Here is a 57,226-nt window from a genome sequence, read left to right on the forward strand (position 1 = left end):
CCGCGGTCGGGTTCAAGGGCACGCTCGCCGCCTTCTTCGACCATCTGCGCACCGATCCACGCTTCCAGCCCAAGTCGGCGGCGGCGGTGCGCGAGGGCTATGAGGCGATCGGCAAGCGGGTCAACGCGCGGATCGCGACGCAATTCTCGCTGGTGCCCAAAAGCCCGCTCGAGATCCGCGCGGTGCCCGATTTCCGCGCGAAGACCGATGCGGCGGGGTCGTATCAGCAGGGGACCCCCGACGGCACGCGGCCGGGGATCTTCTACTACAACACCTATGACCTGCCGACGCGGTATCTGTGGGGGATGGAGACACTGTACCTGCACGAGGCGGTGCCGGGGCATCATTACCAGATCAGCCTGGCGCAGGAGAATGTCGCGCTGCCCGCGTTCATCCGGTTCGGCGGCAACACCGCCTATGTCGAGGGCTGGGCGCTCTATGCCGAGACCTTGTGGAAGGAACTGGGCGTCGAGAGCGATCCCTATCAGCGGATGGGCGGCCTGAACGACGAGATGCTGCGCGCGATGCGGCTGGTCGTCGATACCGGCATCCACGCCAAGGGGTGGAGCCGCGACCAGGCGATCGCCTATATGCTCGCCAATTCGCCGATGGGGCGGACCGACGCGACCGCCGAGGTCGAGCGGTACATCTCGATTCCCGGGCAGGCGCTGGCCTACAAGATCGGCCAGCTGACGATCCTCAGGATGAAGGCCAAGGCGCAGGCGGCGCAGGGTGCCGCGTTCGATCCGCGCGCCTTCCATGCGCAGGTGCTCGACACGGGGGCACTGCCGATGCCGGTGCTTGAGAAGAAGATCGACGACTGGTTGGGCGGGGCGAAGTAACCCCCATGATCCTCCCCCTGACGGGGGAGGATTTGAGTGCAGCTTTGGGGGCCGCTACCCGCCTCAGCCGTCGCGCAGGCCGATGCCGATGCTGGCGCGCGCGCTTTCGGATTCGCTGCTGACGACCGGATAGGCGCAATAGTCGGCGGCGTAATAGGCGCTGGGGCGGTGGTTGCCCGACCAGCCGACGCCGCCGAACGGCGCGCCCGACGAGGCGCCGTTGGTGGGCTTGTTCCAGTTGACGATGCCGGCGCGGATATTGGCCCAGAACCGGTCGTAGAGCGCGGGCGTCTGGCTGATCAGCGCGGCGGACAGGCCGTAGCGGGTGTTGTTCGCCTCGGCGATCGCGGCGTCGAAATCATCGGTGCGGAAGACCTGCAGGATCGGCCCGAACAGCTCGAGATCGGGGCGCTCCGCCATGTCGGTGACGTCGATCATCGCCGGGCGGAGGAAGGGCAGCGTGTCGACCGGGCGTTCGAGATGCCGGATCGGCCGGCCTCCGCGCATCAGCAGCTCGAGAAAGCTCTCAGTCAGCTGGTCGGCCGCCTGGTTGTCGATCACCGGGCCCATGAACGGCGCCGGGTTCGCATGCGGCTCGTCGACGATGATCCGCGCGATCATCCGCTCGATCGTGTCGAGCAGCGGCTGGGCGAGCCGTTCCTGGACGATCAGCCGGCGCGCGGCGGTGCAGCGCTGGCCGGCGGTGGTGAAGGCGGACTGGACGACGAGCACCGCCGCGGTGTGCAGGTCCGGCGTGTCCCAGACCATGATCGGGTTGTTGCCGCCCATTTCGAGCGCCAGGATCTTCTCGGGCTTCTCGGCAAAGGCGCGGTTGAGCGCGAGGCCGGTCTGGGCCGAACCGGTGAAGAGCAGGCCGTCGATATCGGGATGCGCGGCGAGCGCCTTGCCCTCCGCCGGGCCGCCGACGAGCAGCCGGATGCAATCCTCGGGTACACCCGCGGCGCGGTAGCATTCGACGAGGAACGCGCCCGATGCGGGGGTCTTCTCGGACGGTTTGAAGACGACCGCATTGCCCGCGATCAGCGCGGGGACGATGTGGCCATTGGGGAGGTGTGCCGGGAAGTTATAGGGGCCGAGCACCGCGAGCACGCCGTGCGGCTTGTGGCGCAGCGCGACGCGGCTGTTCATCGGCGCCTCCATCCGGCGCTGTGCGGTGCGTTCGGCATAGGCACTGACCGAGATGTCGACCTTGGCGATCACCGTCTCGACCTCGCCGCGCGCCTCCCAGATCGGCTTGCCCGTCTCGCGCGCGATCAGGTCGGTGAATGCGTCGTTGCGCTGGCGGACGACATTGGCGAACCGGCGCATCGTCTCAATCCGGAACGCGAGCGGCTTGGACGCCCAGCCGGCCCATCCCGACCGCGCGGTCGCCACTTCGGTATCGACATCCCCGATTGGGTGACGCCACAACAGCGTACCGGTTGCGGGTTCGTAGGAGAGGATCTCATCGGCCATATCGGGCTCTTGCCCCAATTTTAGAAGACTTTCCACCATCCGCCGCACCGTCGGCCGCGGCACCCGCGATCAGGCGAGCGCCTCGCCCATCGCCCGGATCGCCGCGACCTTCGCGGTAAGACGGCTCCAGTCGTCGGCGTCGGCGATCGGCGCCCAGATCGATTCCACCTCGTCGATCAGCAGGCTGCACGGCGTGCCCGACCAATAGGGATGGGTGCGATCCTTGCGCGCGGCATAGCCGCCGAGCGCGGCGCGGACCTCGTCCCATTCGGGACCGTAGCCCGCGGGAAGATCGCCGCCGAACGCGTCGAAGAAGAACCGGTCGATACTCGCCCCGCTGGTCCGCAGCGCGCGCTCGGTTGCCTGGACGAGCGCACGGTCGCTGTTGGGATCGCGCGGGCGGACGCCCAGCCGCCACAGGATCGCCGCGCCCACTTCGGTCTGATAGGCGGGGCCGAAACCGTCGAGCGCGGCGATCAGTGGATCGCTCTCGGCGATCGTGCGCAGCGATACCGCGAGCTGCATCACGTCCCAGTGGATCGCCTCGGGCTGGCGACCAAAGGCGTACAGCCCCTGATGATCGAAATAGGCGGCGGTGAAGCCCGGGTCCCAGGTCGGCGCGAACCGCCACGGGCCATAGTCGAAGCTTTCGCCGGTGACGTTGATGTTGTCCGAATTGAGCACGCCGTGGACGAAGCCCGCGGCCATGTAGCGCGCCGCGAGCCGCGCGGTCCGCGCGACCACGAGCGCGAGGAGGCGGACCGGATCGTCGCCTTCCCCGTTCCCGTCCTCGTCGAACAGGTTGCGCAATGTATAGCCGACTAGCCGGCGCAGGGCGTCGTCGTCGCGATGATAGGCGAGGCGCTGGAAGGTGCCGATCCGGACATGGCTGTGGCTGAGCCGGACCATGACCGCAGAGCGGGTCGGGCTCGGCTCGTCGCCGCGCTGCAGATCTTCGCCCGTCTCGATAAGCGATAGCGTGCGCGAGGTCGGTACGTTCAGCGCCTCGAGCATCTCGGTCGCGAGGATCTCGCGAACGCCACCTTTCAGCGTGAGCCGGCCATCGCCCGCGCGGCTCCACGGCGTCTGCCCCGACCCCTTGGTGCTGAGATCCATCAGGCGGCCGCGATCGTCGCGCATCTGGGCAAAGGTGAAACCGCGACCGTCGCCCAGATCGGGATTGTAATTGCGGAACTGATGACCGTGATAGCGCAACGCTAGCGGGCCGGGCAGCGTGTCCGGCAACGGCGCGAACCGGCCGAAATGGCGGGTCCATTCGTCGTCGTCGAGCGCCGCCAGACCGACCTGTGCGGCGGCGCGATCGTTGCGGAAGCGGAGCTGGGTGCGGGGGAAATCGGCCGCCGCGACCGGATCGAAGAACGGGTCGCCCAGGTCGAGCAACGTGGTTTCGGGGCGATAGGCGGGGAAGGCTTGCGGGTCGATGGGCATGCGGCGATATGGTGGCCGCTACCCGAAGGACGCAACCATGGCCGCTTACGAAAACCTCTATTGGTGGTCCAGGGACGGGCTGCGGCTGCACGCACGCGACTATCCGGGCGGCGGCGATGGTCGCCCGCCGATCCTGTGCCTGCCCGGGCTGACACGCAACGCGCGCGATTTCGATGCGCTCGCGGCGCGGCTGGCGGGACGCTGGCGGCTGATCGCGATCGATCTCCGCGGGCGCGGCGAGAGCGCCTATGCCAAGGATCCGATGTCCTATGTCCCGCTGACCTATGTGCAGGATGTCGAGGCGTTGCTGGCCGAGCATGGCATCGACCGTTTCGTCGCGTTCGGGACGTCGCTCGGCGGGATCGTCACGATGCTGATGGCGGGGCCGGCGCGCGGGCGAATCGCAGCCGCGCTGCTCAACGATGTCGGACCCGAGATCGACGCGCAGGGCCTGTCGCGGATCCGCGGCTATGTCGGCAAGGCGAGCGTCTTTCCGACCTGGATGCACGCCGCGCGCTGCGTGTCGGAGAGCAATGCCGACGTCTATCCTGACTGGACGATCGAGGACTGGCTGGCGATGGCCAAGCGCATCTACCGGCTGAATAGCTCAGGCCGGATCGTGCTCGATTACGACCTGAAGATCGCCGAACCGTTCCGCGTGCCGGGCAGCGAGGCCGGGCCGGACATGTGGCAGGCGCTGGCAGGCCTGCGTGAGATCCCGACGCTGATCGTGCGGGGTGGTCGGTCCGACCTGTTGTCGGCCCCGATCGCGGATCGGATGGTCGCATCGCTCGACCGCGCGACGCTCGTCACCGTGCCCGGGGTCGGTCATGCCCCGACGCTGAGCGAGCCGATCGTCCAGGCGCCGATCGACGACCTGCTGGCGCAGGTGCTTGAGGGGGATGCTGTCCGCGCCTAGGGGACGGGGACGAGCCGTCGCAGCGACGCCTCGCCCCGCCTGCTCGATGACCGGAACAGTTTATGACCGCACCCGCCGACCTTCATCCGAACCATCGCTCCCTTGAGGGTCGACGCGCGATCATCACGGGAGGGACGACAGGCATCGGCCGGGCGATTGCGGTGCTGCTCGCGGCGGGGGGCGCCAGGGTTTATATCTGCGGTCACGATGCGGGTCATCTCGAGGACGCGCTCGTCTGCATCCGCGCGGTCGGCGAAGGTGACGGGATGGTCACCGAGCTTGCCGATCCGGACAAGGTCCGTGCCTTTTTCGATGCGGGCGAGGCGTATCTGGGCGGGTTCGACATCACCGTCATCAACGCCTCGATCGCCGCGGGCGGGCTGACGCAGATGGACGAGGAGGCGCTGCGCTACGCGATCGCGGTCAATTTCACCGCCTATCTGCTCAGCGCGCATCACGCCGCGCACCGGATGACGCCGATCGGCGACCTAATCCTGATCGGTTCGCTCAGCGCGCATATCCTCGGGCCGAGCTCGACCGTCTATGCGGGCATCAAATCGGGTATCGCCGGTTTCGCCGAGGCGCTGCGTCGCGAGCTGGGGCCCAAGGGGATCCGGGTGTCGCTGATCGAGCCGGGCAAGGTCGGCTCCAACATGCAATATCCCGACGTGCCCGACGAGAAGCAGCGGCAGATGATCGCGGCGGAGCAGATGCTGCGCGGCGAGGACATCGCCGCGGGCGTCGAGTTCCTGCTCACGCAGCCGACACGCAGTGTGATCCAGCAGCTCGTGATCGTGCCCCGCGCGTTGGAGGGGGAATAGCGACACCGCTCACCCGTCCCGTTCGTGCTGAACGAAGTCGAAGCACCTCCGCCCGGGGCATGCCCTTCGACTTCGCTCAGGGCGAACGGGCATGGTGCGGGGCGGCCGAACAACCAGAATTTTAGGAGAATAGCATGTTCGATCAGCTCGTCTTCACTCCTGCCGACATCGACCTGTCGCGCTCACCGCTGGCGGGCAAGGTCGGGGCCGAGACCTATGTGCTCGGCGCCTTCAATCCGGGGATGACGCGGCTGGCGAACGGCAATCTGCTGCTGATGGTGCGCGTGGCGGAGGCGTTGCGCGAGCCGGTCAAGGGCGGCAACGTCCATGCGATCCGCTGGCAGGACGGCGCCTATCTGCGCGATGCGTGGCCGTTGCAGATGGTCGACACCAAGGATCCGCGCAAATTCTTGATCCCCGGCGGCGGATGGAAGGTGATGGCGCTGACCTCGCTGTCCTGGCTGCTACCGGTCGAGCTCGACGCCGAGGGCCGTTCGGTCGTCGCGGTCCATTACGACAAGGCGATCGCGCCGCGCACACCCTACCAATGCTATGGCGTCGAGGATGCCCGCATCTCGAAGGTCGGCGACCGCTATCTGATGACGACCTGTTCGGTCAGCCCGGAACGGCATTCGACGACTCTCTATTCGTCAGCCGACGCGCTCGACTGGCAGCTCGAGGGGATCGTGCTCGATCACCAGAACAAGGACATGCTGATCTTCGAAGGGCTGATCAGCGGGCAATATTGGGCGCAGACGCGGCCACTCGGCGACCTGTATTTCGCCTATCCGCCGGGCAGCGAATGGCGCGCCGGGCCGTCGATCAACCTGTCGCGCTCGCCCGATGCGCTCCACTGGAAGCCGCATGACAAGCCCGGCATCCGCCCGCACGCTGCCACGGTCTCGACCGCGCGGATGGGCGGGGGGACGCCGCCGATCCTGACCGATCGCGGCTGGCTGAGCCTGTGGCACGGCGTCGAGCCGTCGGGCGTGGTCGGCATCTACCGCACCTATTGGTCGATCCTCGACAAGGACGACCCGTCAATCACGATCGCAACCCAGCACGCGCCGCTGCTCGAGGCGAACCCCGCGCTGACCGAACCATTGAAGGACCAGATGTACGTCGACAATGTCGTCTTCACGACGGGCATTGCGGACGCGGGCGACTTCTACGTGGTCGCGAGCGGCGAGGCGGATCTGGCGTGCCGGATCACGCATATCGCGAAGACTGCGTTCGACCCGCCGGCCTGATGCGGTTCGTGGCGTATTTTGGTGGGGAGCGGACCTTACCTCTCCAAGGCTGACACAAGACTGGTGAAAGCATCTACGTTCGCTTTCTGATGCGAAAGCACTCCGGCAGTAATATCCTGCGTAGTGCCATCCGGCATGACAAGCTGTGCCTTCACTCCGCCGTTACTGAAGAGATCGACCTGTTGCAGAGATTCTTCGCGCTGCTCGTTCGCCCATTCGATCAAGTCATCCAGTGTTTTCACCGTCCGCCCCCCCTCCATTGTCGGCATCATAGCACGGCATGAAATTATGCTTCTAGTGTCCGCAAGTGGGCGGAAGCGGACAGCGATCCAGCGCGCCTGCTCCCTTGAAACCCCGGCGAGAAATCGGCATCGCGTCGGGCATGGCCGCACCCGTCAACATCCTCCATCTCCATTCCTCGTTCGACCTTGGCGGGAAGGAGGCGCGGGCGGTGCGGTTGATGAATGCGTTCGGCGATCGCGCCAAGCACACCATCGTGTCGGGCGTGCCCGATGCGCTGGGCGCGCAGGGGGCGATCGCCAAGGGGATCCGCTACGAGATCGCGCAGAACCCGCCGCCGCTGACGGGCAAGCCGTCGGTCGCGCGCTACGAGGCGATCGCGCAGTATATGCGGCGGTTCGACCTGGTGCTGAGCTATAACTGGGGGGCGATCGACGGGGCGATGGCGCGCCGCGCGTTCGGCAAGGGCGCGCCGCCGCTGGTCCATCACGAGGACGGTTTCAACGCCGACGAGGCGGGCGGGCTGAAGATCGAGCGCAACATCTATCGCCGCCTCGCGCTGGGCGCGGCGCATGCGCTGGCGGTACCGTCCGAGGTACTCGAGGCGATCGCGCTGAAGACCTGGAAACAGCCGCGCGATCGGGTGCACCGGATCGTGAACGGCATCGGCACCGCTTATTACGCGCAAAAGCCCGAGCCCAAGGCGATCCCGGGGTTCGTCCCGAAGGCGAAGGAGGTCGTCATCGGCGCGCTGGCGGGCCTGCGCGAGGTGAAGGACCTGACCGCACTGGTGCGTGCGGTCGGCGGCGTGTCCGGGCGGGTGCGGCTGGTGATCGTCGGCGAAGGGCCCGAGCGCGCGCGGATCGCCCAGGCGGCGGCGGCAATGGGGATGGCCGACACGCTCGTCCTGCCGGGATTTCTCGACCGGCCCTATCGGTATATCGGGCATTTCGACATCCTCGCTCTGTCGTCGCGCAGCGAGCAGTTTCCGATCTCGGTGGTCGAGGCGATGGCCGCCGGCCTGCCGATCGCGAGCTATCCGGTCGGCGACGTCGGGCGGATGGTTGCGCCTGAAAACCTGCCGTTCATCACCGAAGCGCCGAGCGAGGTGCGGCTGCGCGATGCACTGCAGGCGCTGGTCGCGGATCCCGCGCTGCGTGCGTCGATCGGCGCGGCGAATCAGCGGCGCGCGCGCGCCGAATTCGACGAATCGGTGATGATCGCGCGCTACCGTGCGCTGTACGAAGAGGCGCTCGGCAGACCCGGCGCGCTAACCTAGGTCTTAATTTGCTCGCACGCTGCGTCCTTGCGATATAGGGGGCCGTATTTTCCGGGAGAGGTGACGTCGTGTTCAAGGGCCTGAAGCCTATCGTCTATAACGGTCGCGAAGTGTGGCCGCTGGTGGAAGGCGGCAAGGGAGTCGCGGCGACCAACCATGCGTCGGCCGGAGCTTGGGCCGCTGCGGGTGGCATCGGCACGGTTTCTGCCGTGAATGCCGATAGTTACGATCCAGAGGGCAAGATCATCCCGCAGGTCTATGCCGCGCTGACGCGGCGTGACCGGCATGAGGAGCTCGTCCAGTATGCGATCGACGGTGCGGTCCAGCAGGTCGAGCGCGCCTATGAGATCGCCGACGGCAAGGGCGCGATCAACATCAACGTGCTGTGGGAAATGGGCGGCGCGCAGCGGATCCTGCACGGCGTGCTCGAGCGGACGCGCGGCAAGGTGGCGGGCGTCACCTGTGGCGCAGGCATGCCCTACAAGCTCAGCGAGATCACCGCGTCCTACGGCGTCAGCTATCTGCCGATCGTCAGTTCGGGGCGGGCGTTCCGTGCGCTGTGGAAGCGCGCCTATTCGAAGGCGGCACAGTGGCTGGCGGCAGTCGTGTACGAGGATCCGTGGCTCGCGGGCGGGCATAACGGCCTGTCGAATGCCGAGGATCCGCTGAAGCCGCAGGATCCCTATCCGCGCGTGAAGGAACTGCGCGACGTGATGCGCGAGGGCGGTATCTCGGACGACGTGCCGATCGTGATGGCGGGCGGCGTCTGGTATCTGCGCGACTGGAACGACTGGATCGACAATCCCGAGCTCGGCACGATCGCGTTCCAGTTCGGCACCCGCCCGCTGCTGACGCGCGAAAGCCCGATCCCGCAGGGGTGGAAGGACGCACTGACGCGGATCGAGGAAGGCGACGTTCTGCTGCATAAATTCTCGCCGACCGGTTTCTATTCCTCGGCGGTGCGCAACCCGTTCCTGCGCAGCCTCGAGGCACGGTCCGAGCGCCAGATCGCGTTCTCGACGCAGGAGGCGGGCGACCACATCTTCCAGCTCGACGTCGGCGTTAAGGGCAAGAATTTCTGGGTGACGCGCAACGACCTGCTGCGCGCACGCCAGTGGTTCGGCGAAGGCTTCACCGACGCGCTCAAGACCCCGGACAACACGCTGGTCTTCGTCGGTCCGGAAGAGAAGGGCATGATCCGCAAGGACCAGGCAGACTGCATGGGCTGCCTGTCGCAATGCTCGTTCTCGAGCTGGGCGGATACCGAGACGAACTCGACGGGGCGGCTCGCCGACCCGCGCAGCTTCTGCATCCAGAAGACGCTGCAGGATATCGCGCATGGCGGCGACATCGACCAGAACCTGATGTTCGCCGGCCATGCGGCGTATAACTTCAAGAAGGACCCGTTCTATTCCAACGGGTTCGTGCCGAGCGTCGGGCAGCTGGTCGATCGGATCCTGACCGGCGACTGAGTCGGTCAGGGTAGGGGGGCAAAGGCATGACGCTGCATGCGTGGACGGTGTTCCTGGTCGCGGTGATCCTGTTGTGCGGGACGCCGGGGCCGAATATGCTGCACGTCATGACGCGCAGCATGACCTTCGGCGCGCGGCGCAGCCTGGCGGCGATGGCGGGGTGCCTGACTGCGCTGGTCCTCGTCCTCGCCGCATCGGCGGCGGGGGTCGCGGCGCTGCTGACGGCCTGGCCGCGGGTGTTCGATGCGCTGCGCTATGCCGGTGTCGCCTATCTGATCGTGCTGGGGATCAAGGCGTGGCGCGGTGCCGGCGGGCCGGTCGATCTGGGCGCCGACACGCTGCCGCGCACGATGTCGGCCGCACGGCTGTTCCGCGGCGGGTTCGTGATCGGGATCAGCAATCCCAAGCTGCTGCTGTTCGCAGCCGCCTTCCTGCCGCAGTTCGTCAACCGCGCCGCACCGCAGGGGCCGCAGTTCGCGATCCTCGTTGTCACCTTCGCGGTGGTCGAAAGCCTCTGGTATGCGGTCTATGCGATGAGCGGGCGGACGCTCGCGCGGCATCTGACGCGACCGGCATTGCGGCGCGCCTTCGACCGCGCGACGGGGGCGGTGTTCGTTGGCTTTGGTCTCGCACTGCTCGGAACGCGCGTCTGACGCGGCGGCTGAGGTTGCCGATCGGCGGGATAGCGCGCATACCGGGCGGATTGCGGCGCTTCATTCGGGCAAGCCACGACTGAGAGACGTATCGCGCTCCCGCTCCCTGCCGGGATTATCAGATGACCACCACGCCCAGCGTCGATGTTGCGCCCATTTCGCGTGCGATGAACGTACGCGTCACCGAGGCTCAGGCCGTCGCGATGTGCGCCAAGCACAAGGCCGAGATCAGCGCGATCGAATCGCTGCCGTCGGGCGGGACACGGATCGTCCTGATGAACATTGCGGATGCCGCGACGGTCGCCAAGGCGTTCGGGTCGAAGGTCCTGACGGGCACCGTCCAGCGGACCGGCTGGATCCGCGCACGGTGATCTGAAGGGCAACGCGCGGACCTTCAGGCCCGCGCGCGCCAAGCGTTTCAGTCGGCGACCGTGCCGACCACTGCGCCGCCGGCACCACCGACCGCTGCACCCTTTTCGACGCTACCGCCCGTCGCCGCGGCGACACCCGCACCGCCGGCTGCACCAATGCCTGCGCCCTTGAGCGTCGAGCAGGCGCTCATCGAGACGGCGGACGCGATCAGCAGCGCGGAAACAGCAATCTTCTTCATGGGATACTCCTCTTTCTCTCCGGGGGTATCCAACAAATGCCGCACTGCGGAATCGGTTCCGGGCTCAGGCGCGGGGCCGTCAGGCCCAGCCTTCGAGCACCTGATCGGGCGGACGATGGCCATCGGCCCACATCCGGATGTTCTGGATTACCTTCTCGCCGGTCGCGATCCGCCCCTCGAACGTCGCCGATCCCATGTGCGGGAGCATCACGACGTTATCGAGCGCGAGCAGCCGCGGATCGATCTGCGGCTCGTGACGCCAGACGTCGAGCCCGGCGCCGGCGAGCCGGCCCGCCTCGAGCGCGTCGACCAGCGCGGTCTCGTCGACCACGCCGCCGCGCGAGGCGTTGATGAGGAAGACGTGCGGGCGCATCAGCGCGATCCGCCGCGCGTCGATCATGTCCCGGCTGTCGGCGTTCAGCGGGGTGTGGATCGTCACGATGTCGACTGCGCCGAGCAGCTCGTCGAGCGAGGGGTGCCACGTCGCCCCGAGCGCCTGTTCGAGAGCGACGGGGAGGCGGCGGCGATTGTGATAGTGGATCGAGAGGCCGAACGCGGCGGCGCGGCGCGCGACCGCCTGTCCGATCCGGCCCATCCCGACGATGCCGAGTGCCTTGCCGCCGATCCGGTGGCCGAGCATCCCGCCGGGGCTCCAGCCGGTCCATGCGCCCGAGCGAACGAGCTTCTCGCCCTCCGCCAGCCGCCGCGGCACCGACAGGATCAGCGCCATCGTCATGTCCGCGGTGTCTTCGGTCAGCACCCCCGGCGTGTTGGTGACGATGATCCCGCGCGCACGCGCCGCCTTCAGGTCGATATGGTTCACGCCCGCGCCGTAATTGGCGATCAGGCGAAGGCGATCGCCCGCGCCGGCGATCAGCGCGGCGTCGATATCGTCGGTCACGGTCGGGACCAGCACGTCGCAATCGGCCATCGCCGCGGCCAGCTGGTCGCGGCTGAGCTTGGCATCGCCGTGGTTGTTGGTCGTGTCGAACAGCGCCGCCATACGGTCCATGACCGCATCGGCGAGTTCGCGCGTGACGATCACCTTGGGGTTGGGGCAGCGCCGGGTGTCGGGCCAGCTATCGGGGCGTGGATCGGGCATGACCGTGGCTTGGCGAACGTCATCCACGGCGTCAACGATGGAGCGGCAAAACCGCGCTGCGATCCGTGGAACGGCGGCGCGCGCGCTTAGCAGTTGAAACCGCCGCTGCGGTGGCGATAGAGCTTGGCCGGACACGAACCGCGTCGGCAACAGGACATCAGCATGCGCATTCTCGCCTTCGGGCTCGCCGCCCTCGTCACGGCGGCGCTGGGCACCGAGCCTGCCGCCGCCGCGGATCCGGTGCGCAAGCTTCCTTATTATGCCTCGATCTCGGCGGGTCGCGCGCGGTTGCGGACCGGCCCGGCCCGCGCCTATCCCGCCAGCTGGCTGTATCAGCGTGCCGACCTGCCGGTGCGCGTGATCGCGATCCACAAGGAATGGCGCAAGATCGCCGATCCGGACGGCACCGAAGGCTGGATGCAGGCCAATTTGATGAGCAGCACGCGCACCGCGATCGTGCGCGGCACGACCCCGATCGCGATTCTCGACCGCCCGAGTGACACCGGACGCCTGCAATGGCGCGCGGCCCCCGGCGTGGTCGGTCGGCTGAGCCAGTGCGGCAATGGCTGGTGCAAGATGGACATCAAGGGACAGGCCGGTTTCGTGCGCGTCGACGCGCTGTGGGGAGTCGATGCGGACGAAGCGCTGCCCTGAACGATGACGCGGCATCGCACCCGGATCGCGTCATGCGGATAGAGCGCGACGATCTGACGCGCGATGCGGTCGTCGATCTGGTCGCGCTGCACCAGCGCGCCGCGCACGCCAATTCGCCGCCGGGCTGTGTCTTTGCCTTCGACCTCGCCGGGCTGCGAGATCCGTCGGTGATCGTGTGGTCGGCCTGGGACGAGGCGGGGGGCGAGTCGACGCTGCTCGGGATCGTCGCGGTGAAGCGGCTCGACGCGGGGCATTGCGAGCTGAAATCGATGCGGACGCATCCCGATCATGTGCGCCGCGGGGTCGGGGCGGCGCTGCTCGATCATGCGACCCGCCATGCCAGAGACATGGGCGCGACCCGGATCAGCCTCGAGACCGGGAGCAACGCCGCCTATGCTGCGGCGCGCGCGCTGTACGAACGCGCGGGCTTTGTCCGCTGTAAGCGGTTCGGGTCCTATCCGCCCTCGCGGTTCAGCCGATATTACACACTTGGTCTCTGACGCCGTCGACGCGGTCGGGACCGGCTTGACGGCGCGGAACGTGCCCGGCACGCGCGGCGGATGATCGACGCCATGCCCGTGCCGAGCCCGATGATCGCCGCGGCGGCGCTGGGCGTGCTCGGTGCCATCGTCGGCAGCTTCATCGCTGCGCTGGTGATTCGCTGGCCGGAGGACCGGTCGGTCGTTCGCGGGCGGTCGGCGTGCGACGCCTGCGGGCGGACGCTGACCGCGCTCGATCTCGTCCCGCTGGTCAGTGCGCTGCTGCTGCGGGGGCGGTGTCGGTCTTGCGGTGCGCAGATCGATCCGCTGCACTGGCGGATCGAGGCGTGCGGGCTGGGGATCGGTATTGCCGCCGGGCTCGTCGCGCCGGGGCAGGCCGCCTTGTGGGGCGCGGCCTTTGGCTGGCTGTTGCTGGCACTCGCCGCCCTCGACCTCGTCGCCTTCTGGCTGCCCGACCGCCTGACCCTCTTGCTGGCGCTCGGCGGCGCGGCGGGCGGTGTCGCCGGACTGGCGCCCGACGGAGTCGACCGGCTTATCGGCGGGGCCGCGGGGTTCGCCCTCCTTTGGGCGATCGCGGCGGGCTATCGCCGGATCCGCGGACATGACGGGATGGGCGGCGGCGATCCCAAGCTGTTCGGTGCGATCGGGCTGTGGCTCGGCTGGCAGATGCTGCCCGCCGTGTTGCTGATCGCCAGCATGGTCGGGCTCGGCGCGGTGCTGACGATGCGCGTCGGCGGCAAACCCGTGACCGGGCAGACCGCGATGCCGTTCGGCGCATTGCTGGCGATCGCGGCTTATCCGGCCTGGCTCTTCATGATAGCGTCGGGCGGATGATGCTATTGCTTATCGCCGCGGCCGTGCAAGCCGCCACGCCCGCCAAGACGGTGCCCGGCGACACCACCAAGGCTCCCGCGACGCTCGGTCCGATCGGCAAGCAGGCGATGCCCGCACGGGGATGCGCGGCGTATCTCTGGTCGACGGGCGACCGCGCGTTGGTGGCGATGGCGACCGCCGACTCGGCTCGGCTGCGTCTCGCGGTCGACGGCAAGCCGGTCGATTATGCGCGAGTCGACGAGGCCGGCCCGGGTGGCTACGGCTTTGCCGGGGTGACGACCTATCGCGGTGGCGATCTGACCGTCGCGCTCGACATGACGATCGTCACGCGCGAGGATCTGGCGTCCGGCGCGATGGTGCCCAATGCGACGCTACGGCTCGAGCGGCCGGGCCGTGACACCATCGTCCTTCCGGTGGCCGGCATGATCGGCTGCGTGTGAATCGCCGGATGACGGAAACCAACCCAAGTTTCGTGCGTTGCGAGGGATTAACGGGGATGAATCGAACGCGGTCGCCCTTCGAAAGGGGATCGTGTTTCCTGTGACGAGTTCGACAAGACGGCACTATTGGCTCGCGATCGCTCTGGCGGCGAGTGTGGCCGCTCCCGGCGAAGCCCAGCTCGCAAAGCCCGGTACCGCGCCCGCAAAGGGACCCGACGCACCCACGGCCGAGCAGCGATCCGACACAGGCGTCGCCGATCCCAAGGGCAATGCCCCGATCGTCCCCGACGCGGAATTCAACCAGGCGCTGCCGCCGCTTTCGAACGACATCAATGCACCGCTCGAGCCGATGGCGAGCGAGACGGCGCCCGTGACCCCCGCGACGGATGTGACCCCCGCGACGACCGCGACGGGCGCCGCATTGCCCCCCATCGGTCCCGAAGATCCGCAGCTGGTCGTGCCGCTTCCCGCACTTGCTAGCTACGACACGGCGCCGCTGGCGACCGCTGCGGACATCAAGGACAAGGATGCGCCCGAGATCCGCTATGATACGGAGATCAAGGGTCTGGCCGATGCGGGCGACGGGCTCGAGGCGCGCTACAAGGCGCTGTCGGCGCTGAAGGGCGGCGGCAAGGCGGCGAACACGACGCAGGTTTCGGCGCGCGCGAAGGAAGACGAGGCGCTGGTCGTCCGGCTGCTGAAGTCGCTCGGCTATTATGACGCGACCGCGATTTCCACGATCGAGGCGGTTCCCGAAAAGCCCGGCCGGCTGAAGGCGATCGTCAGCGCGCAGCCGGGGCGGCTCTACACGCTCGGCTCGATCGACGTGAAGACCGCGCAGACCATTCCGCCGGATCTGGTGCGCAGCCAGTTGCCGCTGAAGGTCGGCGATCCGATCCAGGCGGACCGGATCCAGGGGGCGGAGGCCAATGTCTCGCTGATGCTGCCGCAGATGGGCTATCCGTTCGTCAAGGTCGGCGGGCGCGACATCTTGCTCGACGACGAGGCGCAGGTCCCGACCGGTGCCTATACGCTGCCCGTCGATACGGGGCCGCGCGCCTCGTTCGGGCAGTTGCGCACCGAAGGCGACGCGGTGTTCGACATCGAGCATCTGAACGTCTTTCCGCGGTTCGAGGAAGGGCAGCTCTACGACAACCGGATGACCGACGACCTGCGCGACGCGCTGGTCGCGACCAGCCTGTTCCAGAGCGTCTCGGTAGTGCCGCAGCGGACCGGCCGCACCAACCCCGACGGCACCGAGCAGGTCGACCTGCTGGTCCGGCAGGAAAAGGGCCCGGCGCGCACGCTGGGCGGCAATGTCGGCTTCTCGACGGGGCAGGGCTTCCGCGCCGAGGGGACCTGGCAGCATCGCAACCTGTTCCCCTATGAGGGTGGCCTGCTCGCGTCGGTGATCGCGGGGACGCAGGAACAGGGGCTTGCGGGCACGTTCCGTCGCGCCAATGCCGGGCGTCGCGACCGCACCTTCAGCCTGACGGCGGGGGCCAATCATTCGAACTACGACGCCTATGAGGCGTTCACGACGAGCGTCGGCATCCGCTGGAGCTATGATTCGACGCCGATCTGGCAGAAGCCGATCACCTATTATTATGGCGGCGAACTCGTCGGCACGAACGAGAGCGTCTATGACTTCGCGCAGGGGCGAAACGTCCGGCGCACCTACGGCATCGTCGCGCTGCCCGGACAGCTGCTGTTCGATCGCTCCGACAGCCTGCTCAACCCGACCAAGGGGTTCCGCCTGCGTTTGAACGCCAGCCCCGAAACATCGGTGCAAGGCTCGGTCAAACCCTATGTCCGCGCGATGGTTGAAGGGACCTTCTACTATCCCGTGTCGAGCAGCATCGTGATCGCCGGCCGCGCCAAGGCGGGAACGATCCAGGGCGTCGCGCGCGACGATCTGGCACCCTCGCGGCGCTATTATGGCGGCGGCGGCGGATCGGTCCGCGGCTATGGCTATCAGCGGCTCGGGCCGTTCGATCCCAATGGCGATCCGGTTGGTGGCCGCTCGCTCAACGAGTTCGCGCTCGAGGCGCGCTACCGGTTCGGCGATTTCGGCATCGTGCCGTTCATCGACGCGGGTAACAGCTATGAGAGCAGCACGCCGAACCTGTCGAGCCTGCGCTACGGCGCGGGTATCGGCGGTCGCTTCTACACCAGCTTCGGTCCGATGCGCATCGACGTCGCGACGCCGCTGAACCCACGCGAGGGCGACGGCAAGGTCGCGCTCTACATCTCGATCGGGCAGGCATTCTGATGGCCGAAAACGGCGCACCCCCTGCCGACCAGGGACCTATCGATCAGGCTGACGACAGCGTCGTAGCCCGGCGGCCGCTGTGGCAGCGGATCCTTAAGGGGATCGCCATCCTGGTCGTGGCGCTGATCGCCCTCGTGCTGATCGTGCTGTTCGGGATCAACACCGATCCCGGCCGCCGCCTCGTCGCGGATCAGATCGGCGGCTATACGACCGCGTCCGGCCTCAACATCAAGGTCGGCCGGATCGACGGATCGATCTACGGCGCGATGACGCTCAGCGACGTTCGCGTGTCGGACCCGACCGGCGTGTTCCTCACCAGCCCGAAGCTGCGCGTCGACTGGCGCCCGTTCGCCTTTGCCAGCAACCATGTCGACGTCCGGTCGCTGACCACGCCACTCGTCACGCTGCAACGGCGTCCGGTGCTCAAGGCGACCCCGACCGATCCCAACGCGCCGCTGCTGCCCGATCTCGATATCGACGTGAACCGGCTGGTGATCGACCGGTTCGTGATCGGCAAGCCGGTGACGGGCCAGACGCATATCCTCAAGATCGACGGCGCGGTCCATATTGCGGACAAGCGTGCGCAGCTGACGACCAACGCTGCCGCGCTGACGGGCCCCGGCATTGCTGGCGGCGACCGACTGATCCTCAAGCTCGACGCGGTGCCCGAACAGAACAAGCTCGACGTGAACGTCAAGCTGACCGCGCCCGTTGGCGGTGTGGTCGCGACGATGGGGTCGCTCAAGGCACCGTTGACCGCGACGGTCGACGGCCGCGGAAGCTGGGCCGCATGGCGCGGTCGTGCGGTCGCGACGCTGGGCGGCGGCGAGCTCGCCAATCTCGGCCTGACCGCGAAGAACGGCCATATCGAGGTGCGCGGCGCGACCCGCCCCGGCCTCTATCTCGAAGGACCGGTCGAGCGCCTGACCGCGCCGCAGCTCGACGTGGCGATCGACACGACGCTGAACGACCGCAAGGCCGACACGCGCATGACGCTGAAGTCGGATGCGCTCGCGGTCGATGCCGGTGGCCTGATCGATCTCGCCAACAGCCGGTTCGCCAACTTCGCGGTCGACGCGAAGCTTCTGACCCCGGGGGCCATCCTGCCCAATCTGCGCGGTCGCGACGTCACCGCGCGCGTCGTCCTCGACGGGGCGTTCGCGACCCCGACCGTCGACTACAAGGTCCGGGCCGCGACGATCGCCTTTGGCGAAATGGGTGTCGAGAACCTCTATGCCGAGGGTCTTGCGCGCGTGAATGCCGACCGCATTCTCCTGCCGATCAAGGCGCGCGCACGTCGGGTGACCGGGCTGAATGCGGCGGTTGGCGGTCTTGCGACCAACGTCGCGATCGACGGGGACTTCGCGATCTCCGGCGTCAACGTCCTGTCCGACAATCTCAAGATCCGTTCGGACAAGATCGACGCGACCGCGGTCGTCGTCGCGAACATGTCGACCGGACGCTACACCGGCGCGCTCAAGGGGCGGGTCAACAATTACCGCGTCGACGGGATCGGCATCGTCAACCTGACGACCGATGCGAAGCTGGTGCCGGGCCCCAATGGCGGGTTCGGCATCACCGGCCGCGTCGTCGCGCAGACCGCGCAGATCTTCAACGAGGGCGCGCGCAGCTTCCTCGGCGGCAACGCGATCGTCCGGTCGGACATCGGGTACAGCCCCGAGGGGATCGTGACCTTTCGCAACCTCCGCATGAACGCGCCGCAATTCCGCGTGACGCGCGGCGAGGGTCGGTTCGATCCGGCCACCGGCGCCGTGCTCGTCAACGCGGATGCCTATTCGACCGTCTACGGTCCGCTCTCGGCGCGGGTCACGGGCAGTGCGACTGCGCCGGTCGTCGTCCTGCGCGCGCCGCGTCCGGGCGTCGGCGTCGGGCTGGTCAACCTTCAGGCGCGGGTCGTCGGGCGTAACGGCGCCTATGCCGTCGTCGCGAGCGGCGGCACCAATTACGGCCCCTTCACCGCCGATGTGCTGGTCACGCCGGGCACCCAGCTTGCGGTCGACGTGCGCCGTGCGGTCTTCGCGGGCATCGTCGCGCGCGGCCGGATCGTACAGAGTGCGGCGGGGCCGTTCGCCGGTGCGCTACAGTTCGCGGGGCAGGGGCTGACGGGCAATGTCCGTCTCGCCAACCAGGGCGGGTATCAGCGCGCCGATGTCGCTGCGCGGGCCTATGGAGCGAAGATCCCGGGCATGGTCGATTTCACGATCGGCCGCGCGATCGTCGATGCCAGCGCCGTGCTGTATCCCAAGGCGCCCGAAGTGATCGCCGACGTCCAGATCGCCGACATGCGCTACGGCGAGGTCGTGTTGTCCGCCGCACGCGCGAAGGTGAATTACGTCGGTGGCAGGGGCACCGCCCAGGCACTGGCGACGGGGTCGAGCGGCGTACCGTTCCGCCTCGCGATGAATGCGAAGCTGAGCCCCGATAACTATCTGGTCGCGCTGAAGGGGCAGGCGAACGGGATCGATTTCCGCACCGCCAATCCCGCGCGGATACAGGCGACCCAGGGCGTCTATCGCCTTTCGCCGACCCGGATCGACTTCGGTCAGGGGACCGCGGCCGGCGCAGCGCGTCTTGCCGGCAGCTATGGCCGCGGGTTGAACGCACAGGCGCGGCTCGACAAGCTCGACCTGTCGGTGCTGAGCGCGCTGATGCCGAATCTCGGGATCGGCGGCACCGCGACTGGCAGCCTCGACTTCGCCCAGGCCAGCAGCACCGCGGTGCCGACGGCGAACGTCCGTGCGACGGTGAGCAACTTCACCCGCACGGGAATCGCGGCGGTGTCTGATGCGGTCGACATCGTGTTCGCCGGCACGCTCAATGCCGATGGCGGGACCGGCCGCGCGCTGGTCCGGCGCGGGACGACGGTGGTGGGGCGCATGGTCGCTAATCTCCGGCCGCTGGGCGCTGGCGCGTCCTGGTCCGAACGGCTCATGGCGGCACCGCTGTCGGGTGGCATCCGGTATAACGGGCCATCGGCCGTGCTGTTCAGCCTGGCCGCGCTGCCCAATCAGCAGCTGTCCGGGCCGATCGCGATCGCGGCGGACTTCTCCGGGCGTGTCCAGGCCCCGCGTCTGAACGGCATCGTACGGGCCGACTCGCTCACCTACGACAATGAGGTCTACGGCACGCGGCTGTCGCAGATGGCGATCAACGCGCGGTTCAATAACGACCGGCTCGAACTGACGCAGCTGCGGGCTCGTGCCGGCAATGGCAGCGTCCAGGCACAGGGCAGCGTCGGGCTCGCAGCGGACAGCGGCTTCCCGATCGACCTGCGCGCGACGCTCGACAATGCACAGCTCGCCAAGAGCGACGCGCTGAGTGCGACGACGACCGGGTCGGTGCGGTTCACCTATGGCCGCGATGGCGGACTGCTCAAGGGTGACCTGCAGATCCCGGAGGCGCGCTACGAGATCATCCGCCAGGGTCAGGCGGAAGTCGCCGAGCTGACCGGCATCCGTCGCAAGAGCGAGATCCGGCCCGCGCTGCCGACCGATCGTCCCGCGCGGCCCGCGCCGCCGAGCCTGATCAAGCTCGACCTCCGGGTGCGGGCGCCGAACCAACTGTTCGTGTCCGGCATGGGTCTCGAATCGGAATGGGAGATGGACATGCGGATCACCGGCACGTCGACCGCGCCGGTCGTCACCGGTGGGCTCGACATCGTCCGCGGTACCTATTCGTTCGCGGGCAAGCGGTTCGAGGTCAATCGCGGCACGATCCGCTTCCGTGGCGGGGCGCTGACTGATCCGGACATCAACATCCAGGCGACGACGACCACGAACAACATCACCGTCGTCATCAACGTCACGGGCACCGGCCAGCGGCCGCAGATCGCCTTCACCTCGACCCCGGCGCTGCCACAGGACGAGGTGCTGAGCAGGCTGTTGTTCGGGACCAACCCCGAGAATCTCTCGGCGACCGAGGCGATCCAGCTGGCGTCTGCGCTCAATTCGCTGCGCGGATCGGGTGGCGGGCTGAACCCGCTCGGCAAGCTGCGCTCGGCGACCGGCTTCGATCGTCTGCGCGTCCTTGGCGCCGACGAGGCCAGCGGGCGTGGCACTAGCCTTGCGGCAGGCAAGTACCTGACCGACAACATCTATGTGGAGATCGTGACCGACGCGAAGGGCTTCACCTCGACCCAGCTCGAGATTGCCCTGACCAAGGCGCTCAGCCTGCTCTCGTCGGCCGGCGCGCAGGGCGGGACCAATGCCAGCGTGAAATACTCCAAGGACTATTGATCGCCTCATCCCGTGGCGGCGCGGATCGCGCCCGCCACGGGATCTCGCTTGATCGGTGATTTCAGCTTGCGGTCAGGCTCGCGCGTCCATTGACGTCGCGTGTGCGGGCGCGGCGATGTTGCGCGAAGGCCTGATCCGTTCGTGAGACGATGCCGGGTGCCCGGGCTTTCCGCCGGCGACGTGGTGGTCCGTTCGGACTGATGACAGGAATGACGGCTGTCGCTGATGCATGACCCGATACGGTCTTGCAGGGCGGCTCTACGCCTGTGCCACGTGGCGGTCAGCGCACGGGGCAATGCCGTTCGCGGCGGGCCGGGGGGTTCAGGCCGGGCTGGATCTTAAACTACTATAGTTGAACGTCGGTAAATTGGCCCGGTGCCGATGGAAGCCGAACCACGAAACCGCGGATCTTTCCAAAAACGCCGGGCCGGCACCTGTTTACCAGGGGCGCATCGAGTCGCCATAGACGAGCGAAAGAATGAACTTCAGCACTTTTTTCTCCCTTATTCACGCCGTTTCGGACGCTTGATAAAGTTAATCAGGCGTTAATTGAAACACAACATGGTTTATTGATCGTTAACCATGTTTACGTGTCGTAATGGGAGGCTTAACGCTATCTTCAGTATCGGCAGCTAGCGTTTCGGAGATGAATGACCGGTCGCATCTTCCTTCCGACTGCCGTTGCGACGTGCGTGAGTGCGGGTATGCGTCGACGGGGCGGTCCTATGACTGACGTCCCGGAGCACGTGACTGTGCCTTGCCTTCCGGTCGCTTATCATGGCTGGCAGTTCGTCATCCTGGCGGAAGTGGCGAATTTCGCGATGCTTCGCCGGCATGTCGGGCGGGGCCGTGCAGACACGCTGGTCGGCGACATCGCGATCCGGATCGCAGCCTTATTGCCACAGTCGCGCACCGAAATCGCCGCCCGCGACCTGATCGACATCGCGCTGCTGGGGGATCAGCAGAGCGATCTCGATCTGGCGCTCGACCAGATCGCGCACGCCTTCACCACGCCGTTCGACATCGATGGCGAGCTCTATCATGTCGACCTGACGCTGGGCGGCGCGTCGGTCCGTGCGCCACAGCACGACGAGGTTCGCCTGGTCGAGGAAGCCGAACTCGCCCTTGACGACGCCCGGGTCGAACGCGGACCCATCGCGCGCGACGTCTCTGCCGCCAGCGCATCGCTCGACCGGCTGATGCTGGCGCGCGAGCTGCACAAGGCGATCGGCGGCGACCAGCTGTTCCTCCAATATCAACCCAAGGTCCATCTGCGTCGGCAGGAGATCGTCAGTGTCGAGGCGCTGGTCCGCTGGCGCCATCCGCAGCGCGGCCTCGTGTTGCCGAGCGACTTCATCCCGATCGCGGAGGAGAGCCGCGATATTGTCGCGCTCACGCTATGGACGATCGAGCAGGTTATCGGCGACCAGCGAATCCTGGCGGCGCATGGTCATGACCTGCCGATATTCATCAATATCGCCGGCGTGTTGCTCGCAGATGCCCGTTTCGTGCGGCAGGCGTGCGAGATGATCACTTCGAGCGGTGCGCGTCTGGGCTTCGAGATCACCGAGACGTCGGTGATTCGCGATCCGGAAAGCGCGATCCGGAATTTGCAGATTTTCGCGGATATCGGCATCGTGATCGCGATCGACGATTATGGTGCCGGCCTGTCGTCGCTCGCCTATCTCAAGCAGCTTCCCGCCAGCGAGCTCAAGATCGACAAGCTCTTCGTCACGCAACTCACCAGTTCGAACCGCGACCCGCTGATCGTCCGGTCGACCATCGATCTGGCGCATGCGCTCGAGATGGAAGTTGTGGCAGAAGGGGTTGAAACCCCGGCAGCAATGGCATTGCTGTCGGTCATGGGGTGCGACATGGTGCAGGGATTCCTGATCAGCCGCCCGATCGGGCTCGATGCGCTGCTCCCGTTCCTGGCGGAGGAACGTCACCTCGCAATCGCGCAGGATGTGCGGTCGCCTTTCACGCGGGTGGCGGCCTTTCGGAAGAGCGGCTGAATGCACAGGTCGATCCGATCGCGTGTGATCGCTTGCAGCCTGGCGGTGGGCGTGATGTTGGCAGCGCCCTTTCTGACGGCTGCGGCCCCGGTCGTGAAAGTGTCCGCCGCGACATCGGCGGTACGGTTCGACGCCGCGATCGCCGACGCGAAGTCGGCGATGCAGGTCGATCCTTCCGTGGCAATCCGTAAGGCAAAGGCAGCCGAGACGATCGCCCAAGGCATCAATGATCCGGTCCGGAAGGAGAACGCGCTCGCCACCGCCTGGTGGTTGCAGGGTGAGGCATTGATCCGGGTCAGCGACCCGGATCATGCCGAACTGCTCATCGCACGGTCGCTGGCCATCGTTCAGCGGCGCGACCCCAATTCGAATCTGCACGCCAACGTCCTGCTGTCGCGGGGCGGGGTGCATGCGGCGCGCGGGCAGGTCGCCGCGTCGCTGGCCGACTACCAGAACGCGCACAACATCTTCCGTGCGCTTTCGGATAATCGCAACCGCGCAAAGGCGCTGATGTTGATTGCGGCGCTCTATGGCGACAGCAATGATGCCGAGTCGGCGCTGAAGTATCTGGGCCAAGCACTGGACACTTATGACGGCGATCCTGGTCTGCTAGTTTCGATCTATAATAACCGCGGGTCGTATCTGCAGGATCTTGGCCGTTACGATCAGTCCGCGGCGCAGTACCGCAACGCCCTGCGGCTCGCGGGGCAGATGAAAAGCCCGCTTTTGCAATCCCGTATCCAGGGAAATATTGCTAGGACGCTTCTCAAGGCTGGTAAGATCGCTGCGGCAGCGGAGGCCGTCGCGTCGAGCCAGCGCCTTACCCTGCGATCAGAAGCTGCGGTGTGGCGCGTTCAGCTCCTGCCGATCGCCGCCAAAGTTGCGTTTAAGCAGGGCAATCTGCAGCGCGCGTTGGCGCTGATTTCGGAACGTTTTGCGGGCGTCGATGTCGAAAACACCAGCTTGTCGTTTAGGGAAGCGCACCAGACAGCTTATGCAATCTACAAAGCGCTCGACCGCCCTGCAGACGCACTCCTCCATCTCGAGGCGCAGAAGCGTCTGGATGATCAGGCGACCAAGCTTGCTACCAACATGAGCACGGCTTTGCTGGCGGCACGATTCGACTTTGCGAATCAGGAACTGAAGATTTCGAAGCTGCGCGCCGACGACCTCGAGCGCAGCGTGCGGTACGAGAAGGATCGGGCGAAGACACAGCGGCTGATGTTCATCGGCGCGATCGCCGCGGTTTCGATCATCATTGGCATGCTCGCAATCGGCCTGGTGACGATCCGTCGCAGTCGCGACAAGGTCCGGGCGGCGAATGACGATCTCGCGATCACCAATGCCGCGCTTGGCAAGGCACTCGCGGCGAAGACCGAATTCCTTGCCACGACCAGCCACGAGATCCGCACGCCGCTGAACGGGATCTTGGGCATGACCGAGGTCATGCTCGCCGATTCGCGCCTGACGCCCGACCTGCGCGATCGCCTCGGCATCGTGCGCGGCGCGGGGGCGACGATGCGCGCGCTGGTCGACGACATTCTCGACATCGCCAAGATGGAAACCGGCAACCTGACGATCGAGTTCGCACCGTTCGATCTGTGCGCTACGGTGACCGATGCTGCGCAGATGTGGGAGGAGCAGGCCCGGTCGAAGGGGCTGTCGTTCACGCTCGACATGGCCGACTGCCCCGCCCGGATTATGGGCGACGCCGCGCGGGTGCGGCAGATCGTGTTCAACCTGTTGTCGAATGCGCTGAAATTCACCCGCGTGGGCGCGGTGACGGTGGCGTTGCGGACGGGTGAAGACCGGCTGTGGCTCGACGTATCCGATTCGGGCATCGGCATTCCGGCGAACAAGCTCGACGAGATCTTCGAATCCTTCCGCCAGGCGGATGCCGGAACGACGCGGCAGTTCGGCGGCACCGGGCTCGGCCTGTCGATCTGTCGCAACCTGGCGCGCGCGATGAATGGCGACGTCACGGTCACCAGCCGCGAAGGGCAGGGCGCCACGTTCACGCTCAGCCTGCCGCTGGTCCATGCGGAGGCGATCGCGCTCGGCGACCTGGGGGCCGATCAGGGAACTGGCGCGGCGACGTTGATCATCGACCGCAATCCCATCATGCGCAGCATGTTCCGGACCCTGGTGACACCGCATTGCGACATCGTCCTGACCGCCGCCTCGATCGACGAGGCTGTCACGCTGCTGGCGCAGACGGTCGTCGCGAACATCGTGATCGACGATGCAACGTTGCGCGCCGGTGGCGATCCGGGGCCGGCGCTGGAGCAGCTGACGCGGGCGGCGGGTGATGCCGCGACGACGCTGTTGTGGCCCGCCGATCGGCTCGACGATCCGGCACTGCTCACGACTGCCATTACACGCATCGTTGCGAAGCCGGTATCGGGTGCGGATCTGGTCGAAGCGATCTTCGCGTCGCCGGTAGTTAAAAACAACGCAATTCCCGATCTTGTCTCGCGGGCGGCTTGATGCGTAAACGCCTAGCAATGACGGACAGCGCGCCTCTCCCGGTCGACCCGTCACGGAGGATATGTTGAACATATTGTTCATCGAGGACGATCGGATGAACCGCCGCGTGGTGGGCGACATGCTCGACGTGGCCGGCGCGACGATGGTCGAGGCGGAAAGCGCCGAGCGTGGCCTCGAAATCCTCGACGAGCAGGATTTCGAGATGGTGCTGGTCGACCTGCGCATGCCGGGCATGGACGGTATCACCGCGATCCGCCACATCCGCGCGCGGTCCGACGCCAAGGGCATGGTCCCAATCATCGTCGTGACCGCGGATGTCGCCCCCGACCTCCGCCAGCGCTGTCTTTCCGCGGGCGCCGACGATGTGATCTTCAAGCCGGTCGCGATGGATTCGCTGTTCGACGCGATCGGCCGGATCCTAGCGCGTGAGGCGCAGGGCGACGGGCTGATCGGCTGATCAACCCGCCGCCGGGCGCGCTCTGGCAGGGGCGACGGTCGGGCTAGAGCGTCTTTTCGTAGACCTGATAGACCTTGTTCATGCGGCTCTCGATCGTCTCGGCGATCGAGCGCATCCCCTGATTGTCGTCGAGGATCCAGCCGATCTCCGCGCGGGTCGCGCCGTAATCCTGCGAGGCGGAACGCCGGATATATTCGATCATCATGAAGGCGAGCTGGCTTGCCATGCGCGACGACTGCAGCTCCCGGACGACGCCCATCAGCGGGACGCGAACCGTCTTCACCTTTGGTTTGCGCAGCCACAGCAACAGCTTGGCCCAACCGAACGGTAGAAGTGACCCACGCAGCGGCTTGATCGCCTCGTTCAGGTCGGGCAGCGTGATCATGAACGCGACGGGCTTGCCGTCGACCTCGGCGATCCGGATCAGGTCGTTGAAGACGATTGGCTTGAGCTTGACCCCGACATCCTTGATCTCGGGGGGCGTCAGGGGCACGAACCCCCAGTTGCTCGACCAGGCATCGTTGAGGATGGCGAGGATGATCGCGGCCTCGTCCTCGAACCGCGACTTGTCGACCTCGCGGATGACGATGCGCGGGTTCTTCTCGCCCGACTTGATGATCCGCTGGACGATCGGCGGGAACTGCCGCGTGACGTCGACCTCATAGGTCATCAGCCGCTTGACGGGGACCTGGCCCGACCGCTCGACCCAGTCGCGATATTCGGGGCGTGCATGCCCCATCATGATCGTCGGCGCGTGATCATAGCCTTCGACGAGGAGCCCGGGCTCCTCCCAGATCGACATGCTGATAGGGCCGAGCATCCGCGCCATGCCCTGCGCGCGCAACCAATCCTCGGCGGCAGCGAGCAAAGCCTGGAACACCGGCTCGCTTCCCGCCTCCATCAGCCCCCATTGGCCGACGCCCGGGCCAAAGCCCTGTTCGGCGGGCATGGTGAGCGCGAGCGTGTCGATATGCGCCGAGATGCGGCCGACGACCCGGCCATTCTCCTCGGCGAGGAACAGTTGCGCCTTGGCATGGCTGAACCAGCCATTCTTCTCGGGCGTGATCAGCCCGAGCGCTTCGGTCTTGAGCGGCGGGACCCAGTGCGGATCGTCGCGATAGAGGCCGAAGGGCACGTCGACAAAGACCTTGCGATCGCGCTTCGTCTCGACCTTGCGGATCGTTATCGTACCGGCCATTGGCTCGCCCCTCAGCGCTTCGTCGTCAGCCGCTGCGGATATCGACGATCGCGCAGTTCGTACAGCGGCTATTCCTCGGTCCGGAACAGCACCGCCTCGCCGATCAGGAAGAACAGGAGGAAGGGCGCCCAGGCGGCGAGGAACGGCGGATAGGCGCCGAGATTGCCCATCGCGAGCGCGAAATTGTCCGCGACGAAATAGGCAAAGCCCAGCCCCATGCCGATCACCGCGCGGACGAACAGCTTGCCCGACCGGGCGATGCCGAACGCCGCGACCGCGCCCAGCAACGGCATCAGTACCGAGGAGAGCGGTCCCGACAGCTTGTGCCAGAGCGATCCCTCGAGTGCCTTGGTCGGGCGCCCCGCGTCGGCCAGATCGCCGATCGCCGCCTTCAGCGCGCCGAAGGACAGGCTGTCGGCGTCGACGCTCGCGAGCGTGAACTGGTCGGGCCGGACATCGCGCCCGACGACCACCGACCCGAGCGTGGTCAGCGTGCCGCTGGCGACGTCGAACCGCGTCGCGGGGCCGATCTCCCAGCCCCCGGCGACGCGCTTGCCATTGGGGGCGCGGATGATCGAGACGAGGCTTCCACCAGCACGATCATAGAGCGTCACCCCGCCGAGCCGCGTGCCCGCGCCCTTGCCGCGCGTCTGGTTCACCTGGATCAGGTCGTCGCCGTCGCGGACCCAGACATTGGCACGGTCGCCACGGTCGATCGGCATCGCGCCGTAATTGACCTTCTGCCACTGCGACAGGGTGGCGGTGGCGCGCGACACGACGCGGTCGTTGAAGCTGAAGCTGACGATCGCGACGACCAGGCTGGCGATCAGCAGCGGGGCGAGCACCTGATGCGCGGACAGCCCCGACGCCTTGAGCGCGATGATCTCGCTGTTCTGGTTCATCGTGATCAGCGTCAGGATGGTGCCGAGCAGCACCGAGAAGGGCAGCGCGAAGGCGATGATCTGCGGTGCGCGCAGGCTGACATATTGCCAGACCTGGGCGTCGCCATTCCCCGCCTGCGCCAGGATGTTGCCCGACTCGCTCAGCAGGTCGAGCGCCTGGAGCACGAGGACCAGCGCCGCGAGGATGCTGAACGTCCGCGTCATGAACAGCCGGCCCATATAGACCGCGACCGTGCGCGACGGAAAGATCGTGATCCTGCTCATGCCGTCTTCTCTTTGCGGCGCCCGGGCAGCCGGCTGGTGATCGCCTTGCCGATCCGGCCGACGCCGCGCTCGAGCGCACCGATCGGTTCGCCGCCGGGCACATAGGCGATGGTGTAGTACATCCACAGGATCAGCCCTGCGAACACCGTGAACGGCACCCAGAGCGCGATCAGCGGGTCGATCCGGCCAAGCTCGCCGACATCCGCCGCATATTGGTTCACCTTGTGATAGGTGACGATCATCACGATCGACAGGAAGACGCCGAGACCGGACGTCGACCGTTTCGCCGGCACGCCGAGCGCCACCGCCAGCATCGGCAGCAGGAACATCATCGCCACCTCCGCCAGACGGAAGTGGAATTCGGACCGGCTCGCATCGCGCAGTTCGGGCGTCGCCGCCTCATGCCCCGCACGCGCGAGCTCGGGCAGCGTGAATTCGAGGTTGCGCCCACCGCGGACGCGGAAGCTCTCGAACTTGGGCAGGTTGATCGGCAGGTCATGGCTGCTGAAGGTCAGCACGCGCGGCGTCTTGAATTCGGGCCGTTCGTGGATCAGCGTCCCGTTGGCGAGACGAAAGATGATGACATTGGGATCGTCCGTCGCGAGGAAGCGTCCCTTTTCGGCGGTGACGCCGATCCAGTCGTTCTTGGGCGTCTGCGCATGGACGAAGATGCCCGACAGCTCGCGCCCCTTGTCGCGGCTCTGCTCGATCCGCAGCGTCATCCGGTCGCCCAGATGCGTGAACTCACCGACCTTGATCGACGCGCCGAGCGCACCCGTGCGCAGCTCGAAGCGGAGCCCCTCGTAATAATAGCGGGCGATCGGCTGGAGATAGCCGACGATCAGCAGGTTCGCGATCGCCAGCACGATGGCGAACATATAGGGCACCCGCAGCAGCCGGGTATAGCTCATCCCGACGCTGCGCAGGACGTCGAGTTCCGACGTCGTCGCGAGCTTGCGGAACGCGAGCAGGATGCCGAGCAGAAGCCCGATCGGAATCCCGAGGCCGAGATATTCGGGCAGCAGATTGGCGAGCATCCGCCAGACGACGCTGATCGGTCCGCCCTCGGTCGCGACGAAATCGAACAGCCGGCGCATCCGGTCGAGCACGAGCAGCATCGCCGCGATGATCAGCGTCGAAAAGAGCGGGACCGCGATCAGCCGGGCCATGTAGCGATCGATGGATTTCATGAAGCGGGGGCTCTGCGAGCGCCTCGAACGCGAGGCGTGGGGCGGGTCTATATCAGCTTTTCGCGCGGGATATAGGGTCAGGGATATAGGGCGGACGGGGCGGGCCTGTCACGGTCTATTCGGCCGCCATCTGGCGGGGAGGGTTGGGGCGGTCGGTGCCCATCGCCGCCGCGACCGCGCGCTCCAGGCCGCTCAGCGTGAAGGGTTTGCGCAACACCTCATGCTCACCGAATTCGCTTGTCGCGGCTTCACCCGCAAAGCCCGTGACGAACAAGATCGCGATGTCGGGGAACAGGGGCCGCAATGCCGCGATCATCTCGGGCCCCGTCTGCCGCGGCATCAGCACGTCGGAAATGATCAGGTCGATCGCGCCGTGACGCGCGAGCATCGCCGCCGCATGGGTCGGGTCGTCACAGGCGACCGGATGATGGCCAAGCTCCTCGAGCGCACCGATCGTCGCGGCGAGCACGCGCGGATCATCCTCGACCACCAACACGTTCAGCCCCGTCGGCGCGACGGGCTGTACCGGCTCTGGCAGGTCCGCAAACGGCAGGACGGGCTGCGGCTCGATCGCGGGATCGCTGGTGTCGCGGGGCAGATACAGCGTCACCGTCGTCCCTTCACCGACCACGCTGGCAATCGCGATCTCGCCGCCCAGCTGCCGGACGAGGCCGAAGATCTGGCTGAGGCCAAGGCCCGTGCCCTTGCCGGTTTCCTTGGTGGTAAAGAACGGCTCGAACACGCGCTCGGCGACGTCGGGCGACATGCCGCTGCCGTCGTCTGCGACCGTGATAGTGGCAAAGTCGCCCGCCGGGCAGTCGCCGATCGCGCCCGCGGCCAACACTGCCGCGCCGGTGGTCACGATCATCGTGCCGCGGCCGTTCATCGCGTCGCGCGCGTTGACCGCAAGGTTGAGCACCGCATTTTCGAGCTGGACGCGATCCGCGCGGACCCGCCAGCCCTCGGACGCGTCGACCACGTGCAGCGTGATCGCATCGCCGAGCGTCCGGTCGAGCAGGTCGGACATGCCCTCGACCAGCCCTGCAACCCCCATCGTTTCGGGTTTCAGCGAATCTTCGCGGCTGAACGCGAGCAGCCGGCGGGTCAGCGCGGCGGCACGGGTGGCGCCGTCGGTCGCGCTCTCGATGTGCCGCCGCGCGGTCGCCGGATCGCGCGCGATATTGCGCAGCGCGAGTTCCAGCCCGCCCAGAATGACGGCAAGCATGTTGTTGAAATCATGCGCAATGCCGCCGGTCAGCCTGCCGACCGCGTCCATCTTCTGGACCTGCCGCAGCTTGGCGTCCTGCACGCGCAGCTCGGCGGTCGCCTGTTCGACGGCGGCGGACAGTTCCTCGGCACGGCTGCGTTCCATGTCCGCGTCCGCCTGCGCGACCGCCCGGTCGCTGACCGCGCGGATCGTGAACCAGCCAAGCCCGATCGCGCCGAGCACGATCAGCATCCCGAACACCGCGAGCACCCCCGCGATCGAGCTCGAACGTTCGACCGACGCCATCGCCCGCGACGTCCGGTTGTCGAGCAGCGCCCGCTCGCGCGCGATGAGCCGGTCGAGCGTCCGGTTGATCGCGATGAGCGTCGGGGCGTTGCGGCCCTGGTAATAGCGCGCGAATGCCTGCGAATTCTTGCCGTAATTGGTACTGAGCGCGGTCATCGACAGCTCGCGACCGCGGTCCTCATAGGCCTGGCGCAGTTCGGCGATGTGCCCGCGCTGTTCGCCATTGTCGTAGGTCAGCCGCTCGAGCCGGTTGAGCTGCGTCCCGGCCAGGACCCATTCCTCGAAATAGAGCCGGCCCAATTGCCGGTCGCCGCTGATCACATAGCGGCCGAGCGATGCTTCGGACCGGGCGATCGTGCTCGACAGCGTGCGCGCGAGGATCATCACGTCATAGCTGTGCGCCTGCAGCCGCAACGCACTGTCGCGCTGGCGGTTCGCGCTGCTCAGCGTGGCGATGAGCCCGACCAGAACGGCGGCGCCCAGCAGCGCCATCACGATGAGCGTGATGGTCCGCCAGGTCGCACCGCCCCCAAGGGCTGCCGCGTCGGCCTCGTCCTGCGTCACCCCGCGACGATAGCGTGCGTATTGCTCCCGACGCAATGACAGCGGCCGGCTGCTAGCCGATCACGCCGACGGCGCGACCCGCGTCGCGGAACATAGAGAGGATCGTCTCGACCTGCGCGTCGGTATGTTCGGCGCACAGCGAACAGCGCAGCAGGAACGTGCCCGCAGGCGTCGCCGGCGGGCGTGCCATGTTGACGTAGAGCCCGCCCTCGAGCAGCGACTGCCAGATCGCGATCGCCTGTTCCTGGTCGGTCAGGATGATCGCGATGATCGCCGAATCCGACGTCTCGGTGCCGAGCTTGAAGCCCATCGCCTTGAGGCCCGCATGCATCGCGCGTGCATTCTTCCAGAGCTGCGCGCGCTTGTCATGCGCGGTCATGAGCTTGCGGATCGACGTCGCGGCGGTGGCGACGACCGAGGGGGGAAGCGACGCGGTGAAGATGTACGGGCGGCAGGCGAAGCGGACCATCTCGAACTTCGGGTGGTTCGACACGACGAACCCGCCGACCGTCCCGACCGATTTCGAGAAGGTGCCGACGACGAAATCGACCTGGTCGGTCAGCCCCATCTCCTCGTACACGCCGCGGCCATTGGGGCCGAAAAAGCCCATCGAATGCGCCTCGTCGACCAGCACCATGCAACCATGCTTCTTGGCGACCGCAACCATCTCCTTCAGCGGGGCGATGTCGCCGAGCATCGAATAGACGCCTTCGAGCACCACCAGCTTGCCGGCCTCCTTCGGCAGGCGACCGAGCCGCTTGTCGAGATCGGCGACGTCGTTGTGGCGGAAGCGGACGATCTCGGCATTGCCCTGCTTGCAGCCGTCATAGATCGACGCATGGCTGTCCGCGTCGAGAATGACGTACTCGCCCTTGCCGGCGAGCGTCGAGATGATCCCGAGATTGGCCATGTAGCCGGTCGAGAACACGATCGCGCCGCTCATGTCGTAAAAGTCGCGCAGTGCCTGCTCGACGTCGATATGGTCGTGGAACGTGCCGTTGAGCATCCGGCTGCCATTGGTGCCCGACCCGAATTTCTCGAGCGCGTCCTTGCCCGCCTGGATGACGTCGGGGTCGAACGTCATGCCCATATAGTTGTAGGTGCCGAGCAGGATCGTGTCCTTGCCGCGGATCACCGCCTGGGTCGGCGACTTGACCTCGTCCATCACGATCGTGAACGGATTGCGCACGCCGGACTTCACCAGCGCCTCGCGTTCGGCGATCAGCCCGTCGAACTTGCTCATCAGGTCGCGTTCGGGCGCGACCTCGGGGGGATCGACGGGGAGGGCGTGGGCGGTGGTCGCGGCTTCGGTCATGTTCGGTTCCAGATCAGGACGGTATCGCCCCTTGCCATTCGCCCTGAGCGAAGTCGAAGGGCCTGTGTCTCATGTGCTTCGACTACGCTCAGCACGAACGGGGGTTATGGGCGAGGGGCAGGGGCGGGCATTGACTCAGGCGGCCTTCAACTTCGCGACCGCGTCGACCAGCTGGCCGACGGTCTCGATTTCGGCCTGCATGTTCATCGTGATGATGATGTCGAATTCATCCTCAATCGCGGCAACGAAATCCATGACGGTCAGGCTGTCCCATTCGAGGTCGCCCTGGAAGGTGGTCGCATCGCTCAGCGCGACGCCCTTCTTGTTGAACGGCTCGATCTGCGCGGTGACGGTGTCGTAGATCTGCTGACGGTCGCTCATGCTCTTCCTTCCGGGTGTCGACGCAATCCTGACAGCGAATTGCGGCGGCTTTTCGGCGCTATAGCAGCCCCGCCGCGCGATACCACGCCGCGGTTTGCGCCAGTGCCTGCGGCGTCGGGACCGAGGGCGTCCAGAGCGTAGCCGGCGGCGGCGTGTGCGAGACCCAGTCGGGGTGGCAGAAATAGCGGACCCGGTCGCGCGTCAGCTTGGCCTTGCCGCGCCGGACGAGACGGTCGGCGGCCGACGCCAGCGACAGGACGACACGCGGCATCGACAGCGGCGTCACCGATTTGCCGACCGCGACGCCGATCGCGCGCGCGAAGTCGCGATTGTCCCAGCCCTTGGGCGTGCCGTCGTCGGGTTCCATGATCGCCGGCGCGACCGGGATCTCGGCCAGCGCCAGCAGCAGCGCGGTCAGGTCCTCGACATAGAGCAAGGAGACACGCGTACCGGCAGGGGGCATCGGCACATATCCCGACCGCGCCGCCTTGAACACGTCGAGCAGGTCGTGATCGCGCGGGCCGAAGATCGCGGGCGGGCGGACGATCGTCCAGTCGAGCCCCGAGGCGGCGACACACGTCTCCGCCTCGGCCTTCGACCAGCCATAGTTGGAAAGCGCCGGCGCGCGCGCGGCGAGCGACGAGACCTGGACGAAGCGGCGGATCCCCGCCGACCGCGTCGCCGCGACGATCGCCTGGGTTCCGGCGATATTGCCCTCGGCAAAGCCCGCGCGATCGGCGGCGTTGACCACGCCGGCGACGTGGATGACCACGTCCGCGCCCTCGACCAGCGTCGCGAGGCTCTTTGGGCGATCGAGCGCGCCTTCGATCCAGGTCACGCCGATGCGCTTGGCCTGTGGCTTGCGGGCAAGCGCGCGGATCGTGTGACCCGTCTCCAGCGCATGGTCGATCAGGTGGCTGCCGACGAACCCGGTGCCGCCGGTGATGGCCAGGATCATGACGGCTCGCTCCAGATCGACGTTTGCGCGGCAGTCATACGAGCGCCAGATGATTGCGATGGACGAGCGCCGAGCGCGGCGCATAGCCGAGGATCGCAGCGTGATCGTCGCTGTGACGGCCAAGCAGACGCGCGGTGTCCGCCGCGTCATATTCGGCAAGGCCGCGCGCAACGATGCCGGCCGGCCCCTCGATCGTCACCAGATCGCCGCGCGCGAAGCCCCCGTCGAGCCCCGTCGCGCCCGCGGCCAGCAGGCTGCGCCCCTGGCCAAGCGCGGCGGCGGCGCCCGCGTCGACACGGATCGTGCCCTTCGCGGTCAGTCCGCCCGCCAGCCAGGCTTTCCGCGCAGACGACGTGCGCTCTGCGCTGAAGATCGTGTGGCGAGCAGGGGTGGAGAGTGGATGGTCTATCCGGCCCGAGGCGATCACGAGTGGAATGCCCGCCGCCGTGGCGATTCGCGCGGCGGCGATCTTCGATGCCATGCCGCCCGATCCCATGCCGGACCCCGACCCGTCGTCCGCCATCGCCGCGACCGCGTCGATCTTGGGGACATCGGCGATATGGGCGGCTGCCGGATCGACATGCGGATTGGCGGTATAGAGCCCGTCGACGTCGGAGAGCAGGATCACCCCCTGCGCTCCCGCGGCCTGCGCGACCCGCGCCGCGAGCCGGTCATTGTCGCCGAAGCGGATTTCGGTGGTCGCGACGCTGTCATTCTCGTTGATGACCGGCACGACCTTGAGCGACAGGAGCCGATTAAGCGTCGCGGCGGCGTTGAGATAGCGGCGGCGGTCCTCGAGATCGTCGAGCGTCACCAGCATCTGCGCCGCGTTCAGCCCCTGCGCGGCGAGCAGTTCGGCCCAGACCTGGCTTAGCGCGATCTGGCCGGTGGCGGCGGCCGCCTGCGCGTCCTCGAGACTCGCGCGGCCGCCCTTGGCCAGGCCAAGTCGCCGAGCGCCGAGCGCGATTGCCCCGGACGACACGATCGCGACCTGCTGCCCGGCACGCGTCCGCGTTGCGATGTCGGCGACGAGCCCGGCGAGCCAGTCGCGCCGGACGCTGCCGTCGGGATCGACGAGCAGTGCCGAACCGATCTTTACGATCAGGCGGGGACAGGAGGACGGCGGAAACATCATTGGTCGACCCCGTAGGTCCTCCCCGTAGGTCGTCATAGCCTGCAACACCCTATCGTCATTCCCGCGGAGGCCGGAACCCATATTGGCTGGCCTCACCACCGAATCGCATACCCCTGAGGCTATGGATCCCCGCCTGCGCGGGGATGACGATGGCGTACATGATCGGGCTACGGAGCGGTTTTGAACGCTACAGCGGCGACCATGCGACCGGCTCTTCGCCCTCCGCCAGATCCTTCGGCGCGCCCGGTGCAGGCCCGATCTCGCCGATCAGCTTGTCGAGCACCGCCTCCACGCCGGCACCACTCGCGCCGGACATCGCCATCACCTCGGCACCGCTGGCCTCGGCCAGTTCGGCCGACAGCGCCGCGATCAGCTCGGCATCAAGCATGTCGGTCTTGTTCAGCGCGACGATCACCTTCTTGTCGGTGAGGCCCTCGCCGTAATTGGCCAGCTCGTCGCGGACGATCCGGTAGGATTCGCCGACATCCGCGTCGTTCGCATCCACCAGATGCAGCAGCACGCGGCACCGTTCGATATGCCCGAGGAACCGGTCGCCGATGCCTGCGCCCTCGGCCGCACCCTGGATCAGCCCGGGAATATCCGCGACGACGAATTCGCGCTGCTTGTGGCGGACCACGCCCAGCTGCGGCCGGGTGGTGGTGAAGGCGTATTCGCCGACCTTGGCCTGCGCGTTCGTCACCTGGTTGATGAAGGTCGACTTGCCTGCATTCGGCAGGCCGACGAGACCCGCATCGGCGAGCAGCTTCAGTCGCAGCCAGACCCAGGCCTCGCCGAACGGCCAGCCGGTGCCGTGCTGGCGCGGGGCGCGGTTGGTCGACGTCTTGTAGCTGGCGTTACCACGCCCGCCATCGCCGCCGCGGAACAGCACTTCGCGCTGGCCGACCTGCGTGAAGTCGATCAGCACCTCTTCCTTGTCCTCCGACAGCACCTGCGTGCCGAGCGGGACGCGGATCACGAGGTCCTCGCCGCCCGCGCCGGTGCGGTTCGAGCCCGACCCGCCCGAGCCGCGCGGGGCACGGAAATGCTGTGTGTAGCGAAAGTCGATCAGCGTGTTCAGGCCGGCGATGCATTCGAACACGATGTCGCCGCCCTTGCCGCCATTGCCGCCATCGGGGCCGCCATATTCGATGAATTTCTCGCGGCGGAAGCTGACGGCACCGGGGCCGCCCTCACCCGAACGTACGTAGATCTTGGCTTGGTCTAGAAAATGCATCGCCGCCCCATAGCGAAATTGGCGAAAATCGCCAGCCTCTGCGACTCGGGCCCTGGTCGGCGTTGCTCAGGCCGACGGGCAGGCGGCGGCGTCCTTGCTCGCGAGCAGCGCGTCGAGCGCGAGTTCGCGCGCCCTGGTCGCGGGCAGGCCGAGCGCGCGGGCCATCGGCGCGCCCATCAACGCGTCGCCCAGCGCCATCAGGACCAGCGTCAGCGTCTGGTCCTGGATCGGCTGGTCGCCGGGCATGTCGCCCTCGGCAAGTTCGTCAACCAGATCGTGGATCGCGGTGAGAATCGGGTCGAGCGCGTCGGTGTTGCCCGACAGGATCATCCAGCTCGCCAGCGCGCCCGCGCCGCCCTTGCCGAATGCGTCGAACGTCATCTCGACCACTTCGCGCGGATCCAGTTCGCCCGCGCGCACGCGCAGCACTGCGGCGCCGATCGTGCCGACGATGTCCGCCGCCATCCGCGTGATCAGTGCGGTCTGCAGCGCCTCGGCCGAGCCGAAATGGTGGAGCAGATTGGCGTGCGTCCGCCCGATCCGGCCCGCCACCGCCTTCAGCGTGACCGCGCCGGGACCGCTTTCAACCAGCAGCGCGCGCGCTGCCTCGACTGCGGCATCACGCGATTCGGTCGGGGAGAGGCGCTTGCGGGGTGTTGACGTCACGAAATGAAAAACCTACTTACAACTGTGTCAGTAATGACAATCTGTCTCTGTTTGGAGGTTTCCGTGGCGAAAGCAACCACACCCGTCGATCTGACGATCACACCGCGCGATCGTCGTTTTGGCCGGGGCTCGCCGATTCGCCGGTGGTGGCTGAACGACGATCCGATCGCGACGGCCTTTTACAACGCCTTGTCGGTCACTTTTCCCAAGGGCGAGGGCTATTTCGTCGACAGCGTTCGCCGGTTTCGCGACGGCACGCCGCCCAAGCTGACCGCCGAGATCAACGCGTTCATCAAGCAGGAGGTGATCCACACCCGCGAGCATGTCGCGTTCAACCGCCACGTCACCGACCAGGGGTATGACGTCGCGCCGCTGATCGCCGATGTCGACGCCGCGCTCGCGCTGACCAAGGGGCGCCCGCCGATCGCGAGCCTCGCCGCGACGACCGCGCTCGAGCATTTCACCGCGATGCTCGCGCATGAATTGATCGCGAACCCCCGGCACCTCGCCGGCGGCGATCAGCAGGCGGCGGCGCTGTGGCAATGGCATGCCGCCGAGGAGATCGAGCATAAGGGCGTCGCCTATGACACCTGGTTGCACGCGACCCGCGACTGGCCTCGGTTCACCCGCTGGCGGGTCAAGTCGCTGGTGATGCTGATCACGACGTGGCGCTTCTTCACGGGGCGGGCGCGCGGCATGACCGAATTGCTGCGGCAGGACGGGCTCACGGGCCCGCGGATCTGGGCGCGGATGGCATGGTATGCGTTCGGCAACCCGGGCATGGCGCGCAAGATAGCGGGCGTGTGGGCGGCCTATTTCCTGCCCGGCTTCCATCCCTGGAAACACGACGACCGCGCGCTGATCGCGCTGGCCGAAAGTGATTATGAGGCGGCGGTGCTGCCGGTCGAGAAGCGGGCGGTGGTGGTGGCCTGAGCTACGGTTGCGGCCTCTCTTCTGCCACGTTCTCCCGCGAAGGCGGGAGCCCAGAGTCCCAAACGGCACCGCCCGCGACTCCTGGACCCCCGCCTTCGCGGGGGGACGGGGAGTAGGGCGAATCGTCGCCAACAATTCCACCCCGGCGGAGGCCGGGGCCCAGTTGGAAAGGTCGTAGTAACGACGCGATGACCGCAGTCAACGACGTTCCCCAACTGGACCCCGGCCTCCGCCGGGGTGGTGAACCACAGCCGGGATGCGCGAATCACGCCGCCATCGGCATCGGCGCACATCGGTCCTCATCGAGCACCAGTTCGAACAGTACGGCCTGAGCCTCGCCGCCACGCCCGCGCGACGCCCGAGGCTCGACCCGCCCGGTCGGCCGGAAGCCGAGCTTGGCCAGGACGCGGCCGGACGCGGGATTGTCGACGAAATGGAACGCCTCGAGCCGCCGGAGCCCGAGCGCATGGCGCGCGATCGCGATCACCGCCTCGCCAGCTTCAGTCGCATAGCCGCGTCCCCAGGCATCGGGCGTCACCCAATAGCCGAGCTCATGGCCATACCCGTCCGGCGATGCATGGATATCGATGCCGCCAATCAGCCGCGGCGCGCCGGGGTCGAGCGCATCGATCAGGAAGCGCGGCTGATGCTCGCCGCGCGGCTGCGCCAGAAAGGCCGCCGCGTCGCCGAGTGAATAGGGCCAGGGTGCCCGCGTCAGCTTGGCGATCACGGCTTCGTGCCCGATCGCCTGCGTCAGCGCAGGCGCATCCTCGGGCCAGCCGGGCCGCAAGGTCAGTCTCTTCGTGCGCGCGAACATTGCTCTCTTCCTCTCGCGTCGTCGGCTGCGCGCATGCCACGTCAGGATGACGGGACGGCGACAGCCAAGGGGAGGGAGCAATAAAAAAGGGAGCCGGGGTGACCCGTCTCCCTTGTTCAGGTTCGCTTTCGCGACCCGGGTCACCCTGGTGGGCAACCCGGATGGTTACCCGATGTTATTCGGCTGCAACTGCCATGTCGGCGGCATCATTCGCTGCCAGCTCGACCGAGCAGAACTTGCGACCAAGTTTGCCCTGGCTGAACACGACGCGGCCATCGACCAGCGCGAACAGCGTATGGTCCGTGCCGATGCCGACATTGGTGCCCGGATAGAACTTCGTCCCGCGCTGGCGCACGAGGATGTTGCCGGCAACGCATGCCTGGCCACCGAACTTCTTCACGCCGAGACGACGACCGGCTGAATCGCGACCGTTGCGCGAAGAGCCGCCTGCTTTCTTATGTGCCATCTGAAACTACTCCTTATGCCTGAGCGGCCGGGGCGTCAGCCTCGGTCTGCTTGGCGGTCTGGCCGCCGACGGACACGATCTTCAGGATCGTGTGCTGCTGGCGATGGCCGTTCTTGCGACGATAGTTATGACGACGACGCTTCTTGAAGACGATGACCTTGTCCGCCTTCGCCTGAGCGATGATCTCTGCAGCGACGGTGAAACCCTCGACCGAGCGCAGTTCCGAGCCTTCGCCCGCCAACAGCACATCACCCAGCGTCACCGACGCACCTGCATCGCCCTCGATCTTTTCGACGACGATCTTATCTCCGGCGGCGACGCGATACTGCTTGCCGCCCGTGCGCACGACTGCGAACATGGCCCTTGTCACTTTCCAAATACATGTGCCCCACGAACGCAGGGTCCGCCGGGAGAAGCCGGGGAGCTAAGCGAGGGGCGTGACGATGTCAACCAAGAAGGGCCATTGCGGGGGGCGAAAACATCGCAGGTCCTGGCAGGAACCGCGTCAGGACGCTGTGCCCGAACCGGCGATCAGTGCCGGTGGACGGCGCGCAGCGTGTAGCGACCATCGGCAAAGTCGGTGAACAATCCGGCGATACCGGGATGGTCCACCGGTTCGTCACCCGCATCGGATACCAGGTTCTGCTGGCTGACATAGGCGACGTAGCTCGACTCGCGATTCTCGGCGAGCAGATGGTAGAAGGGCTGATCCTTCTTCGGCCGCATCTGTTCGGGAATCGCCTCGTACCATTCATCGGTGTTGGCAAAGACCGGATCCACGTCGAACACGACTCCGCGGAAATCGAACAGGCGGTGCCGGACGATATCGCCGATCGAGAAATTCGCATGGACGATCGGCGGGGCAACGACCTCGACCGCCGCCGCCGGTGCCGGCTCGGACGAGAGGGCATCGGACGCGGCGATGTCGGGGGTGGCGGGGTCGATGGGGATGTCGTGGCGGGGCATGGCGACAATTTAAGCGCTGTTTCGCGACGCACAAGCCGGGCCGCTCGTGATTGCAAAAACCCTCTTGCACTGCGGCAAGGTCTGATTTAGAGGCCCGCCCTCGACCGATCGGAGGCGCTGCTCGCAGCACTTCGGATGACCTTGCGGAGAGGTGGCAGAGTGGTCGAACGTACCGCACTCGAAATGCGGCGTACCCGCGAGGGTACCGTGGGTTCGAATCCCACCCTCTCCGCCATTTACCTTGCGCCATGTGGGTCACAGAGGCCCCTGGCCCCCCCGCCGGGGCCGCGCACTTCTCTATAGCTATCGTCCGATGATCCGCTGCTGTGGACAGCGCATTCATGTGCTCAGAGCAGTAGTCACGGGCGACGGTCAGGGAGGCGGTGCGTTGTCTCCCATGCCCGTCCCGGCCAAGGCCCCCTCCAGATCGAGACCGCGATGCGTACGTTCCTTCTGAACATCCTGCTGGCGGCCGGACTGGTGGCCCTGGCCGTCCTTTCGCGGTTCATGCTGCTTGATACCTATTCCCGCTGGCAGATCGCGGCGTTCTGGCTGCTGGCGGCGCTGCTCGAATGGGGCGTCAAACCACGGATTGGTCTGAAAGCACGCTGGCTGACCGCGCTCGCCACCGCGATCGCGACGACGTTGGCGATCTTCGCCGTGCGCTGGCACGTCGAAGGCCTGTGCCCGCACACCTGGCCGCAATGCGCGTCCTATCCGTTCTGGCGTGTCGTCCTGCACCTGATCCAGCGCGCATAGACCGGACGTGCGCCCCGGTATCGCCAAAGCAACGCCGGAAGCGTGGCCCGACGGCAACAAGTCCCGATAAAGTACAATGATCGACGATAGACCGGCAATTTTTCGTGGAGAAATTCTTCTGTATCCGCCTAGGCGTTGAATTGCTTGAACTCGCCTGTGTGCTGGCTCGGCGTGAACCGCATCGACGGCGCTCGTAAGCAATGCTGCATTGCCCAGTGGCGTCGCCAGTCCGGTTTCATCATTCGTTCAATATACCGGGCGGCACGTCATGAAGATTGCTTTCTTTCTTTCGAACTATCCCGTTCTTTCGGAAACGTTCGTCGTTCGTCAGATCAGGGGTATGATCGACCTCGGGCATGAGGTTACGATCATTACCGGCCAGCATGATCGTTCTGTCGATGATCCACTATCCGGTGCCGCGCGTATCGTCTCCGTTCGCGCGAATACAGGAGGCTCATCGCCGATCGCGCATTTGCTGAAAAAGTCGGCTCGACTTCTGCTTGGCGCGCAATCCGGCAAGAGCCGACGGCGAATTCGCGCAGGACTTACTGGTTTGCGCGATGGAATTGTCGCGCCGATCGTCGATATTCTCAGTGTCGGCGAACAGGGACTTGGTCATTTCGATGCCATCATCGCGCATTTCGGTCCCGCGGGCGTGCGGGCGATGTATCTGCGCGACGCCGGTCTGATCTCGGGCCCGATCGCCACTGTCTTTCATGGTCTTGACGTGACCGAGCATGGTCTCGTCAAAAAATTCCTGCCGCATTACCGCCGCCTCTTCACTCAGACCGAAGCACTGCTTCCGATCAGTGAATTGTGGAAGAAGAAGCTGATCGGCTGGGGTGCTGACCCGGCGATGATCACGGTCCACCGGATGGGGGTCGACGTCAGCGACTTTCCAATGCCGCAGCCACGTCGCGGCGCTGCCGGGCCATTGCGGCTGCTGACGACGGCGCGCTTCGTCCAAAAAAAGGGGCTGATCTACGCGATCAACGCCATGTGCGCCGCGCCGGGCGACTCGCATCTGTCGATCATCGGCTACGGGCCGCTGGAAAAGGAACTGCGCGAGGCCGCTGCGGCCTGTCCTGCGCGCGTGACGTTCCTCGGCAAGATCCCGCACCGCGAGGTGCTTGCGGAGCTCAAGCGGTCCGACGTGTTCCTGCTGCCCTCCGTCGTCGCCGACAATGGCGACATGGAAGGGATTCCCGTGTCGTTGATGGAGGCCATGGCGCTCGGCGTCATCACCGTCTCCACCTGGCATAGCGGCATCCCGGAACTCATCGACGACGGCGTCGAGGGCTTTCTGGTCGAAGAGCGCAATGCCGGACAGATCGCCGACATCATAACGACAATCGAATCGGGGGAGGTGGATCTGGCGAGCATGCGGGTGGCGGCACGCGCCAAGATCGAGCGCGAATTCGACAATAGCGAGCTCGATACCAGACTCGAGCAGATTGCGTTCACGCTAGCGGGCATCGTTCCGGCGACGGAGCCGGTACGCGTGGCGGAAGCGGTGTCCTGATGCTCATCTGCTGGCATCGCCTCGGCGAATGGCGCGTTGTTTCAGTGGATGAGGCCGGTGGCGAGACTTGGGTGCGGCAATGCAAGAAGTGCGCATACTCCCAATCGCGCTTTTCCTTCGGGAGACGGCCGCACCAGCGTTGATGCTGCCGTCCCGAAATCGGGTATCGTAAGTCCGACTTTATACCGCCCGGCCACAACCGCGCGGGGTCAGCGGCCGAGCAGGCGGTCGAGATAGGCGTCCTTGTGCTTGGGGCCAAAACCGCCCTTTTTCGGTTCGATCTTGAACAGATACCGCTCGTTCCAGGCCGCGCCGCCGCCCCACCAGGTCACGCCGACGACCGTATCGGCATTGGTTTTGAGATAGGCGATCGCCGCTGCGCCTGCCGCCTCGCAGCTCGGCGGTATCGCCCCAGCGCGTCCGAACGCCGATTCGGTGATGATCCCCTTCAACCCGCGCGCCCGCAGCTCGGACGCGAAATTGTCATAGCCCGGCGTCCCCGTGCAGCTCGGCTGGGTTCCGCTCGACCCCTTGTCGAAATAGCGGTGCCCGTTGATGATGGTCAGGCCGAGCGGATCCTTCAGCCCGCCCGCGCGGTCGAGTGCGACCAGCGCGCTTTCGGACGGCTTGGCGGCGTCCTCGCGCTTGCGCAGCCGGAAGGTGGCGGAGGACCCGGGATATTCCGGCGCGATCACATTGCGGATCCCCGCGGCGCGCAGGCCCGCGATGATCTGGTTGGTATCGCGCGCCCATTGATCCCAGTCATTGGTCAGCACCGGGTCGTCGAAATGCTTCGGCTCGTTCATCGGGTCGATGATGATCCGGTCGGAGCGCGGCATGCTCGCCATCAGCGACGTCCAGAACGCAACCTGTTCGGATACCGATGGCCAGCTATAATCGTGACGATCGAGCACGACATAGGCACCGCGGTCGAGCGCGGCGCGCGTCGCTGCTACCAACTTCCTGCGGATCGCCGGGTCCGCCATCTGCGGTCCCTTGAACGGCAGGCGGACCATCGTGAATCCCTTGTCGAGATAGGCGCGGACCGACGCGGGCGTCGGGCAGAGCGTACCGTCGGCGACAAAGCTGCACCCGGCGATGTTCACACCGAAGACGGGGCCCCTGATACGGACGTTGGTGCTTGCGCTGGACCTCACGGGCGCGTTTGCCTTTTGAGGTGCGAGGGGTGGGGGCATGCGCTGCGGGGAGGGCGCGGCCGAGGCCGGACAGCCCAGTCCGGCGGCGGCGATGGCAAGGCCGACAAGTCCGGTGGCGATCGATGGTCGGGTCATGACATGTACCTGGCGAATAAGGGTGAAAGCGAATCGGTCGCGCTTCGGATCCGCCTCCCTATCATCGAATGTCGGGATGCCTGGCGTCGATCAGGGACCGGGGTCTAGCGCCGCGTCATCGCGGGGACTTGTCCCGAGACTGCTCTCATGCCTGGCAAAGCGCCGTCGAGATCCGCGCGCATCATGCAACCGAGCGCGATCGCCGCGGTGCGTCGCGTCATGTGGCAACGATAGGATATGAGATTGGAGGCCCGACCGGGAATCGAACCCGGGTGCGAGGATTTGCAGTCCTCTACGTCACCACTCCGCCATCGGGCCTCGATGCGCTGCGGACGGCGCAAATGCGTGGTTTCGGCCGCCGCGTCAACGCCCCCGACGAGATAGTTCGCACTTTTTTCTGGCGAGTTCGCAATCATGCCATCGCCTCCAGCTTTTCGCCGGCTCTTTTCGACGCTTTACGCTGCTCAATATACTTCATCGCCATCTGATAAGTGCGATGCCCCAGGACGGCAGCGATCTCTGCAATCGTGCATCCAGCTTCTTCCAGCTGCGCAGCGGCCGCATAGCGAAGGCCATGCATCGTCCGGTGGGGCATTTCCTCGATCGCGAGCATCGACCGTGCGAGTGCTTGGGATAGGCTTCCAGCGGTATACGACTTCCCGACGATGCTGAGAGCCATAACGACGGCTTTCTTGCCTCCGGTGGCCTTCAGGCGGTCGAGGTGATCGCGCAGTCGCGGATGGCAGTAGATATCGAGAAACTCGTCCGTCTTGTCCTGCCGTACACGAATGGTGCTGCCCTTGTAGTCGTTCCACGTCATCGCAACGACGTCCGAGGCGCGTTGCCCGGTGTAGAGTGCCAGCAATACCGGCGTAATGACATGCGAAGGTGCGTGAGCGAGGTACAACTCGATCTCCTCGTCAGACCACGGCACGTAAGGATTGACCTTGTGCTTGAGTCTTTTGAGCCCCTTCACCGGGTTAAATCCTTCTGGAACTAGTTCGGCTTCATCTGCCCAACTGTAGAGGCGGCTCGTCATCTGTCGGATCTTGTCCGCCTTGCGCGGCGTCGCTCGATATGAGTCGCGGACGGCCTTGATCATTCGGCGCGTCGTTAACGCGAATGGCTCTTCGCCAAGCTCTTCGATAATCAGTTCGCACGTTCCGGAATAATCGTCCCGCGTAGCTTCCGCGAGCGCGCCGAACTCGGCACTGGCAAGGTATTGCCGAACCAGCCACGTCCACGACGATCGCGAGGGCGCAGCCTTCGGCGTGGCTTGTGCCATTGCCAGCAATACGGCGTATCGCGCATGAAATTCAGCGTCGCCGGGTGAACCGGGCAAAGGGACGTCCAAATCCACTCGGCGAAAGCGCCAGTACCGGCCTTTGGCCAGGTATGTATATTTAAGGTTCTTACCCACGATTACGCCGTCGCTCTAGGAAAGCGCTTTCGACGTCCTTCGCAGCGCGATCGACTTCGGCCGGCGTCATAGGCTGGCCTGCAACGCGATCGGCGTAGAGATCGAGCGAGCGGCGATCGTAGCGAACGCACCGGCCTTGCTCGATCGGCACGATACCGAACGATCGGAACGTGTTTTCGCTAACACTAAGATAGGCGGCAGCAAGTTTGATGGGCATCCAGCGAGGCCAATCTGGCAGGGCAGCACGGTCAGACATCGTAATGCCCCCCGCACCCCGCCTTAGAGGCCGGGCTTGACGGGGTTCCGTTTGGAAGGGCTGCTAGCTCGCCCAGATCGAGCAAAATGCAAACGGGTGCAGGGAGACGGCTCCCATCAAGAGGAGGTCGCCGATCGAGTTTCCAGGCGCTTTCTTGATCGGACCAATAGACCATCAAGAAACCCTCTGCTTCAACCAATTGAAGGAAGAGCCAAAGGTTCTCGATGTCAGCCTTGGAAAGAGCAGATGCAGCATTTAGCACCGATGCTCGAAATTCTGGCTTTTCGTAACGGGTGATTAGCTCCAGCCGTCTCGCATCCTTATGACGATCATAAATACGACGAAGGTTTTCCAGATTGCTTTGCAAGCTACCGGGATCCTCGATCTCCTCGATAATCGCCCCCAGTGCGTCCGTTGGGGCCAACGAACGCAAAAACACTTTGATCGCCACTTGCAATGGCGCTGCTATCGCTGCGAGTGCATCCAAGCTCAGTCCAGATGAACGTGCGTTCGCAAGCACTTTTGCGACGCGCGCTTGGTGCAAATCGAACCTGAGAGCCCTGCCTCTTCCGGCAGGGGCATCAATTGGCACGATCAAGCCATGACGAAGCCAGACGGTGAAAACATCGTTGTCGATGCCTACAAACCGGACAATGTCGCTACGGGAGTGATGATCGCTGGTCATAGTGCTGTCGTATGACTGTGGATCATAATCGTCAACCTGCTTTCTCATGGTCGACCAGGAGCATTCCTGGTCGACCATGCGCGCAAAATCCATTTGGCTTTCGGTGTCAGGGCCGAACTGGCATAGAGCCTCCTGGTCGGTCGGCGGGCGGATCACCAAACACGATCCTGCGGCATCACATTTAGATTCATGCCGCGTCTCTTTTGCAGGGAGCATGCTCCTGATACCGGTGATCGCTCCACATCTCCGAAAACGTAACACCCAACGCGTTCAGCTTTTCGGCTTTCTCCACAATGATTTCCAGTAAAACCCTAATGTTAACCCATTCAGAAACGTCGCCCGTCGTCGAATATTTTTGTAGAGAATCTATGCAATCCTCGACCATGACGGCCATCGTCTGGATCTGACGCCCATCATCTTTGATGTCTTCCAAGCGCCATGCGATGCTTTCACCGATCTCCATTACGCGAGTCTGCCAATAAACGTCGTTGCTTCGTGACTGGCACGATCGCCGAAAACGTCTTGGTCTATCTGAAGCAGAGCTTTCACTTCGCCGCGCTGTGAGGGCGTGAGCACTTTGCAGACGGCAAGAGCGATCAACAGTTCGGAAGTGCGGCGTGAGGCGCTTGTTGGCCAGTCGGGACGCTCGCGCCGGCGACGGTAAGCAAGGGGGCCAGCTTTGCCAGAGGCTGGGGTGGGAAACGCAACGACATTCGTGCTACAGGAATCGGCAGCCATGGCAGTACCTCCTAAGGGTCTGTTGTGGTGAGAGCCGAATGGTCGTTGGTAGCTTCCGTTCGGCTCGCTTTCTTGATATCAAGGTTTCGATGGCAGATCAAGAAACTTTGATACCAAAGAAACGAGGTCCAAAACCGACCGGTCAGGGGACGCCTGTGATGGTACGGCTCCAACCCCACCAGTTGGCTGCGCTTGATCGCTGGATCGAAGCGCAGCCGAAACCGCGTCTGACGCGGCCGGAGGCGCTGCGCCGACTGGCGGATCTAGGCCTCACAAACCAATAGTAGCGGCTTAACGACAGTTTTCGTATTTACCAATGAATGGCAAAAGCCAGCGGAATAACCTGAATTAGAAAGGCCGCTTTCAAACGGGAAAGGGGGTGCTCATGGAGACAGGGCCGTCCTCGCCCTCCTGTCCGGCCTCGACGAAGTTTTCAAGCGCCCGACTGTATAGTCGAGGCAGAGCAGCATCACCTACTTCGTGGATCAGTTTACCTTCTCCGGATTGCGACCTAGCGCTCGGTCCATGACGTCGCGGCAATTGTGGTAGACAGACGTTCTTTCATTTGATGGGGCAGGGGGGGGGCTAAACGGTCGTTCCTGGTGGAAAGCGGCCTGTCCGCTATCGAGCAGCGATTGTTGTAGACGGCCATTCGTTCAGATGGCGGGGCAGGAGCTCATGCGGTCGCTTCCTGATGGAAACGGGAAGGGCCACCTTGGAGCTGCAGCCTGAGATAAGCGGACGTTTGTTCAAACAAGTGGCGTCCTCCAGCCGCACACTCTGTGGTGGCGCTTCGCGCGGCGCGGCTGGGACGAGCGGCTGAAGGAGGCCGGCGCCCAGCTGTGCTACACCGGCCGCTCGGCTGACGTCCAAGCCGTGAGGCTATGATCCTGCAGCCATCATCGCCGCGTAGTCGTCGATCACCGTCACGATGCGATCGAGGATGGTGCGCATCGCGTCGAATTCGACGATCGTCCGGTTCTTCTTGATCACATACTCGGCGAAAAGGCTCTTTCCGTACTCCTTCGTAATATCGATATCTTTGCCGAGATTGAGCGTTTTTCCTCCCAGCTTCTCGTCGCGCCATTTCGAAGGAAGGAAATCCTCGATCATCGTCGCAGCCCCCGTGTCGGTCAGAGGGGTCGGGACGATATAAAGGTTGTCTCCGATGAAGTAGAACGGATCCTTTCCATCGCATGTGCCCTTCGTGATGGCTCGCACGACCTTGTAAATGCCGTCGGCCCCAGCGTCGTTGTCAATTAGGAGGATCACCGGAAACCGCTCTGCATAAGGCGCGGTGAACGGCGTCAGATTCTTGCGGTATTCCTTGATCAGGTTGTTGAAGTGACCCGAGCCCCCGGCGATGCCGAGCAGACGCTTCGTGTGGTCGGAATAGTTGAACAGTTTTACCTTGACCGAGACCGCTTCGCCCTTCTTGTCGGCCAGCTTCGCGTAGTCGTCGGCGAACGCCTGGATCGCGCACCGGACGTAGATGTTGTCTGTCTTACCCTCGCATAGGATCGTTGGCATCGATGGCGCATAGAAGTGTCGATAGAGCAGGAAGGCCCTGTAGACTTTCTCGACGCCTGAGAGCTTGTGGTCGCGCTCGACGACCTGCTTGTGCCGCTTGACGCTGTCGATGAAGCTCAGCACGCCTTCCATCTGATCGAGCGTCCCATCGGCATCCTCAACAACCGTCGAGCCGTCGTCCTTACAGATTGTCTGTTTGATCTGATACTTGCCGGTCTTGAACAACCTGTGGCATTTAGCACGCGTATCCCGATAGTATTCCGATCGGATGTTGACCTTCTCGTTTACAATCAGTCCGGTAACATCCTGCCGTGACTGCCGCAGCTGCATCCTAGTCTTGACGGGGTTGAGCTCGAAACCGGCTCTTTGGATCACGCCTTTCAGTGTGGGGCCGGCGATCCACTGCCCTCCTGCATCTATTGCGGCGACCTCTTCCGGGAAGGCGCGGCCGTTGGTCGAGAACGTCAGGTCATCGGCATAGCGAGTGTAGTGCAACCCGAAGCGTCGGGCGAGCTTGGCCAGCCGCACGTCGAGGATGTGCGCGATGAGGTTCGAGACGACTGGGGATGTTGGCGCTCCCTGAGGCAGACTGTTTTCATAGCACACGATGTGCGCGAGGACCGTTGCAACGCGCTCGTGGAGCGCGAAGTGCTTGTTAGTCATCAGAAAACCGCGCACCCGTCCAAAATTAATGGTCCCAAAGAAGTCGGCGAGGTCGACGTTGAGGACGAAGCGACGGCTACGATGCTGATAGGCGTTGGTGATAATCGAGTGACCGCGTCGAAAGCCGTGAGACAGCTTCTCCTTCTGCGATCGCGCCTCGTTGATGTCGGCAATGCAGTCCTGGAGCAGTTCCGCCAGCCTAGCCTGGACGTTCTTGAGCTTCGGCTCCGGCGCCTTGATCGTCCGGGTTCCGCCCCGCGACTTGGGAATCTCGAACACGGTGTATCTGGGCTGCTGCTTGTAAATCACCCATGCGAAGGCCTTAGGATGGAATCCCAGCAGCAGTGCGACATCGGTGAGCGATGTCGCCATCTTTAGGTCGTCGATCCTCTTCACGGTCCCCGCCATCAGTCCATCGGCTCGCGGACACTCCTTCGCAGGCGTAAGGCCCTCAGAGATTGCCCATATGGACCGCAGGAGCAATTCTCCCGCACATTCTTTTCACGTGTCGCGAAACGCGACAAAAAATCTGTCCGCGAGCCAAATTGGAACTTAGCCGTCGAGCCGCCCATGGCAACTGTAAAAGGCGTGGCTGAATTGCTACAGCGACCCCTGTCTCATCCGGGATCACGCGATCGCATCGCCTCCCGGTATGCCTCTAAAAACGTGCGTTGAAACCGCAGATGGCTTCAGCCCAGAGCGCGTCGAGCCTTCGTCCAACTTGCGCCGATGACCGCAGGGCGGGAGGTGGTCGAGACCGCACCACTCAGTTCCCGCTGCACACCCATCCGATGTCCTCTCTGCGGGAGGAACTGACCGCTGCCGCGTACGACCATGCAAGGACGTCGCCAACATCAGGGACGGACTGCACGTCGACGTGGCGGGCGTGATCCTCGTCCGGCAGAAGCCCGGCAGCGCCAAGGGCAGCTCTTAATTGCCATCGAGGACGAGACCGGCGTCGACCAAGGCATCCTGTGTCCGGACCGTTTCGAGGCCCGGTGCCGGACGGTCATGTCGGCGACGATGGTGTCGGCATATAGACAGATGCGGTAAAGCAGCCGTTGAGAGACGTGGTTCGGGGGCAGGCAATCGGTTTTGACTGCCGACAGTTAGCGACCACGGTCAGTCATTCAGCTCGGCCACCGGGTCGTCCGCTCCAGATAAAAGCTGCCAAAGGCGCTTTCCGAAGCGATCCGTCAGCAAGCTTACGCAGCCCGCGGCGATCAGCACCCTCGACACGATCAAGGCTGAGACTGCGCTGTCCAACGCACGCGCATCGCTATACGCTGCGCAACACGCCGGGCGGCTTGCCAATGCAGAACTTGCGGAATGATGCCGCGATCCACTGGAGCTTTTGATATGTGGCGGCGACAGATGACCATCAGGATGCCGGTTAAACAGCTATATGCTGTCTTAGCGTGACGGAACCGGCGGCAGAGTCCCTGGCCAAGGAGATCGTGTGGCCCTCCATCGATGATGCCGGCCCTGCCGAAGAGGGCGGGCCGATCGCGCGCAGCGGCTTCAGCTACCAGGATGAGGTCGCCGTCGGCTTCCTGATGGACATGATCGGCGATCCGACCTTGTTGAAGATCCATTTCGAAACGCATGATGATCTCGTTCTCGTGCGATCGACCGATACCGACACCGTCCGGATCGCTGAATATGTGCAGGTCAAGGCGGAGAAGCCCGATCAACTCTGGACCGTCGCGACGCTGTGCGAGAAGAAGAAGACGCCCGCCAGCTCGCTGTTCGAACGATCGCTCGCACGCGACTGTCACGCTGAAGCCGCACGTTTTCGCATCGTCACACTGCGGTCGCCGGCGAGCCCGCTCGAGCCTCTGACCTACGCGGTCGAGTCTGAGTTCCGGTCCTTCACCTGTGAAGCGATGGCCGCGCTCCTCGCTGAACTCAACCGGCGCTTTCCGGACGTCAAATCCCCAAAAGGTGCCGATTCCTCCTACTGGCTGACCCATTGCCGCTGGGAGGCACGGCATGACTATCAGACCGTCGTCCAGGGCAACCAGCGGCGCCTGTTTCTGCTCGCTAGTGCGGCCGGCTGCATGTTGCTGATCGAACAGGTCATGACCCTGCTCGAGGAACTGCGGGTCGTCGCGAAAACAGCCAGCGATCTGCTTTGGACGCCGCACCGATTGCGCAAGATCATTTCTCGCGAGACGATCGTAGCATGGTGGCGAGGCAAATTGCGCGAGATTGGGGAGGGCGCCGCGCAAAAGTCAGGCGGGAAACTGGCTGAAAAGCTTTCCGCCGTCGGGATTTCCGACGATATCATCGAGTTGGCGGTCGAATTGCGCCGCGATTACGGCGCGCTGGTCCGTTCATCCCGTTATATGGAAACCGACGAAACACGTGCGGTCCAGAGCCGCGTCAAATCGGACGCGATGTCCCTCCGCACCCGCCTGATGTCGGGCGTCCTTGTTGCGGACGGCGCGAGCTTTCATGCGCGTTGCGTCGAGCAGATGGACATCATCAACGCCGAGCGGCCGGCGGAACTCCCCGATCAGTCCGCTTATCTGAAGGGCTGTCTCTACGACATCGCTGATCGCTGCCTGCTTCGGTTCGAGCCGCCGGTCGCATGAAGTCACTCTCCCGCCTCGGCACCCAGCCTGCGAGCCTGCCTCTCGCCGCCGACGATATTCTTGAATTCCACGCCGCACGCCTTTTGCTGCTCGTGAAGATATGCGGGACGGCCGGCCGCATCGACGGACTAACCAAGATGGCAAAACTCGATTTCTTCACGCGCTATCCGGATTTCTTCGACGTCGCGCGCGCGGCCGTCTCGAAGACAGATGCTCCAGACGCCGCTGCAGTCGGCGCGGATCGGGCCGTCGAAGCATCGATGGTGCGCCACCATTATGGTCCATGGGACAAGCGCTATTACCATGTGCTTGCCCATCTCGAGGCGAAGCAACTGATCACCGTCATCAAGGATAAGAAGTCTTATCAGATCAGCCTGACGGCGCTTGGCAGGGAATCGACGCAAAGACTGGCGGAGCGTCCCTCATTTGAGCCGCTCATCGCCCGGCTGAAAACGGTAAAGTCTGTGTTCGGGGCGAAGTCGGGTACCTATCTCAAAGACCTTATATATCGACTGTTCGACGCCGAAGTCGGCAAGCGCGAAATGGGGCGTGTGATCCAAAAATGACGACGGCGTTTCTTTCCATCATTTCGCTGAACCGCCGCCTGGCCACGGGCGCTCCCGAGCGCCTGCTCTTCGAGGACGGTGTCAATCTTCTCGTCGGGAGCCCGAACACCGGCAAAACCAAATGGCTCGAGACTCTCGACTATCTGTTCGGCGAACCCGGCGCGGATCCCTTCGAAGACGATGAGGATCAAGGCCTCGCCGCAAAATATGATGCGGCGTCTGCACAGATCCGGGTCGGCGAGGAGACGTTCTGGATCTCGCGCCGTTGGAAGGAAGCGGGCGGCAAGGGCAAGATCTACGTCGATCAGGAGCCTATGCTGGCGAAGGAATTCCAGCATTGGCTCTTTGAAAAGCTCGGCATCCCGCTGCTGCATTTTCCCAAAGGAAATCCGATGTCGGGCCAGACTTGGCCCGAGCTTAGTTTCCGTATGCTGCTGCGCCATATCTACCGGCGGCAGGGCTTCTGGACAGACCTTGCCGACCGCCAGCCTGAAGCCGAACAACTCGCCTGCATCCTCCAATTTGCCGGTCTCGCCGAACATGTCTTCAGCGAGGACTATGGAACGCTCGTCGAGTATAAGCTGCAGGTCGAGCGGTTGAAGATCCGACGCGAGAATTATGCGCTCACCCTTAACGAACTAGCGCGCGAGCTCCTAGCCGACGGTGACATCCAGGTTGATGTCAGCACGGTGACTATTGCCGCTGCGCAGCAGCGGTTGGAGGATCAGCGCCAGAGCCTCCTCGCCGAGCGCGACATATTGCTCTCCCAGACGGCCGGTGCCGTGCTAACCACCGGGCAACGGAGCCGGGTTGCCGAGCTCGGCGTCCAGCGCGCAGCGACGTCCGTGCAGATTGAAAATCTCAGCCGTCGCCGGAACGAGGTGAGCGATCGGCTCGGCGAGCTTCAGCGTTATCGCAGCGATCTGGCGGAAGAGATCGAGCGAATGACCCGCGCCGCGGATGCCGGTGCCATCCTTTCGGATTTGCGGATCACGCATTGCCCGGCCTGCGACCAGATGGTGAAGACATTGTCAGAACACAGCGCTGACTGCTTCCTATGTCATCAGCATCTGCCGGCCGAACCGATCATTGATGGCATGGGGGCGGTTCGGCTGCGCTTCGAGAGTGACCGTCTTGCCGGAGAGCTTGCTGAGGCCGATGAGCTTTTGGCGGTGATCTCGCGAGAGGCTGACAAACTCTCCGCGGACGCAGCCGCGGCCGAAAAGGAGCTGGTCGAAATCGATCAGGAGCTCAGGCCGGCACGGTCGGTGATTGCCGCGCTCGCGGATGATCGCATTGGCGCAGTCGATATGAGGCGCGGACAGCTCGACGAACGCGAACGGCAGCTTGTTCGCGTGAGCGACGCGCTGGATGTCGGCGTTTCGCTAACGAGCGAGATTGTCCGGTTGGAGAAACTGATCGAGCCGCTCGAGACAAGTGTGGCGGCTTCAGCCCGCGCGGTCGATTTCGATGCCGCAGCAGCGCATCTCGAGGACGGAATGAACGCCTATCTCGAGGCGCTGAATCACCTTCAACCAAATACGTGGCGACATAATCGGGTTCGCGTCGAGCTATCGTCTGGGACATTTCGGATCCTCGTGGGTCGGCGCCTTTGGTCAAAGGCACTGGGCGGAACCGACTCCCTTTATTTTCTTATGGCATATCACTATGGTCTGCTCACGTTGTCGACGGTTAAAGGGGCCCATTATCCGGGTCTTGTCGTGATCGACGTGCCCGGCGACTTCCTCGGCGAGAAAATCGGCGACAAAGAAAATTTCATAGTTCAGCCGTTTATTAATATGCTTGCCCAGGAAGCTTATGCTGGGGCGCAACTGATCATCACTGGTGCATCATTTCAGGGTTTGACAGGTGCGCATTTCCAACATCTGCCGCACGTGCATATCGCTTAGAGATATTGCTACACTCGCGTCATCGCGTCCCGTCCAACCTCACCGTCGGCGTGAAGCGTCTCAAATCTGACGCAACTCGGCGTCGCCAGGGTGGGAGTTTGTCGCGTGATCAGCCGTCCCTTGGAACGTCAGCAATCGCAGGTGTTGCTCCGGAATCCGGTCAGACAGCTATCGGTCCAGTTCCTATCGCAATGCCCGGCACGTTAACAGCGCGTGGATTGTCGGGTTCTGGTGACACCGGTCATTCGACAGGCCGCTTGGGAACGACGGTTTCGTCCCAAACCAAGCCGTTTCGACCCGCGCTACTCGACATGAACCAACGGCCGAAGTTGTGAAGGCGGAGGGAGCCCGCGACCGTCCACAAGTGGGTCTGCTCGGCTCAGCCGCCGGGCTTAAAGTACACGCGAAAACGGTCCTCTTCGCCGCCCATGCTGAAGCGCTCGGTGTACCAATCTTCCTCGTGACGCTCAAACGCCTCCCACACGATCAAGCCGAACATGAGCGCAGCGAGGTCTGGGTTCATCCGTGCACCGTTCTCATAGATCGACTGGTACGGTGTATCCCGCCAGTCCGCGCCTGGTATCCAGCTGGCAGTCTCAATCCGACTGCCCTCAATTCGAACATCCAGAGCGTTGCGAATTTCGGCGAGTTCGACGGATGAGAGTCGCGAGCATAGTAGCCGGTAGGTTCGGCCGCGCTCACCGGAGGCAAGAACGCCGCTAACGATTTTGTCGCTGTGCATGTCTCGGATCGTCATCAGCGCGGCCCCTCTTGGATGGTAGCTAACGGGAGCATCACCGCGTTACAACGACGAAGATGGCATGCGGCGGCCCTCCTGAGCAGGCGCCGAATTAGGAAGAGGACGCGGCAGCCTTGTAAGGGCCGGAACTGGGTCCAACGCCAACAAGAAGCTGGCATTCTCCAAGTCGCGGGCAATAAGGCACCTATGCACTCGCACAGGCCATTTAGCCGCCCGCAAACCGGATAGGCGGGTTAAGCCTACAGCGTCGACGCGTCGTCCCTAGTTTCCCGCGTTCCCGAACTCTCCACCGAACTTCACGACATCGATCGCGTCGAGGAAGGCAGCGTGCGTCGTAAAGATCGACATCCCCCGGATCGCCTGATGGAACCCGAGAAAGGCGTGGCGGAAAAGTCGGTCGGCCACTTCCTCGTTCTCGATGCTGCCGAGATGATGAACGGCTCGCGACCTGAGGGCATAGGCGGCCTTGTAGTCGGCAACAGCCTGTCTTCGGTCCGCCACCGCCAGTGTGATCAGGAAGGCGAGCCGCTCGCCAACCATGTGCTGCAAGGGCTCGGTTCCGTCGCGTAGAAGCAGCCGCTCGAGTGCGCTGATCGTGCCAACCAGCCGCTCGACCCGGTCGTGGCGTCCGATTGCGCGGCAGAAGCCGAAGAATGCCGGCCGGATATGCGCGGCATAGTCGCTGAGTGCGCTGCCATCGAAGAATCGCGAGAGGTTTGAGAGCGGGCCTCGCGCTAGCCGATCAATGTCCGCGGCCGCCAGCTTCCACATCGCGAGCCCAGCATGGTGCCATTCGCAGTCATAACCCACGAGGTTGTTATCGTTCACGCGCAGCAGGACCGATTGCGGCAAGTGCGCTTCACCGTAAGGCTGGACCGGACTCGACACAGTGGATGAGATCGCCGCCGGCGACATAAATCGCAGCACTGCGGCTGCCTCCCCGGCCAGCGCGATCGCGCGATCTCGCGCGTAGCGGCGTTCGCCCGCAGTGCGCACCTCGACGCCAGCAAGATTGCCAAATTCGCGGGCCAATTTGTTGTTCTCCTTTCCCGCGTCTGGGTTTTCAGGGTGACGCGCGCGAGCATCGTCGGCCGCCCGCTCGAACCATGCGTTCGGGACGGTAATCAACCGGATATCAGCAAGCGCGACGTCGGTCTCGATCTCGACATAGCTCAGCGGCACGACATAGACGTGCTCGGCAAATGCTTCAGAACAGCGGTCGAGCAGACAGGTGCTGAGGGAATCCGGCGCCTCGCCCTGGTGCCCGGCGGCGCACCAGGTCGCGATTGCCTCTTCGAGAAACCGATCGCCGAAACCGCGGTCGAATGGCGGCTTCTTACGAACGCGCTCGACCAGCAGGCGAAGCGCGCGGTAGCCCTCGCCAGTTAAAACATGCTCGCTGCCAGCCTCGGCGAAGGACCAGCCGGTTGTGCGGCCTGCATAGTCGACGCGCGCCGATACGGGGCTGCTCGACAGCACATGGACCGTCTCCGGCTGGCGGCGCGTTGGGAACGGCTCCGCCAACGGTTGATAGGGCGCTTGCCGTTCGAATAAACCCTTCACCCTGCGCCCGTCGCGATCGAAGGCGGCGGCTGCTTCCAGATGAAGTTCCTCGCGATCAAAAGATACAGGATAGGCCATCGGCTAGTACTAGCAGGTCGTGCGGGGCCGGCTCAACGGGCTTGGTGACGTGGCATCGGTGCTCGCATGGCGCGGTCGGGCCTGTGTAACAGTCACCTGAACGAGCGGCCGGTTTCGGTAAACTGTAGAAGCGGCTCAAGCGACCGGGTTTGGGTCATTGCGGACGACGCAGACTCGCAATCTACACTTACGGCTTTCAATTCTTTAACCGCCATATCGTCTGATTAACGCCCGCCGTAGCATCCGGTCTTCCAGTGAGTAGTACAGCGCGATCCGGTCGCCCTCCGCCACGCTCGACGCGGCAAACGCGATGTCGGTGGCTTCGCGGGTCAGCGCTGGTGGCGGCACGAGCAGCGG

Annotated in this window: 49 protein-coding genes and 2 tRNA genes (1 of these 51 only partly in view); 24 read left to right on the forward strand and 27 right to left on the reverse strand. The window is 64.9% G+C overall.

Annotation, left to right across the window (positions count from 1 at the left end):
* Nucleotides 1-842 carry the 3' portion of a DUF885 domain-containing protein gene (locus tag sphst_RS08695; RefSeq protein WP_031395830.1) on the forward strand. 976 nt of this gene lie to the left of the window's left edge, so only the last 842 of its 1,818 coding nucleotides appear in the window; its start codon lies beyond the left edge, outside the window; its stop codon occupies nt 840-842.
* A gap of 63 nt (nt 843-905) precedes the next feature.
* On the opposite strand, the gene astD is transcribed toward sphst_RS08695, so the two are convergent.
* Nucleotides 906-2,318: a succinylglutamate-semialdehyde dehydrogenase gene (gene astD / locus sphst_RS08700; RefSeq protein ID WP_031441361.1), complete on the reverse strand. Its 1,413-nt coding sequence runs from the start codon at nt 2,316-2,318 to the stop codon at nt 906-908.
* Between the two features lie 69 nt (nt 2,319-2,387).
* Nucleotides 2,388-3,767, reverse strand: coding sequence for a protein adenylyltransferase SelO family protein (locus tag sphst_RS08705; RefSeq protein WP_031395831.1), 1,380 nt, complete (start codon nt 3,765-3,767; stop codon nt 2,388-2,390).
* A gap of 37 nt (nt 3,768-3,804) precedes the next feature.
* Between sphst_RS08705 and sphst_RS08710 the strand changes: the two genes are divergently transcribed.
* The 3 genes from sphst_RS08710 to sphst_RS08720 all read left to right on the forward strand — a co-directional run bounded on the left by sphst_RS08710 (nt 3,805) and on the right by sphst_RS08720 (nt 6,757).
* Nucleotides 3,805-4,686 (forward strand): alpha/beta fold hydrolase, encoded by an 882-nt coding sequence (locus sphst_RS08710; RefSeq protein ID WP_107045426.1) that lies wholly within the window; start codon nt 3,805-3,807, stop codon nt 4,684-4,686.
* A 62-nt stretch (nt 4,687-4,748) separates the two neighbouring features.
* Nucleotides 4,749-5,507 (forward strand): SDR family oxidoreductase, encoded by a 759-nt coding sequence (locus sphst_RS08715; protein ID WP_031395834.1) that lies wholly within the window; start codon nt 4,749-4,751, stop codon nt 5,505-5,507.
* A 134-nt stretch (nt 5,508-5,641) separates the two neighbouring features.
* Complete coding sequence (locus sphst_RS08720; protein WP_031395835.1) at nt 5,642-6,757, forward strand: glycosidase; 1,116 nt, start codon at nt 5,642-5,644, stop codon at nt 6,755-6,757.
* Nucleotides 6,758-6,792: 35 nt separating this feature from the next.
* On the opposite strand, the gene sphst_RS08725 is transcribed toward sphst_RS08720, so the two are convergent.
* Nucleotides 6,793-6,999, reverse strand: a complete 207-nt coding sequence (locus sphst_RS08725) for a hypothetical protein (RefSeq protein WP_159043550.1) — start codon at nt 6,997-6,999, stop codon at nt 6,793-6,795.
* Between the two features lie 140 nt (nt 7,000-7,139).
* Between sphst_RS08725 and sphst_RS08730 the strand changes: the two genes are divergently transcribed.
* The 4 genes from sphst_RS08730 (at nt 7,140) to sphst_RS08745 (ending at nt 10,772) form a co-directional block, all read left to right on the forward strand.
* Nucleotides 7,140-8,276, forward strand: a complete 1,137-nt coding sequence (locus sphst_RS08730; RefSeq protein WP_031395837.1) for a glycosyltransferase family 4 protein — start codon at nt 7,140-7,142, stop codon at nt 8,274-8,276.
* A gap of 68 nt (nt 8,277-8,344) precedes the next feature.
* Nucleotides 8,345-9,748: an NAD(P)H-dependent flavin oxidoreductase gene (locus tag sphst_RS08735; protein ID WP_031395838.1), complete on the forward strand. Its 1,404-nt coding sequence runs from the start codon at nt 8,345-8,347 to the stop codon at nt 9,746-9,748.
* Between the two features lie 26 nt (nt 9,749-9,774).
* Nucleotides 9,775-10,401, forward strand: a complete 627-nt coding sequence (locus sphst_RS08740; protein ID WP_031441353.1) for a LysE family translocator — start codon at nt 9,775-9,777, stop codon at nt 10,399-10,401.
* 122 nt (nt 10,402-10,523) lie between these two features.
* Nucleotides 10,524-10,772: a hypothetical protein gene (locus tag sphst_RS08745; protein WP_234387515.1), complete on the forward strand. Its 249-nt coding sequence runs from the start codon at nt 10,524-10,526 to the stop codon at nt 10,770-10,772.
* 47 nt (nt 10,773-10,819) lie between these two features.
* Here the strand turns inward: sphst_RS08745 and sphst_RS08750 are convergent, their stop codons facing one another.
* Both sphst_RS08750 and sphst_RS08755 read right to left on the reverse strand, forming a co-directional pair.
* Complete coding sequence (locus sphst_RS08750) at nt 10,820-11,011, reverse strand: hypothetical protein (protein ID WP_031395371.1); 192 nt, start codon at nt 11,009-11,011, stop codon at nt 10,820-10,822.
* 79 nt (nt 11,012-11,090) lie between these two features.
* Nucleotides 11,091-12,113, reverse strand: a complete 1,023-nt coding sequence (locus sphst_RS08755; RefSeq protein ID WP_056406258.1) for a 2-hydroxyacid dehydrogenase — start codon at nt 12,111-12,113, stop codon at nt 11,091-11,093.
* A 162-nt stretch (nt 12,114-12,275) separates the two neighbouring features.
* Here sphst_RS08755 and sphst_RS08760 point away from each other — a divergent pair, with 162 nt between their 5' ends.
* From sphst_RS08760 to sphst_RS08800, 9 genes are all read left to right on the forward strand, one after another.
* A complete protein-coding gene (locus sphst_RS08760) occupies nt 12,276-12,767 on the forward strand; it encodes an SH3 domain-containing protein (RefSeq protein ID WP_056406260.1) in 492 nt (163 codons plus the stop codon).
* Between the two features lie 32 nt (nt 12,768-12,799).
* Entirely contained in the window at nt 12,800-13,267 is a 468-nt protein-coding gene (locus sphst_RS08765; protein WP_031396287.1) for a GNAT family N-acetyltransferase, read from the forward strand.
* A 60-nt stretch (nt 13,268-13,327) separates the two neighbouring features.
* Nucleotides 13,328-14,101: a prepilin peptidase gene (locus tag sphst_RS08770; RefSeq protein WP_234387516.1), complete on the forward strand. Its 774-nt coding sequence runs from the start codon at nt 13,328-13,330 to the stop codon at nt 14,099-14,101.
* Entirely contained in the window at nt 14,098-14,541 is a 444-nt protein-coding gene (locus sphst_RS08775) for a hypothetical protein (protein ID WP_052380969.1), read from the forward strand. The genes sphst_RS08770 and sphst_RS08775 overlap by 4 nt, the downstream gene beginning before the upstream one ends.
* A 100-nt stretch (nt 14,542-14,641) precedes the next feature.
* On the forward strand, nt 14,642-16,813 hold the full coding sequence (locus sphst_RS08780) for an autotransporter assembly complex protein TamA (RefSeq protein ID WP_199848937.1): 2,172 nt from the start codon (nt 14,642-14,644) through the stop codon (nt 16,811-16,813).
* A complete protein-coding gene (locus tag sphst_RS08785; RefSeq protein ID WP_031394140.1) occupies nt 16,813-21,069 on the forward strand; it encodes a translocation/assembly module TamB domain-containing protein in 4,257 nt (1,418 codons plus the stop codon). Before sphst_RS08780 ends, sphst_RS08785 begins: the two co-directional genes overlap by 1 nt.
* Before the next feature lie 725 nt (nt 21,070-21,794).
* A complete protein-coding gene (locus sphst_RS08790) occupies nt 21,795-23,084 on the forward strand; it encodes an EAL domain-containing protein (RefSeq protein WP_081877554.1) in 1,290 nt (429 codons plus the stop codon).
* Nucleotides 23,085-23,138: 54 nt separating this feature from the next.
* Nucleotides 23,139-25,571 (forward strand): ATP-binding response regulator, encoded by a 2,433-nt coding sequence (locus tag sphst_RS08795; protein WP_235516363.1) that lies wholly within the window; start codon nt 23,139-23,141, stop codon nt 25,569-25,571.
* Between the two features lie 64 nt (nt 25,572-25,635).
* On the forward strand, nt 25,636-26,028 hold the full coding sequence (locus sphst_RS08800; RefSeq protein WP_031394137.1) for a response regulator: 393 nt from the start codon (nt 25,636-25,638) through the stop codon (nt 26,026-26,028).
* Between the two features lie 43 nt (nt 26,029-26,071).
* Here the strand turns inward: sphst_RS08800 and sphst_RS08805 are convergent, their stop codons facing one another.
* The 10 genes from sphst_RS08805 to sphst_RS08850 all read right to left on the reverse strand — a co-directional run bounded on the left by sphst_RS08805 (nt 26,072) and on the right by sphst_RS08850 (nt 37,348).
* A complete protein-coding gene (locus sphst_RS08805; RefSeq protein WP_031394136.1) occupies nt 26,072-27,226 on the reverse strand; it encodes a hypothetical protein in 1,155 nt (384 codons plus the stop codon).
* A 68-nt stretch (nt 27,227-27,294) separates the two neighbouring features.
* Nucleotides 27,295-28,392 carry an LPS export ABC transporter permease LptG gene (gene lptG, locus sphst_RS08810; RefSeq protein ID WP_031394135.1) on the reverse strand — a complete coding sequence of 366 codons (1,098 nt, stop codon included), beginning with the start codon at nt 28,390-28,392 and terminating at the stop codon, nt 27,295-27,297.
* Complete coding sequence (lptF, locus tag sphst_RS08815) at nt 28,389-29,582, reverse strand: LPS export ABC transporter permease LptF (protein WP_031394134.1); 1,194 nt, start codon at nt 29,580-29,582, stop codon at nt 28,389-28,391. Before lptF ends, lptG begins: the two co-directional genes overlap by 4 nt.
* Before the next feature lie 115 nt (nt 29,583-29,697).
* Nucleotides 29,698-31,587, reverse strand: a complete 1,890-nt coding sequence (locus sphst_RS08820) for an ATP-binding protein (protein WP_107045429.1) — start codon at nt 31,585-31,587, stop codon at nt 29,698-29,700.
* Nucleotides 31,588-31,711: 124 nt separating this feature from the next.
* Nucleotides 31,712-32,974, reverse strand: a complete 1,263-nt coding sequence (spt, locus tag sphst_RS08825; RefSeq protein ID WP_031394131.1) for a serine palmitoyltransferase — start codon at nt 32,972-32,974, stop codon at nt 31,712-31,714.
* A 135-nt stretch (nt 32,975-33,109) separates the two neighbouring features.
* On the reverse strand, nt 33,110-33,355 hold the full coding sequence (locus tag sphst_RS08830) for an acyl carrier protein (protein ID WP_031394130.1): 246 nt from the start codon (nt 33,353-33,355) through the stop codon (nt 33,110-33,112).
* Between the two features lie 58 nt (nt 33,356-33,413).
* The gene (locus tag sphst_RS08835; protein WP_107045430.1) at nt 33,414-34,313 is read right to left on the reverse strand and encodes an NAD-dependent epimerase/dehydratase family protein; all 900 of its coding nucleotides are present in this window, start codon (nt 34,311-34,313) and stop codon (nt 33,414-33,416) included.
* 34 nt (nt 34,314-34,347) lie between these two features.
* Nucleotides 34,348-35,448, reverse strand: a complete 1,101-nt coding sequence (gene proB, locus sphst_RS08840) for a glutamate 5-kinase (RefSeq protein WP_107045400.1) — start codon at nt 35,446-35,448, stop codon at nt 34,348-34,350.
* Between the two features lie 187 nt (nt 35,449-35,635).
* The gene (gene obgE, locus sphst_RS08845) at nt 35,636-36,682 is read right to left on the reverse strand and encodes a GTPase ObgE (protein ID WP_037529084.1); all 1,047 of its coding nucleotides are present in this window, start codon (nt 36,680-36,682) and stop codon (nt 35,636-35,638) included.
* A 66-nt stretch (nt 36,683-36,748) separates the two neighbouring features.
* Entirely contained in the window at nt 36,749-37,348 is a 600-nt protein-coding gene (locus tag sphst_RS08850) for a TetR/AcrR family transcriptional regulator (protein ID WP_031441339.1), read from the reverse strand.
* Nucleotides 37,349-37,381: 33 nt separating this feature from the next.
* Here sphst_RS08850 and sphst_RS08855 point away from each other — a divergent pair, with 33 nt between their 5' ends.
* Nucleotides 37,382-38,281, forward strand: a complete 900-nt coding sequence (locus sphst_RS08855) for a metal-dependent hydrolase (RefSeq protein WP_051916321.1) — start codon at nt 37,382-37,384, stop codon at nt 38,279-38,281.
* A gap of 265 nt (nt 38,282-38,546) precedes the next feature.
* On the opposite strand, the gene sphst_RS08860 is transcribed toward sphst_RS08855, so the two are convergent.
* The 4 genes from sphst_RS08860 to hspQ form a co-directional block, all read right to left on the reverse strand.
* Nucleotides 38,547-39,098: a GNAT family N-acetyltransferase gene (locus sphst_RS08860; protein WP_031393731.1), complete on the reverse strand. Its 552-nt coding sequence runs from the start codon at nt 39,096-39,098 to the stop codon at nt 38,547-38,549.
* A gap of 175 nt (nt 39,099-39,273) precedes the next feature.
* Nucleotides 39,274-39,564 carry a 50S ribosomal protein L27 gene (gene rpmA, locus sphst_RS08865; RefSeq protein ID WP_031393730.1) on the reverse strand — a complete coding sequence of 97 codons (291 nt, stop codon included), beginning with the start codon at nt 39,562-39,564 and terminating at the stop codon, nt 39,274-39,276.
* A gap of 13 nt (nt 39,565-39,577) precedes the next feature.
* Nucleotides 39,578-39,922, reverse strand: a complete 345-nt coding sequence (gene rplU, locus sphst_RS08870; RefSeq protein WP_031393729.1) for a 50S ribosomal protein L21 — start codon at nt 39,920-39,922, stop codon at nt 39,578-39,580.
* 173 nt (nt 39,923-40,095) lie between these two features.
* Complete coding sequence (hspQ, locus tag sphst_RS08875) at nt 40,096-40,530, reverse strand: heat shock protein HspQ (RefSeq protein WP_081874363.1); 435 nt, start codon at nt 40,528-40,530, stop codon at nt 40,096-40,098.
* Nucleotides 40,531-40,675: 145 nt separating this feature from the next.
* Between hspQ and sphst_RS08880 the strand changes: the two genes are divergently transcribed.
* From sphst_RS08880 to sphst_RS08890, 3 genes are all read left to right on the forward strand, one after another.
* A tRNA-Ser gene (locus tag sphst_RS08880) sits at nt 40,676-40,765 on the forward strand.
* Between the two features lie 203 nt (nt 40,766-40,968).
* Nucleotides 40,969-41,289 carry a hypothetical protein gene (locus sphst_RS08885; protein WP_031393727.1) on the forward strand — a complete coding sequence of 107 codons (321 nt, stop codon included), beginning with the start codon at nt 40,969-40,971 and terminating at the stop codon, nt 41,287-41,289.
* Nucleotides 41,290-41,557: 268 nt separating this feature from the next.
* Nucleotides 41,558-42,811 (forward strand): glycosyltransferase, encoded by a 1,254-nt coding sequence (locus tag sphst_RS08890; protein ID WP_051916320.1) that lies wholly within the window; start codon nt 41,558-41,560, stop codon nt 42,809-42,811.
* 209 nt (nt 42,812-43,020) lie between these two features.
* Here sphst_RS08890 and sphst_RS08895 read toward each other — a convergent pair whose 3' ends face one another.
* From sphst_RS08895 to sphst_RS08925, 6 genes are all read right to left on the reverse strand, one after another.
* A complete protein-coding gene (locus sphst_RS08895) occupies nt 43,021-43,968 on the reverse strand; it encodes a cellulase family glycosylhydrolase (protein ID WP_159043552.1) in 948 nt (315 codons plus the stop codon).
* A gap of 379 nt (nt 43,969-44,347) precedes the next feature.
* Nucleotides 44,348-44,421: transfer RNA gene (locus sphst_RS08900), tRNA-Cys, on the reverse strand.
* Nucleotides 44,422-44,515: 94 nt separating this feature from the next.
* Nucleotides 44,516-45,523, reverse strand: coding sequence for a tyrosine-type recombinase/integrase (locus sphst_RS08905; RefSeq protein WP_159043553.1), 1,008 nt, complete (start codon nt 45,521-45,523; stop codon nt 44,516-44,518).
* Between the two features lie 248 nt (nt 45,524-45,771).
* Nucleotides 45,772-46,620, reverse strand: a complete 849-nt coding sequence (locus sphst_RS08915) for a hypothetical protein (RefSeq protein ID WP_159043554.1) — start codon at nt 46,618-46,620, stop codon at nt 45,772-45,774.
* 31 nt (nt 46,621-46,651) lie between these two features.
* Complete coding sequence (locus tag sphst_RS08920; protein ID WP_031393721.1) at nt 46,652-46,927, reverse strand: hypothetical protein; 276 nt, start codon at nt 46,925-46,927, stop codon at nt 46,652-46,654.
* Between the two features lie 1,157 nt (nt 46,928-48,084).
* On the reverse strand, nt 48,085-49,791 hold the full coding sequence (locus sphst_RS08925) for a retron Ec67 family RNA-directed DNA polymerase/endonuclease (protein ID WP_159043555.1): 1,707 nt from the start codon (nt 49,789-49,791) through the stop codon (nt 48,085-48,087).
* Between the two features lie 1,022 nt (nt 49,792-50,813).
* Between sphst_RS08925 and sphst_RS08935 the strand changes: the two genes are divergently transcribed.
* Genes sphst_RS08935 through sphst_RS08945 form a run of 3 tightly spaced genes read left to right on the forward strand, consistent with a single transcriptional unit; the run spans nt 50,814 to nt 54,468 of the window.
* Nucleotides 50,814-51,992, forward strand: coding sequence for a dsDNA nuclease domain-containing protein (locus sphst_RS08935; protein WP_031393598.1), 1,179 nt, complete (start codon nt 50,814-50,816; stop codon nt 51,990-51,992).
* Entirely contained in the window at nt 51,989-52,558 is a 570-nt protein-coding gene (locus sphst_RS08940; protein WP_051916300.1) for a hypothetical protein, read from the forward strand. Before sphst_RS08935 ends, sphst_RS08940 begins: the two co-directional genes overlap by 4 nt.
* A complete protein-coding gene (locus sphst_RS08945; RefSeq protein ID WP_031393596.1) occupies nt 52,555-54,468 on the forward strand; it encodes a hypothetical protein in 1,914 nt (637 codons plus the stop codon). Before sphst_RS08940 ends, sphst_RS08945 begins: the two co-directional genes overlap by 4 nt.
* A gap of 379 nt (nt 54,469-54,847) precedes the next feature.
* Here sphst_RS08945 and sphst_RS08950 read toward each other — a convergent pair whose 3' ends face one another.
* Both sphst_RS08950 and sphst_RS08955 read right to left on the reverse strand, forming a co-directional pair.
* On the reverse strand, nt 54,848-55,225 hold the full coding sequence (locus sphst_RS08950; RefSeq protein ID WP_043156630.1) for a hypothetical protein: 378 nt from the start codon (nt 55,223-55,225) through the stop codon (nt 54,848-54,850).
* A 264-nt stretch (nt 55,226-55,489) separates the two neighbouring features.
* Nucleotides 55,490-56,869 (reverse strand): hypothetical protein, encoded by a 1,380-nt coding sequence (locus tag sphst_RS08955; RefSeq protein ID WP_031393594.1) that lies wholly within the window; start codon nt 56,867-56,869, stop codon nt 55,490-55,492.
* Nucleotides 56,870-57,226: the final 357 nt, after the last annotated feature.

This window comes from Sphingomonas sp. STIS6.2 (assembly GCF_000732685.2).
In the GTDB taxonomy this organism is placed as follows: Bacteria; Pseudomonadota; Alphaproteobacteria; order Sphingomonadales; family Sphingomonadaceae; genus Sphingomonas; species Sphingomonas aerolata.

Bases quoted from the DNA above. Each gene is read 5' to 3' on its own strand.
- astD (WP_031441361.1), bottom strand. From the start codon at position 2,318: ATGGCCGATGAGATCCTCTCCTACGAACCCGCAACCGGTACGCTGTTG.
- sphst_RS08705 (WP_031395831.1), bottom strand. From the start codon at position 3,767: ATGCCCATCGACCCGCAAGCCTTCCCCGCCTATCGCCCCGAAACCACG.
- sphst_RS08710 (WP_107045426.1), top strand. From the start codon at position 3,805: ATGGCCGCTTACGAAAACCTCTATTGGTGGTCCAGGGACGGGCTGCGG.
- sphst_RS08715 (WP_031395834.1), top strand. From the start codon at position 4,749: ATGACCGCACCCGCCGACCTTCATCCGAACCATCGCTCCCTTGAGGGT.
- sphst_RS08720 (WP_031395835.1), top strand. From the start codon at position 5,642: ATGTTCGATCAGCTCGTCTTCACTCCTGCCGACATCGACCTGTCGCGC.
- sphst_RS08730 (WP_031395837.1), top strand. From the start codon at position 7,140: ATGGCCGCACCCGTCAACATCCTCCATCTCCATTCCTCGTTCGACCTT.
- sphst_RS08740 (WP_031441353.1), top strand. From the start codon at position 9,775: ATGACGCTGCATGCGTGGACGGTGTTCCTGGTCGCGGTGATCCTGTTG.
- sphst_RS08745 (WP_234387515.1), top strand. From the start codon at position 10,524: ATGACCACCACGCCCAGCGTCGATGTTGCGCCCATTTCGCGTGCGATG.
- sphst_RS08750 (WP_031395371.1), bottom strand. From the start codon at position 11,011: ATGAAGAAGATTGCTGTTTCCGCGCTGCTGATCGCGTCCGCCGTCTCG.
- sphst_RS08755 (WP_056406258.1), bottom strand. From the start codon at position 12,113: ATGCCCGATCCACGCCCCGATAGCTGGCCCGACACCCGGCGCTGCCCC.
- sphst_RS08760 (WP_056406260.1), top strand. From the start codon at position 12,276: ATGCGCATTCTCGCCTTCGGGCTCGCCGCCCTCGTCACGGCGGCGCTG.
- sphst_RS08765 (WP_031396287.1), top strand. From the start codon at position 12,800: ATGCGGATAGAGCGCGACGATCTGACGCGCGATGCGGTCGTCGATCTG.
- sphst_RS08770 (WP_234387516.1), top strand. From the start codon at position 13,328: ATGATCGACGCCATGCCCGTGCCGAGCCCGATGATCGCCGCGGCGGCG.
- sphst_RS08775 (WP_052380969.1), top strand. From the start codon at position 14,098: ATGATGCTATTGCTTATCGCCGCGGCCGTGCAAGCCGCCACGCCCGCC.
- sphst_RS08785 (WP_031394140.1), top strand. From the start codon at position 16,813: ATGGCCGAAAACGGCGCACCCCCTGCCGACCAGGGACCTATCGATCAG.
- sphst_RS08790 (WP_081877554.1), top strand. From the start codon at position 21,795: ATGACTGACGTCCCGGAGCACGTGACTGTGCCTTGCCTTCCGGTCGCT.
- sphst_RS08795 (WP_235516363.1), top strand. From the start codon at position 23,139: ATGTTGGCAGCGCCCTTTCTGACGGCTGCGGCCCCGGTCGTGAAAGTG.
- sphst_RS08805 (WP_031394136.1), bottom strand. From the start codon at position 27,226: ATGGCCGGTACGATAACGATCCGCAAGGTCGAGACGAAGCGCGATCGC.
- lptG (WP_031394135.1), bottom strand. From the start codon at position 28,392: ATGAGCAGGATCACGATCTTTCCGTCGCGCACGGTCGCGGTCTATATG.
- lptF (WP_031394134.1), bottom strand. From the start codon at position 29,582: ATGAAATCCATCGATCGCTACATGGCCCGGCTGATCGCGGTCCCGCTC.
- sphst_RS08820 (WP_107045429.1), bottom strand. From the start codon at position 31,587: ATGGCGCTGCTGGGCGCCGCCGTTCTGGTCGGGCTCATCGCCACGCTG.
- spt (WP_031394131.1), bottom strand. From the start codon at position 32,974: ATGACCGAAGCCGCGACCACCGCCCACGCCCTCCCCGTCGATCCCCCC.
- sphst_RS08830 (WP_031394130.1), bottom strand. From the start codon at position 33,355: ATGAGCGACCGTCAGCAGATCTACGACACCGTCACCGCGCAGATCGAG.
- sphst_RS08835 (WP_107045430.1), bottom strand. From the start codon at position 34,313: ATGATCCTGGCCATCACCGGCGGCACCGGGTTCGTCGGCAGCCACCTG.
- proB (WP_107045400.1), bottom strand. From the start codon at position 35,448: ATGATGTTTCCGCCGTCCTCCTGTCCCCGCCTGATCGTAAAGATCGGT.
- obgE (WP_037529084.1), bottom strand. From the start codon at position 36,682: ATGCATTTTCTAGACCAAGCCAAGATCTACGTACGTTCGGGTGAGGGC.
- sphst_RS08855 (WP_051916321.1), top strand. From the start codon at position 37,382: ATGACAATCTGTCTCTGTTTGGAGGTTTCCGTGGCGAAAGCAACCACA.
- sphst_RS08860 (WP_031393731.1), bottom strand. From the start codon at position 39,098: ATGTTCGCGCGCACGAAGAGACTGACCTTGCGGCCCGGCTGGCCCGAG.
- rpmA (WP_031393730.1), bottom strand. From the start codon at position 39,564: ATGGCACATAAGAAAGCAGGCGGCTCTTCGCGCAACGGTCGCGATTCA.
- rplU (WP_031393729.1), bottom strand. From the start codon at position 39,922: ATGTTCGCAGTCGTGCGCACGGGCGGCAAGCAGTATCGCGTCGCCGCC.
- hspQ (WP_081874363.1), bottom strand. From the start codon at position 40,530: ATGCCCCGCCACGACATCCCCATCGACCCCGCCACCCCCGACATCGCC.
- sphst_RS08885 (WP_031393727.1), top strand. From the start codon at position 40,969: ATGCGTACGTTCCTTCTGAACATCCTGCTGGCGGCCGGACTGGTGGCC.
- sphst_RS08890 (WP_051916320.1), top strand. From the start codon at position 41,558: ATGAAGATTGCTTTCTTTCTTTCGAACTATCCCGTTCTTTCGGAAACG.
- sphst_RS08920 (WP_031393721.1), bottom strand. From the start codon at position 46,927: ATGGAGATCGGTGAAAGCATCGCATGGCGCTTGGAAGACATCAAAGAT.
- sphst_RS08940 (WP_051916300.1), top strand. From the start codon at position 51,989: ATGAAGTCACTCTCCCGCCTCGGCACCCAGCCTGCGAGCCTGCCTCTC.
- sphst_RS08945 (WP_031393596.1), top strand. From the start codon at position 52,555: ATGACGACGGCGTTTCTTTCCATCATTTCGCTGAACCGCCGCCTGGCC.
- sphst_RS08950 (WP_043156630.1), bottom strand. From the start codon at position 55,225: ATGACGATCCGAGACATGCACAGCGACAAAATCGTTAGCGGCGTTCTT.
- sphst_RS08955 (WP_031393594.1), bottom strand. From the start codon at position 56,869: ATGGCCTATCCTGTATCTTTTGATCGCGAGGAACTTCATCTGGAAGCA.